This is a genomic window from Hyphomicrobium sp., from assembly GCF_051860585.1.
Classification (GTDB): Bacteria; Pseudomonadota; Alphaproteobacteria; order Rhizobiales; family Hyphomicrobiaceae; genus Hyphomicrobium_C.
On the sequence record NZ_JBHYDS010000007.1, the window covers coordinates 153,331 to 209,914 of the forward strand.

Sequence of the window (56,584 nt, forward strand, 5' to 3'; positions counted from 1 at the left end):
AACACCCCGGTGTAGCTCGCGCGATAGACGGGCGTTCCCACCACGAGAATATCGGCGCGTTCGACTTCGCGCATCATCCATTCGCCCTTCGTCGTGATTTCGTCACGCGAGAGGCCGCACATGAAGTCGATTGCAGACTCTGCGAGCGCCATGTTGTGCCGCTCGACCGGCAACACGCGGGCTATGGCATCGCCAACGGCGTTCACGAGCACGCCTGTGCGCGAAACTGCACCTGGGCTGCCATTAACGACCACCATCCTCAGCATAGACGTTCCCTCCGGGGGCATGTTCGCCGGTCTCGGCCGACGTTTTGTATCGATCGGTCCATCATGCGGCGAAATTGCACAGAGCGCAAGAGGCAAGACCCAATTTTGCAACGGAGATGTTCCGCGGAAGCGACGCTTCGTGGACGCACGTAAGCAATTTCCGGGTGTCGAATTGCAATGATACGGATGTTGGCGGCAAAAAAAATTGGCCCGGAGCCAAGCGGTCCGGGCCAATCGTTCGATTACAGGCTACGCGCGCAGATTTAGAAGTTGATGAAGCCGCCGAACACGATCGTCGACATGTCGCGTGTTTGAACGCCCGGCACATCGACTTCATGCTCGCGGTAGCGCAACCACACCGTCATGGCCGCCGCATCGATCTCCTGCGCGACACCGAAGCCCCAGAAGGTCGCCTCGGAGCCACTAACGACTCGCGCGACGTCGTCCGACGAATCGCCCGGGGTTCCACTGTCGTTGACGATAAACGCACTATCTTTCGCTTTGAGATACTCGCCGTAGGGGATGGTGGCGCCGATCGGGAGCGGCTTCAGGCGTATACCGCTCTTGATGTAGTAGGTATCTGACGCGGGGTTATTCTGCGGGTTCACGTTCTGGTCGATATGACCCCAGGCGCCGTGCGCGAACCAGCCTGACGGATTGTGCTGAAGATAGACGCTCGCCTGGGTGTATTCGAGATTTCCGCCCACCGGTGCGCCCTGGGCCTCGTCCGACGTCTCCGAATAGGTGGCGAGCGCCTTCACGGTCATGTCGCCAAACTTGGTATTGATGTAACGGAGCGCTACGGCCCAGTTGTCATCAGCACCCCACGACGCCGATGCCGAGAAGTTGGCGATGACGGGAGAATCGTAGCGGATCACGTTAAGCGGCACGCCGTTGCAATCGCCCGGACCGCCGCCATAGCCGCGGCAGGACGATGCGTTGCCCCAAATCAGCGAATCGCCGGGAGCGAAGTTTCCACGAACGTTGAAACCGAAAACGTCGTAGGCGACCCAATACGCCGCCTGCAGCGTGCCCGAACTGTCAAGGGCAACCACCGCGCTGTCATCCGCCGGCGAGTTCACCCCGACACTCACGCGGCCGTACGTCTCACTTTGAGCGAACCAATAGGAATAGAGCACCTGCAACGAATTCGGGCCGCCTCCAGAGAGGGCCGCGCCGCCCCTCGGGTTGCTGGCGTTGGTCGTGTAGACGTCGCTGGTGATGATCTCAACATGCAGGACGTAACCGACCGACACGTCCTTGGTGACCTGCGCTTGGCCCTTGAAATTGACGTTGCTTGCGAAGGCGGTTCCGAGACCTGTGACGTAGGTGTTGGATTCGACCCCGTCATCCCAGCTCACGACCTGCTCGGTCACCCAGCCCGAAATGACGAGCGAGACCTTGCGGTTGCCCTTGCTGGCGACCGAACTTTCCAACTCTGCGATCCGCTCTTCAAGGTCGGCACAGCAGGCGCCTCCCAGATCAGCCGCTGAGCCGGCGCTCGCGCCGAACGCCACCGATGCAGCAGCAAAAAGACCAATCAATCCGCATTTTTTTATGTGTGACATGCGTTCCCCTTCAAGCGAATCCTTCGGAGGTCAATATAGACCGGTCGGTCCACGAAAGCGACTTTTCGTGCTTTTGCTGAGGATTCCCGAGAGCGTGTGAAACACAAAAGGCACACTCGTATTCCGCGCTTGCCGGCTTCCTGCCCGTTCGCAACGTGCCAATTTTCTTTCGCGGGCCTGCGCCCATCCATCACGATTTCTAGAGAAAAACGCACATTATCGCTGCCCGCGCGCGACCTTCTTCGCCATTCGGGCTGCAGCAGGAAGCAAACGGAGTATTGACCTCATCGAGACGAATTCATCGTCAGTATCGCGAGTTTGACTTGCGCAGGCTGGATTTTTTGATTAGGTGGACCGGTCGGTACAAGTTGCTCGCCGGGGCGTCCCATCGGTGTCATTCGAAGGACCGACGGCGAGCAGACGTTACCGCCAGTTGTGTAAAGAGGAGTGCATCTTCTCAGGCATCATCCCGGCCACCGGCACACTCATTCGGCCAATTGCGCACGGCCGAGCGGACGGAGTGCTTCCGACGGCTGAAGCCACGCAAACAACCAAAAACACAGAGTGACCCTCCATGCGCGAGCGTGTGGACGGGCCAAGCTGAGAGAACAATGAAAAGCAATCGAGGAACGCTATGAAATCAAGGATCATTCTCAACGCATTCGACATGACCTGCGTCAGCCACCAGGCTGCCGGCACTTGGCGTCATCCGTCCAGCCAAGCCTGGAAATACAACGATATCGACTACTGGACCAACTTGGCGATGGAACTCGAGCGCGGGTGCTTCGACACGCTCTTCATTGCTGACGTCGTCGGCGTGTATGACGTTTATCGCCAGTCTGCCGAAATGGCCCTCAAGGACGCAGCACAGGTTCCGGTCAACGATCCTTTCGCTTCAATCTCCGCCATGGCCGCCGTCACCAAGCACGTAAGCTTCGGCGTCACCGCGGCCGTGACCTTCGAGCAGCCCTATCTTCTCGCTCGCCGTCTCTCGACGCTCGATCACCTGACCAAGGGCCGCGTCGCCTGGAACGTCGTGTCCTCTTACCTCAACAGCGCGTCCATCAACGTCGGCATGGACAAGCAGCTCGCCCACGATGAACGCTACGAGATGGCCGAAGAGTACATGGACGTCATGTACAAGCTCTGGGAAGGCTCGTGGGAAGACAGCGCCGTTCACCGCAACAAGCAGACCGGCGTGTTCACGGACGGAAGCAAGGTTCATCCGATCAAGCACGAAGGCAAATACTACAAGGTGCCGGGTTTCCATCTGTGTGAGCCGTCGCCGCAGCGTTCGCCTGTCATCTTCCAGGCCGGCGCATCCGGACGCGGCCGTGCGTTCGCTGCGAAGCACGCCGAGGGCATGTTCGTGCTCGCGACGACCGTCGAGCAAGCCAGGACCATGACAAAGGACATCCGCGATCTGGCTGAAAAGGCTGGCCGCTCACGCGATTCGATCAAGATCTTCATGCTGCTTACCGTCGTCACCGGCGATACCGATGAAGCCGCCCAGCGCAAATACGAAGAGTACCTGTCGTACGCCAGCCCCGAAGGCATGCTCGCCCTCTACGGCGGCTGGACGGGCATCGACTTCTCGCAGCTCGATCTCGATGAGCCGCTCAAGGCCGTCGAAAACGACAGCCTTCGCACCACGCTCGAGTCGCTCACCGGCGGTGGCGGCGACACGACTTGGACGGTTCGCGAGATCATCAAACAGCGCTGCATCGGCGGCCTCGGCCCCGTTCTGGTCGGCGGTCCGAAGAAAGTTGCAGATGAGCTCGAACGGTGGGTGGACGAAGGCGGCATCGACGGCTTCAATCTCGCCTACGCTGTAACACCGGCAACAACGACCGACTTCATCGATTTCGTTGTGCCGGAACTCCGTAGACGTGGCCGCGTTCAGACCGCCTACAAGCACGGCACGTTCCGCCAGAAGCTGATCGGTACGGCTGACGGCCGGGTCGAGAGCACGCATCCCGCCGCAAAATTCCGCGGCGCCTACGTGGGCAAGGAGAGCGTGGCCGACAAGACCATCGACACCGTTCACCACGAGACCAAGTAGTCGACGGTTTGCAGATCATGGAAGCAGCCAGGACCAACGATCCATCCGGTGTTGGCTGCTTCCGGCTTCTCCTCCCGACCTCCTCCTCCCGACGCTATGCAGCGACCCGAACTTGCATGGCGGACTGCGTGAACCCCGGCCAACCGTTTCTGGTTGGCCGGGGTTCAGGTTTTTTCGGCGGTGCGATGGATGGATTGCCGTAGGTCAGCCAGGCAACTTGGCCGCCAGCACATCCACTTGCTCGATATTGGGAGCGGCAGCCAGCAGGCCGACGTTCGCCATCAGCGCCGCCGCGATCTTGCCATTGAGGTGCGCGCTACGCCCTTCCTGGTTGTCAAACGCGTCGAAGATGCCGAACGTGCCATCCGCGAAGCGCAATGCGAACCACACTGGCGTTTCCTTCTCCTCAATGGCCAGCGTTAGCGCACCTTCGAGCAGGTCTTGAAGCTCCTGTTCCCGGCCGGCTTTAGGATGAAGACGAACATAGAGACCCAGCTTTGCCATTCGAAAAGTCCTCGTGTTTGTGAAACGACGAGCGAAACGTATCGAAGGAGCCACCAAATGCGATTGGGAAAGACGCCAATATTGATGCCGTTTCAGCCATGAGAATCTATTTGCTGGCACTCGACGGCGTCTTCGATACGGGCCTGGCCGCGCTCCAGGATACGTTTTCAATCGCCAACGATCTTCGTCACCCCTGCTCTATTACCGCCGCTGAGATCGCCGCCACGCGAGTGGGCGTCGGCGGGGCCGTCCATACCGCCGCGGGGCTCACCGTACCCACTGTCGCCGCCGATCTCTTGCCGGCTCCCGACGTGGTCGTCGTCCCGGCCATCGGCGTGAAAACTCCCGAAGCCTTGCGGCATGCCCTCAGCCACAGCGACATCCAGCGCGCCGCAACGCTTCTGCGCAAATGGCACGCCGAAGGAGCGACGGTTGCCGCGGCCTGCACCGGCACATTCATCCTCGCCGAGGCGGGGCTCCTCGCGGGCAAAGCCGCGACCACCAGTTGGTGGCTCGGAACCTATTTCAAGTCGCGCTACCCCGACGTGCATCTCGACGACAGCCAAATGATCGTCAATGCGGGTGGCGTCGTCACCGCCGGCGCAACGCTGGCGCACTTCGACCTCGCGCTATGGCTCATCCGGCGATCCAGCCCTGCCCTGTCGTCGCTCGCCGCCCGTTACCTCATCACGGATCCGAGATCGTCCCAGCCGGCCTATGCGGTCCCCGACCAGCTCAGACACGACGATGCCGTCGTCGAACGCTTCGAGCACTGGGCTCGGACGCATCTGGCCTCGGGCTTTTCCGTCAAATCCGCGGCCGACGCCATCGGGACAAGCACCAGAACCCTCGCCCGCAGGGTCAAGCAGACCGTCGGGAAATCTCCGATGGAGTTCGTTCAGGACCTTCGGATCGAACGGGCGGTCTATCTCATCGAAATGACGAATTTCGCCATCGCCGACATTGCCGAGCAGGTCGGCTACACGGACAGCGTGACGCTTCGACTGCTCATCCGGAAACGAACGGGACGGCGCGTGGGTGAAATTCGCCGGTCCGCATTTAACCCGGCGCCGGCGAGTGGTGCAGCTCAAGACGGGGCGCGGCCGTCGGCAACCTCACGAATTCAATGAGCCGGTGTCCACCAACGCTACGCGCACAATGATCTCATTCCAACGTCTGCCACGGGGTCAGCTCGGCATCGAGCGTATACTCGGTGCCGGCCAAGAAAAGTCTCCGCACTACACGGCGAGATAAAGCCCCGCGACAGCGATTGCGCCACCGGCCAGTCTCATCGCATCACGGTTCGACACCAGGCGGCTCAACGCCACCCCGACCCCAATGCCCGCGAGATGCAGCAGCGCGGTCGCGGCGAGGAAGCCCGCGGCATAGCTCGCGCCCGACGCATCGACTGGCATCTCTGCCCCGTGCGCAGCCCCGTGAAACACCGCGAAGAAGCCGGCGATGCCCATGGCGGCGATGACCGGCAATGGAAGCTGGAACGCGACCGCCACGCCGAGCGCGACGACCGACGCCGAAATGCCGAGTTCGACGAACGGCAGCGCGAAGCCCGCCATCGCCAGTCCTGCACCCGCAGCCATCATCGCCAGGAACGCCGCCGGAACCATCCAGAGGGCGCGTCCGCCGAGAAGGGCCGCAAGCAGTCCGACCGCAACCATGGCCAGCATGTGGTCGAGCCCGCCAATCGGGTGAAGGAACCCGTGCATGAGCCCTTCGACCTCGCCGTGCCCGACGTGGGCCGACGCCTGTCCCGACGTCAGGGCGATCAAAAACCCAGCGAGCGCTGGCTTAATCAAAGAACGATGGAGCATGGTGCGTCTCACTTCATGACCTTGTTGCGATGACCGAGATGTCCCTCGGCGACGAGCGTGCCGACCACGTCGAGCACGACGCGGCAGGCAAGCTGCGCCGTGTTGTCGTTGACGTCGTAGGGCGGAGAGACCTCGACGACCTCCATGCCGCACAGGCCTTCCTTGGCGATCGTATGGATCATCTCGAAAGCTTCCCGCGGGAGAAGACCGCCCGGCTCGGGCGAGCCGGTGCCCGGCGCAAAGCCGGGATCGATCGAGTCGATGTCGAACGACAGGTAGACGGCCTTGCAGCCTTCCCACGCCATCTCGAGCGCGACCTCGGCCGCCTTCTTCGGACCGAACGTCTGCACGTCGTGCATCGTCAGCACGCTCGTGCCGCGGCGCTTGGCGACCGCCGTACCCGGCCGGTTGCCATACCAGCCGCCAATGCCGATCTGCACCAGGTTCTTCGGATGGCAGTTCGGCAATCCCACGTCGTGCATGTGGCTGTGATCGCGGTGCGAGTGCGTGCCGCCCTCGTGCGTCGTCCAGAACCACGGCGTCGTGTGCATGCGCTCATCCATATCCTTCTCCTGGATATCGATGTGGCGATCGATGTGGATGATGCCGACATTGCCGTCGATGTGCGGAGCGATACCGCGCACGTTCGGGAAGCCGAGACTGTGGTCGCCGCCGCAGATGATCGGGAAGACGCCCGAGGTGTAGATGTGCGAGACGGCCTTCGTCACCTGGTCGAAGGTCTTCTCGATGTTGCCGGGAATGACGAAGATGTCGCCCGCATCGCACAGGTCGAGCTCCTCGTAGATGTCCACGCCGCCATCGAACCAATAGCCGTCGTAGAGCGCGGAGATGCGGCGCACCGCCTGCGGCCCGAAGCGCGTGCCCGGGCGATAGGTGGTCGCGGAATCGAACGGCGCGCCCACGAACGCGGCCTCGTACTTGCCGATATTGCGGATGTCCTCGCAGTACGGCGCCTTCATGAAGGTGTTGATGCCGGCGAACGCGGGCTGATGGCCGCGACTGAACAGCGAGATGTTGCGGTCGATCACGGACTCCGCCGCTTCGAGGCCGAACTCGAGACCTTGCCGCACCTCCTCATCCTGCTTGCGCTGCGAGATGCGCGAGAGATTCGCCATCGTTCGCGACCCGTGCGTGTCCTCACGCTTCACACCATGCGGCTGGTGCCTGTGGATGTGGCGGCCGTGATCGTGGCCGTGGTCGTCTGGCTTCTTTCCCATTCTCTGACTTTCCGATTTGCCGTTTCTACGCGCTGTGAGGCGTCGCGTTAGTCTCCGAGGCCGAGGCGTCCGATCCATTTGTTGGAGTTGTATTTCTCCGTGAACCCATCCGCATCGAGGCTTTTCAGGATCGAGGGATCCAGCCCCTCGCTGGCAGAGACCTTCTTTTGTGCGACCCCCGCTTCGGTGTAGACCGCGCTGAACATGTCCCACGTCGCCGGCCCATAACCCGCAACACAATCCGGTCCGCCGAACACCTCGCCCCATCCCTTGCCCTCAGGGGCCTTAGGCGCACCGTCCGGCAAACTTTCGCAGAGGGGTTTCCCGCCAACCCCGAATGCGCCGAGGTTCTGGCTGAGATTGAGCTGGATCGCGCCGTTCTGATTGAGCTTCACGTCCGAAACAGGCCAGCCGAGTCCCTTGGCGACGATCGCATTGCCTTCTTCCGGATTTTCCTTCCACCAGTTCACGGCCTCGAACCACCCGCGCAGCAGCTCCTTCGCCACAGCCGGCTTCTCCTTCAGCCATTTCTCATTGCAGCCGATGCCGTCCGAAATCAGCCCACGCTCCCATGTCCGGTCGGTCAGGCTCGTCTTGAGCACCTTGGCGCCAGCAAGCTTCTGAGACTGGGCGACGAACGGATCGTAGTTGACGTCGATGTCGAGCCCGCCGCTGGCGAAGGCGGCCGCACTCTCCTGGGGAAGCATGGAGACCTGGGTCGCGTCGGTGAAGCTCATTCCCTCACGGCGCAACGTCATCAGCATCCACATGTGATTGAGGAAGCCGTAATCGGCGCCGTACTTCTTGCCCTTGAAATCCTTCACCGAGTTGATGCCCTCGGTGACGACCATCTTGTCGAGGCCGTAGGACATGTTCGAGTACGCTACGACCTTGATGGGAAGGTCACCTGCGCGCGCGAGAACGAGCGTGTCGACGGTATTATTGATGCACTGGACCTGGCCACTCGCCAGCGCGGCATTCTTTTCGGAGAGCCCCTCGATGATCTTGATGTCGATATCGAGATCCTTATAGAGGCCCTTCTCCTTGGCGATGTACCAGGCGGCGTACGGCGAAAACGAGATGATTGCGACAGAGACCTTCTCGGCGGCCAGCGCGGCTGTCGATCCAGCTTGAACGGAGCACGTCAGAAGCAGCGCCATCAATATCTTGCGCATGATCGTTTTCTCCCCAAAGTCTTTTTCTAGATTTGATCCGTCCCGTCAGTCAGTCCGCTTGATCTCTTCGCGCATCATGGCGAAGAGCCTGCGCTCGAGTTCGCCGTACCCCGGCAATGCAATCAGGTCCTCCTTCTGCCGGTACCTCTTGCCCATCTTGAAATCGAGGGAGATGTCCGCTTTGACCTGGCCGGGCTGGCGCGTGAAGAAGATGATCCGGTCGGCGAGATAGATCGCCTCTTCGATGTCGTGCGTGATGGCGACGACCGTCTTCTGCTCGCGCTCGATCAGTTCGATCATGAGCTCCTGCATCTCCCAGCGGACCTGCGCGTCGAGGGCGCCGAACGGCTCGTCCATCAGGAGAATGTTCGGGTTCTGCGCCAGCGTTCTCGCAAGCGCCACACGCTGCTTCATGCCGCCCGACATGCTTTTCGGATACGCGTTGGCGAAGCGTTCGAGATGCACAAGCTTTAGGAATTCGTTCGCCCTGTCCTGCCGCTCCGCCTTGGGAACGCCGAGCACGCGCATGCCGTATTCGACGTTCTTCATGGCGCTGAGCCACGGGAACGACGTGTAGGCCTGGAATATCATACCGCGGTCCGGACCGGGGCCACGGACGGGCTTTCCAAAGACCTCAACGCTGCCGTTGGATGGATACTCCAGGCCGGCGATGATCCGCAGCATTGTCGTCTTGCCACAACCGGAAGGGCCGACGAACGCTGTGATCTCGTTGGCGTGGAGATCGAACGACACATTGTCCAAGGACTTGAACGTGCCCTTGAGGTAGGTCTTGCTCACGTTGGATATGCGGAGCGGTACAGCCGTGGCTTCGCTAACTGCACTGTTCACCGGGCGTGTTGCAGCGATTGTTTGCATGGGACTTATCTCCGCTCGATGCTCCAGGGGAACAGGAAGCGTTGGGCGCCCCTGAACAGAAGGTCCGTCACCACGCCTAGAATGCCGATCGTCAAAATCGCGGCCATGATCACGTCGACATTCAGGAACCTGCCCGCGCGCATCATCACGGCGCCGATGCCGTCCTGCGCGCCGACGATCTCTGCGATGACGAGATAGGTCCAACCCACAGCGATCATGTTGCGCATGGAGTCGAAGATCGCGGGCATGGCGGCGGGAACGACGACCTTGGTGACGACCTCCTGGCGGGATGCGCCCATCGTGAGGGACGCCTCGATGAATTCTTTCGGGACGGCCAGCGTGTTGTCGAGGACAAGCGTCAGGAGGAAGAACATGACGCCAATGAACAGCAGCGCGAGCTTCGCGGAATCGGTGGGACCGAACCACACGAGCAGCAGCGGAATGAAGGATGCTGCCGGTAGATAGCGCCATCCCGAAAGGATGGGGTTGAGCAGCGCTTTTAGATTCCCGAAGCATCCCATGACAATGCCGAGAGGCACCGCGACGAGGGACGCCATGGCGAAGCTCGCGAACACGCGATAGCAGCTGATCAATACGTCGTGGAGGAAGTTGCGTTCCGCAAACAGCGTGTAAAGCGCCGAGACGACTGCACTCACCGGGGGCATGAATTTGCGGGACGATTCCGGCGTGGCATAGTGGGCGATCTCCCACACACCGAGAAACAGGAGACAGCCGAGCACGCCGAGAATGACGGATTTGTAGGCTGGAGGCTGTGTCCGAAGTTCGAGGAAGCGCTCCTTGGGAATGACAAACGGAGCACCTTGGCTATCCGCCTGAATATCCGGACTGCGCGAGACCTTTGCGGCCTGGCGTTTTAGGGCATGCGGTTCAATGTTTCGCATCGTTGAGCACCCGTCCCATCATGCGTCACCATCCCTGTAGCGAAAGTTTTTTTATTGTCGCTATAGTGAGGATAGGGAAACGGGGGCATGCATCAACGCCCTAAATTCGAATTCAAAACATTGATGCCGTTAATGTGGATCATGCTGCGTGTGCGAGCACGCGCACGCCTGCACTGCGAGATTCGGAAGCGTTGGCATCGCGGTAACAGCTGTGCGCGCCTGCGAGAGATCACTCCGACCGATGTCGGTTGAGAGAGATCGGCACCGATCGCTTCAACAGCTCTTCGCGGAATTTGCTGCCAGCGAGACGTCGCGATGCGTTGGGGTTCTCAATAATGAAGACGTCCATGCGCGGCGCCCCGGCACTCGGAAGAAGCGGCCAAAGCCGGCCCGCGGCGACATCCGGCGCCGCGTAGCCCTCAGGCAGGAAACACAGCCCGACGCCCAGCATCGTCAGGCGCCGCGCCTCTTCAAGAAACTCCGTCATTCCAGCGACGTGCGTGCCGAGACCGTTCCGGACGCGGAAATCCGTCAGTTCATCGGGCTCGTCGGCGCCCGTGAGGATGAATGCCTCCGGCCGCAATCTTCGCGGGTCGTCCACCATCGTTCCGAACAGCGGATGACTGGGCCCGCAGTATGGGCGGTGAACCTCCGTAAATAACAGCTGGTAGTTCAATTCCGCACGCAAGGTTCGCGATGGCCCGACGCCGATGTCGATTTCGTCGCGAAGCAGGGCGTTGATGACCTGAGCCCAGGGCACGACTGTGACAAGAAGCTCGATCTTCGGAAACTTCTGATGGAATGCCGTGATGGCGTCGTCCAAGGCCGGGCATACGAGATTGCTGATCAGATGCATGCGCAGGCGCCCGCGGGTCTGACCGGACGCTTCGGCCACGAGATTGGGTAGCTCGCGGACGACTTCCATCACGTGGTTGCAGGCGTCCGCGACGGCCGCTCCCTCGCTTGTCAGATCGAACCCGCCCGCGCCACGCTTGCAGAGCAGCGTGCCGATGTGCACTTCGAGCCGGCGAAGGGCGAGACTGAGTGCCGGCTGCTTGCGCGAAACAACGTCGGCGGCGCGGGTAATGCCCTTCGCCTGGACGATTTCATGGAAGACCTTGAGAAGATTCCAATCCAGTTTTCGGCTGAATTGATCTTGATCCTTCGCCACTCGTTCGTCCCCGCGCGGCACGCGACGGCCCGAGGCGAGAGCTCATCCGCCGAAGCAGCGCCGATCCATGGCCTATCCGTCCGACAAGATGATACGCGCGGCCGGCCCGGACGATAGCCCCCGTGGATTCATGAGGATCATAGATGCAAGCAATGGTTGCGCATCCGCGCGTGATCGTCTGCCATCATGTTGCGATCGCAATACTGCGGCGCATGATCGATCGTGCGCTCAAGAGAAGAGTCAGCCGGTGCCACGGGGACGCGTCGCAGCACGATGTCCGTCCCGTTCCTCAATGCATTAAATAGTTCAGCGGGACGTGTATCCCCGAGTCCATCGTGATCTCCTTCTCTCATCGGAGTACGCGCTCTCGAGAGCCCGCTCCATGAGCAGGTGAACGAGGCCGGCACGATGTTCCCCCACAGGAAATGTGCACTGTGGATCTCACTGAGCGCCATGGCCTTGCGGCCAGGCGTTCTTTTTTTGCCTGATAGGGTCACTGTGAGCGCAATTGAGTTTGCCTCGGGCGGTCCGGCGCGGCGGGAGTTGGCAAATGAAACCTGTTCGAGAGATGGCGCTAGGCATTCTCCACATCGTAGCCAAGGCCGTCGTGGTCCGCGCATTTGCGGTCGGTCCGGTCTCCCGCAGGCAAGAAGCCGAACTCCGGGCATTCCTGGCCTCCGCCCCCGCAATCTGGGGCAGCCGAAGCCGCGCGAAGGACTAGTCGGGTCGGTCGCGCTTTGCGGTTCGCTGCATGCCCCGCTCGGTGGACGCGACCTCGCGTCGGCTGTTGAGGATGTCCATCGAGGACACACATCCGATAAGCAGCCCTTCGCCGGATTCCCCGGATGAACGCAGCCTTATGGGGACTACTCAGTTCCGCCTCGTTGGGAGCGGCGGACTTCATGGGCCGCTTCAGCGGACGCGCGATTGGCGCCACGTTGACCTATGGCGCGGTCCTGCTCGTCGGAGCGGTCGTTTCGACCGCGTGCGTCGTCATCAGCGGAATCGAGATCGTTGCATCGCCGTATGGATGGGCGATGGCGACCTTGCAGGGCGTCAGCGTCTCGATCATGTGCATCCTTCTTTACGCGGGTTTGGCCCGAGGACCAGTTGCCATCGTCGCGCCAATCGTGGCCGCGCATCCGGTCTTTGTGCTGGCGGTCAACGTTGCCTTCGGTCTCCGCCCCGGTGCCATGGAGTGGACGGCGATGGCCGCCATCCTGTTCGGCGGTCTTATGATCGCGCGCAGCGCTGGCACGCATCCTCAATTCGCCGGCGAGACCGGTGCCGCTGAAATGCGCACGACAATCCTCATCGCTCTCGGAGCTTGCGTGGCCTATGTGGCGGTCGTGCTGACCAGTCAGGCCGCCGCTCCGGTGTTGGGAGAGCTGCAAACGGTATGGATCAGCCGGTGCACGGGATTGATTTTCGTAGCGTTGATCCTCGTCGCACAGCGCACGTCATTGACCATCCCGCGCCCATGGCTTCCGTTCGTTGGTGTGCAAGGGCTTCTCGACGCCCTTGGCTATCTGACATTTCTTGCCGGCGCCACGTCTGCGAGCCCGCATGTCGCCATGGTTGTCGCCTCGACATTCAGCGTGTTCACCGTGTTCCTGGCCAGGATCGTGCTGAACGAGCCAATCAGCGCCCAACAATGGATCGCCATTGCATCCATTTCAGCCGGCACAACTGCTCTCGCAGGTCACCACTAGATATCGTCTCGTTTGCGACCCAGGCACGCGACGGCGGCGGACGCGTTCGCTACCATTCCTTCGTCAGTGACAGCCGGAATGACCGTGGCTCCAGCGGATGGAAATGGATGTCCTCGACGCCGCCGGCCTCACCCGGAAGGCGTGACTCGTAGAAATAGTCGATCTGGCTCGTCGTCTCGTCGAGCAAATTGTAGCCGTCGAGCCGGACGATCAAGCCGTCATCGAACCTGTAGCCAATGCGCGCCGAGACGGGCGTGCTCGATTTCGAGCGAACACTGTTGTCCTCGATGAGCGGGCGCGCGCCGAAGTAGCGTACGTTCACGTGGCCGAACCACCCGTCGAGATTGTCAAACGAAAGTCCCGCCGCCACGACACCCTCGACGGCGCCCGGAATATGACGTCCCGGCGCGCCGGGATCGTCCTCCCGGAAGCGGGCATGAGTATACGCGACATCGAAATCCAGCGTCAGCCACGGGGTCAGCTTGGCATCCAGCGTGTACTCGGCGCCGATGCGGCGGCTCGGCCGGCTGGCCTCAGTCGTTCCCGCGTCGCCGACAAAAACGATCTCCGAGTCGAAGTCGAGAACGAACACGGCGAACGTGCTGGTGAGACCGGAGTTGGGCTGCGTGCGCAGGCCGATTTCGGCCCCTTCCGAGCGCACGAGAAACGGCGAGGGATCGACCGCCGCGAGGCTGACCGGATCGATGGTCGTCACCGTGCCGCGCGCGTCGTTGCTGTGAAAGCCGGTGCCGGCATTGAGGTAGAGCTCGGTGTCGGCCCAGGGACCGAGCACGATGCCGAACTTGGGACTGAGGAGGGCGTCAGATTCGCTGCCGGAGTTCTCGGCCCTGTCGCCGGATACGTCGGTTGCGAAGAGGTCGGCGCGCAAGCCGGCCGTCGTGCGCAGCCAGTCCGTCCACCGCAGGGTGTTCTCCGCAAAGACGCCGACGCTTCCCTCCTGCACGCTGTCCTCGCGCACGGTCGAGAGCTGAACACGCTCGCGGGTGTTGAACAGCCCGACATCGATGTCGTCGTACCGGCTCTGGAAGCCGACCGTCGTTTCGCTGCGAATGCCGGGCGCAAGCATGCCGAAGTATGTGCGACTGGCGTTCAAGCCGGCCATCAGGCGGTCATCGGACTGGCGGAACTGGTCACCGTTGACCGGATCGTTGAGGAAGTAGGTAAAGTTGTTGAACAGGGACAGATCGCTTTTGACAACGTACGCGTTGACCCGCGTGGCGGAGGTCGCGTCCGTTTCATGCCAGCGCCCGGAGAGGCTATAGCGATGTGAAATGCCGCCATCGGTCGGATCGAGCGTGCCGAAGCGGTCGAGGGTCCCGTTCTCGACGGCGCGCTGCGGGATCTGGTCGGTCGCATACCAATGGCCCGAGTAGGCCATGGCCGTGACGGCAAAACCATTGGCGGCGCTGCCGTTCGAATAGCGCATGACGCCGTTGAACTTGCGCAGGTCATCCGGCCTCTCCCACGGCCCGTCGAAGGCTAAGGTTTCCATGGCCACGAGCACCGTGCCATCGAGCCCGGCTGGAGCCGACATACCTGCGACCGCGCGGCGATGGCCGAAGCTGCCGACCTCGATCTGGCCGAAGTTCTTATCGAGCTTATCCGCGACGTCGAGGTGGATCGCACCTGCGGAGGAGAAGTCGCCCTCGGACGCAAAGTATGGCCCTTTCCGGTACGACAGGCCGCGCATGATCTCGGGGATCATGAAATTGGTATCGGCATAGCCCTGGCCGTGACCGTGCGTGCGCATATTGACGGGCATGCCATCGATGCTGATCGCGAGGTCGGTGCCGTGATCGATATTGAACCCGCGAACGAAGTACTGGTTGGCTTTGCCCTCGCCGCTGTGCTGCGTGACGACGAGCCCCGGCACGGCCTCCAGCATTTCCCCCGTGCGATAAACCGGCGTGCTCGACAGCTCCTCGGCGCTGACGAACCCCTGGCTCGCCGACTGGGCGATCCCCACGTCACCGGCGCGGGGATCGAGCGATTCAATCGCGGCGAAGTCCGACGCGCGTTCCGGCGCGGGCGGGTTCCCGGACGGAGCTTTTTGCTGCTGCGTGGCGGCAGCCGGCGCTTTCTTCGCTTTCGGTGCCGTCGTCGTGACGATGACGGCGGGAAGTTCCGCCGCCTCCTGAGCGAACGCAATGCTCGTCCAAGGCATGCAAGACAGAGCGGGGAGGAACGACAACGCGGGAACGATGGCGGGGATACGCATGAAAATGCATCCTCATGGGGCAGTCCGCGCGCTGTCACGGACTGCCCGAAAAGACATATTTTCCGAAAGAACGTCAGCCAGCCTGACGTTCCGGGCTTAGACGAAGTAGAACGAAAACGCGCGACTACACGGCGAGATAAAGCCCCGCGACAGAGATTGCGCCACCGGCCAGTCTCATCGCATCGCGGTTCGACGCCAGGCGGCTCAACGCCATCCCGATCCCGATGCCCGCGAGATGCAGCAGCGCAGTCGCGGCGAGGAAGCCCGCGGCATAGCTCGCGCCCGACGCATCGACCGGCATCTCCGCGCCGTGCGCGGCTCCGTGAAACACCGCGAAGAAGCCGGCGATACCCATGGCGGCGATGACCGGCAATGGAAGCTGGAACGCGACCGCCACGCCGAGCGCGACGACCGACGCCGAGATGCCGAGCTCGACGAACGGCAGCTCGAAGCCTGCCATCGCCAGACCCGCACCGGCAGCCATCATCGCCAGGAATGTCACTGGCACCATCCAGAGGGCGCGGCCGCCGAGAAGAGCCGCCAGCAGTCCGACCGCAACCATGGCCAGCAGGTGATCGAGCCCGCCGATCGGGTGAAGGAACCCGTGCATGAGACCTTCAACGTCGCCGTGCCCAACGTGGGCCGAGGCCTGTCCAGACGTGAGGGCGATCAAAAGCCCAGCGAGCGCTGGTTTAATCAAAGAACGATGGAGCATGGTGCGTCTCACTTCATGACCTTGTTGCGATGACCGAGATGTCCCTCGGCGACGAGCGTGCCGACCACATCGAGCACGACGCGACAGGCGAGCTGCGCCGTGTTGTCGTTGACGTCGTAGGGCGGAGAGACCTCGACGACCTCCATGCCGCACAGGCCTTCCTTGGCGATCGTATGGATCATCTCGAAAGCTTCCCGCGGGAGAAGACCGCCCGGCTCGGGCGAGCCGGTGCCCGGCGCAAAGCCGGGATCGATCGAGTCGATGTCGAACGACAGGTAGACGGCCTTGCAGCCTTCCCACGCCATCTCGAGCGCGACCTCGGCCGCCTTCTTCGGACCGAACGTCTGCACGTCGTGCATCGTCAGCACGCTCGTGCCGCGGCGCTTGGCGACCGCCGTACCCGGCCGGTTGCCATACCAGCCGCCAATGCCGATCTGCACCAGGTTCTTCGGATGGCAGTTCGGCAATCCCACGTCGTGCATGTGGCTGTGATCGCGGTGCGAGTGCGTGCCGCCCTCGTGCGTCGTCCAGAACCACGGCGTCGTGTGCATGCGCTCATCCATATCCTTCTCCTGGATATCGATGTGGCGATCGATGTGGATGATGCCGACATTGCCGTCGATGTGCGGAGCGATACCGCGCACGTTCGGGAAGCCGAGACTGTGGTCGCCGCCGCAGATGATCGGGAAGACGCCCGAGGTGTAGATGTGCGAGACCGCCTTCGTCACCTGGTCGAAGGTCTTCTCGATGTTGCCGGGAATGACGAAGATGTCGCCCGCATCGCACAGGTCGAGCTCCTCGTAGATGTCCACGCCGCCATCGAACCAATAGCCGTCGTAGAGCGCGGAGATGCGGCGGACCGCCTGCGGTCCGAAACGCGTGCCCGGGCGATAGGTGGTCGCGGAGTCGAACGGCGCGCCCACGAACGCCGCCTCGTACTTGCCGATGTTGCGAATGTCCTCGCAGTACGGCGCCTTCATGAAGGTGTTGATGCCGGCGAACGCGGGCTGATGGCCGCGACTGAACAGCGAGATGTTGCGATCGACCACCGACTCCGCCGCTTCGAGACCAAACTCGAGACCCTGCCGCACCTCCTCGTCCTGCTTGCGCTGCGAGATGCGTGAGAGATTCTCCATCGTCCGCGACCCGTGCGTGTCCTCACGCTTCACACCGTGCGGCTTGTGCCTGTGGACATGCCCAGAGCCATGCTTGTGGTCATGATCATCCTTGTTGTTTGCCATCCAACGTCCACCCTGTTCCCTGCTGAAAACGTTGTGGAGATGATACCGACCGCACCCCGTCGAAAAAGTCCCGAACGGCTTATGTGAAACATTGGCCACATTGATGATGCGCTTCGGGATCGGAATTCGCGTCGCGCGAAAGCAATACATCCAAGCCCGCTATTGCGCGTTTTTGCGAGCGTGTGGAGTTGCGGTGAGCGCGCGCGATCGGATGATCGAAGCCCCCCGCGTACATGGAAGCAACCGGCCGAAATCTCAGGCCGCAGACCGATACGGCGCAGAGTGCAAACGTCTCCTTCCTCGCGACGAACGCCCCATCATGCGAGGCTCCACCGTGGGCGTGCGATCCTCACGCATTACATGGATGCACGGGAGAAAACGTGCGGGCAACCGAATGGCAACAGCCAAGCATCAAGATTTTCAATGAAATTAATTTTCCTGGAGGTAGTTTTCCAGGCGAGCCCTTGCGTCTCTCCTACAGGCTGGGTGGGCGGATCGAGTTTGAAACGCCGAGCCCAATAAAAATTAAAAATCACGAGGGAGTAAGGGATGACCGAGGCCGTGATCTATCCCGCGGAGGGAAGATCGTCCGACACATCGCACGAGATGCGTCGGACGTTAAATTGGACACATGCGTTCTGGTTCGCGTCGGGCACGCCAGTGCTCGTGCTGTTTTCGATCGGCGCCGTCGCATCGGCGGCCGGCAACATATCGGCCGGAGTGTGGATCATTTCCATGCTCATCGGCTTCGTTCAGTGTTTTACCTACGCTGAGATCTCCGGGCTTTTCCCAAAGAAGTCCGGCGGTGCGTCTGTCTACGGTGCCGTCGCATGGGTGCCCTACGGCAAGATGCTCGGCCCAATCTCCGTGTGGGCCAATTGGTTCTCTTGGTCTCCGGTGCTTGCAATCGGATCGGGATTGGCCGCGGGATACGTTCTCAACTTACTCTTCCCCGCCGACTCTCTCATTCGAACATGGCAAGTGACCTTGTTCGACCTGAGCTTCATCAAGGAAGGCGTCGTCGTCAGGCTGAATTCGACCTTCTTCCTCGGTCTAGCGCTGATGCTCGCTGTCTTCGCTATTCAGCACCGGGGCATCTTGAAGGCTGCCCGCGTGCAGATGATCGTTGCGATTGCAGTGTTGCTTCCCCTTTTGTTGGTCGGCATCGTGCCGCTGCTCACGGGCGATGTTCAGTCGGAAAACTTCACTCCGTTCGTGCCACTCGTTATCGACGCCGCGGGCAAACCCGTTGACGGCGCGTGGGACATGGTTGGCATGACCACGCTCATGGCCTGTCTCCTTCTTGCCGCTTGGTCCACGTACCCCTTCGAAACCGCAGTTTGCTACGTGAGCGAGTTCAAGAACCCTGGCTACGACACGGTTCGCGCGCTGGTATCCTCGGGGCTGCTGTGCATTGCGTTCTACACGCTCGTGCCCATTGCCTTCCAAGGCTACCTGGGGCTCGATGGTCTGCTGGAACCGGGCATTTACGATGGGACTGGAGTAGGCCAGGTCATGACCCAGATGGTGGGCGCCGGACCTATTCTCGGCAACCTCATCATCGCGACGCTCACGCTGTCGATTTGCCTGGTTGTCATGACAGCGATGGCCGGCTCTTCGCGCACGCTGTACCAGGGCTCGTACGACGGCTGGCTCCCGAAGTATCTGTCACGCCTCAACAGTCACGGCGCACCTGTTGCCGCGATGTGGACCGACCTCGCAGTCAACGCCGTGCTGCTCTCCATTTCGGACTACGTGTTCCTGATCGTCCTCGCCAATGCCACCTACATGATCTTCGTGTTCCTCAACCTGCAGGCAGGTTGGTTGCACAGGATCGATCGGCCAAACGCCAATCGGCCTTACCGGGCTCCGACCTGGCTGCTCGCCGTTGGCGCAGTTTGCGGGTTCCTGAACCTACTGATTATGGGGTGGGGCGCGGACTTCTGGGGGCAGCGCGTGTTGCTCACGAGCCTGGTAATCGTTGCCGGCATCATCCCGATCTTTGCGTATCGCCACTACGTGACGGATGGCGGACAGTTTCCGCCATGGATGCAGGCTGACTTGGTAGAGAATGGCCGGCCGCTTCGTCGCCGCGCTGGATTGCTACCCTACGTGACGTTGATCGCCGGCGGATTGACCATCTATGCGGGTCATCTCTTGGCGACCTATCACGTCCCATAAAGCACGAGAGCTCGGGGGCGGCGTCCGCGCCGCCCCCGCAGCAGTTTCATCGCGGCGTGACGCACGGCCCTCGCCGGCCATCGCACCGTCGATGCGCCTTGACCCCAAACGCGTTCGGCCTGATGCGTCCCATTCCGAACGTCAGCGCCCCAGCTGTTCGCTTGAAGAATTTCAGGGCTCTCCGCGCGCCCGTCTCTGACAATCCCCGCCGGTCGATAAAATCATAGATGCAAACTATGATCGGACGACCATGCTACTGTCTGGTGCGATGCCGCAAATGCGCTACCGCAGCGCATGATTGCCGCAGGGCTCAGTAAGAGTAAGATGCTCGTGTTGCTGGCCAATTGAACAAAAGCGCTGCTACACGCTCAGCGCGGGGAACGCGATGAAATCGGGTCAGAAGTTTTGCCTCGACTTGGATTGGAACCTTCTCAAGATCTTCCATAGCATTGTCGAAGCCAATGGCGTGTCGTCTGCCGCGAATGCCCTTTGGCGCAAGCAATCGACGATCAGCCTCGCTCTACAGCGGCTCGAAAAGAATGTTGGCAAGAAGCTTTGCCGGCGCGGGCCCGCAGGCTTCGCGCTCACCGAAGAGGGCCGCATCCTCTACGAATGCGTGAGTGAGGTCTACGCCAAGGTCAATAGAATCCCCGATAGCCTGGACAACGCTTCGCAAGAGCTGCGAGGGCGGCTTCATCTCCGCACCATCAGCAATTTCGTCAGCACCAAGTTCGATAAACTGCTGATGTCCTACACGACCCGATGCCCGTTGGTTGAGCTGCATATCGAGGTCGCGCCCTGGGAAGCAATCTCGTTGGCCGTGCTGCGCAGCGAGGTCGATGTCGGCATCGCGCCCGTCCACGTCCAGTATCCCGAGCTGAGCTATGAGCTTCTCACGCGCGAAATGCATTTGGTGTACTGCGGCAAGCGCCATCATCTGTTCGGCGCGACCGTCAAAGACGTTGCCGAACTCGCCCAGGAACCGCTCATCCTCACCGGCGCCGACGAACCGGACAGCCTGACGTACTACCGCATCCAACATGGGTTGGGAAAACGCGTCGCGGCGACGACGCCTAACCTCGAAGAGGCCAAGCGTCTCGCGATCCTCGGACTTGGCATCTGCCTCCTACCGGACCGGATGGCCGCAGCCGACGTCAAAAAGGGACTTCTGTGGCCATTGACGTCGAAAGCCGTCGGCTCCGGATGCGATGTCTATGCGATCACGAACAGACACGCGCCGAGACGGCTCGTCGTCGACATCTTCCTGGAAGAACTAGCCGGCAAGCGGATCGAAGCACCGGCGCGAGCGTCCGCCAGAGCGTGAAGTCTCGCAAATGAAGGCAATTGTCGGCGACAACGGGGCCGACGGTCGGCTCCGGCGTCGGCGCATTTGATCACGGCTTGATAAGCCACGAGCGCCCACGTTGCTTTTCAATTGAATGGTTGCACGCAATCGGAGAGCTATCGACCTGCTGCATCCATGCCGATTAGCCAGCGGTTCATCATGACAAACTCGTTGGCCTGAGGGAATGGTTCATAGGCTTGATCTGGTTGCGTGATAACACGCCTGAGGTCGCTGGAAGCCATGCCATACGCCTCTCGAAACGCGCGACCGAACACGGTGTCGTTGCGAAAGCCGCACTGCGCGGCAATGCTGCCTATGCGCATGTGGGCCAGCGCGGGATCGACAATCATCTGATAGGCACGTGTGAGCCGGCGCATCTGAATGTACTCGCGCACGCCGCCGATCGGTTCGAAAAGGCGATAGAGCGATGCGCGAGACATCGCGAACTTGCGAGTGAGGAAATCCGGTCCCAGATCCGGGTTGCGGAGATTTTCCTCTATCGCTTGGCGCAGAAGCTGAAGAGTGATGGTAAACGATGTGCGCACATCCGCATCTCGTCCATTGGCCATGGCTCCGGCGAACGTGGCAATCAGAGCTGCGGTGCCTCCGGCGGCAGCGCGGGCTTCCGCTACGCCGAACGCGGGGGCTTCGGCAAAGAGCAGCTGTAAATGACCGAACAGCATTTTCGCGAGCGGGGTCCCGCTTCTCAAAATCAATCCGTGCAAGCTGTCGACATTCGGGATGAATTGCTGGACCAGGCTTCGCGGAAGGATAACCGAGAGGCTGCTGTAGTCCGGCATCAATACTTTGCTACGACGCGTCAAATCTAGAAGGTACACATCGCCGGGCATCACCTCGACCGGCCTGCCTTCAATATCCAGCTCGCATCCTCCGGCCAGGTAGACATTCAGGCAGATGTTGTCGAGCCCGCTGCGCGCGATGATCCCAGCAGAACGCTCGAACTTGGCCGCTGAGCTTGAGCCACGACAGATGGCGATGTCCGCAAACTGATAGCTCGTTGCGTCGACCCTGAACGAGGAGCGATCGCGGGGCTCGTGCGCGTCGACCGCGAACATCGGCGATAGGCCGAACCGCCAAAGGTCGAATTCGCGTTGGTTACCGGGAGCGACGGCGAGAGCCAAGCGGAATTGCGAGGACACGGAGCCATGCCGCTTCGCCGAAGCCGAACCCATGCCGTTCCCCCTTCAATGATCCGACGACAGCGTGCCTTGACCTTCTTGAGTTTGCAAGGCGTCTCAATCTATCGACGCTCCGTCTCACTTCCTTAGCAAAACGTATCCGGGCGTCTCGAATTCGATAAGTTCGCTCGGAATTGGCTCCGGCCCGGCGCGTTTACCAACCGCGAGCGGAGCGGCGACCACCTACCTAGTTAGGACGTTGGCTGACGAAAATGGCGCCGGTTCAACAGTCGGCGCTCGGGACGGTGCTCACGTTCAAACCGGTTGTGAGGGACGTGGCCGGGGATTCTTTTCGCATAAGCAGAAATGCAAGGCGTCGAAAAAGGTGTGAGACATGAGTTTCATCGGAAAGACGATCCAGTTCGAGTGGTTCAACAATGGCGTGCTCAAGAGCACGCAATCCGCAACTGTCGGGGCCGGCGCCGAGTTCACTATCACCCCGGGCATATTCTATAAGGAATTCGATCTCGGCGGTGACGAGATCACGCAGAGTTTCGAAGCCGGCGGCGGCTACTTGAGCACCGTAGGTGGAGACGAATACGTATTCACCGACATCAACAACACCCTTCCGCAGATCGTAAATGCAGCCATTACAATCGGTGGAAATGCCACCCCGCCCACAGTCACGTTCACGTCAGATGTTATCAAGCTGACATTTGCCGGCCGCAACTCAGGGAGTAGCGGCCTGAACTACGTGGTCGATGTGGACTTCGCGGGCGCCACGGTGACGGCCGGAGACGATGTCATCGACGCATTCGAGGACGTCACGTTCAGTGGCAACGTTCTCGGCAACGATACGCATTCGGAAGCCGACACTCTTATCGTCTCCTCAGTTTCGGGTGGCACGGTCGGCGCGGCTTCGACTGGCACAAATGGTGGCACGTTCGTCATAAATGCTGACGGCTCGTTCACCTTCGACGCCGGAGCGAGTTTTGACTATTTGCGGGCGGGAGAGACCGCGACGACCAGCATCACGTACACAGCGCGCGACAGCAATTTTGCAGGCGGACCGTCGGACGCGGCAACTATCACGGTGACGATCAACGGGGAGAGCTACGCCCCGTCCGGCACCGACAACACCGTAACTATTCTTGAAGGTAGGGAGTACGTCTTCACTCTGGCGGACTTCGGTTTTTCGGATCTCGACGGAGACGACTTTTTCGGCATCGTGATCTCAAACATGACCGACGCTCGCTTTGGATCTTCAGACTTTATTCGAGTCAACGGCGCCTTTATTTCTGATGGCACCTTCATTAGCGCAGCTAATATTGCGGCCGGTCTCGTCAAGACGACCAGTGCTGGAAATGACAACGGACCCGCCCATTATACTTTCGACTTCCAAGTGGTCGACGATGGGGGGACCCTGAACGGCGGCGTCAACATCGATGCGACGCCGAACCGATTTACGGTCGACATCACGCCAGTCAACAACTCGCCCAACGGCGCAGACAAAACGTTGACGACGAGCGAAGACACGCCCGTTACATTGAGCGTTGCCGACTTTGGATTCCGGGATGTAACTGATGGCGACGGTTTCTCGGCCGTCAAGATTACGACGCTGCCGACGGCAGGCACTCTCACCAACAATGGCGTAGCACTTTCGACAGGCGATTTTGTGAGCGTGGCCGCCATCACCGCTGGGCTGCTCAAGTTTGTGCCCGCGTTGAATGCCAATGGCGCGGGATATGCGAGCTTCACCTTCCAGGTCCAGGACGACGGCGGAACCTTGAACGGCGGCCGCGATACCGACTTGACGCCGAACACGATCACCATCGACGTAAATGCGGTCAACGATGCGCCGGCGCTGGTGGCGAGCAACCTGAAGACATCGATTGCGGAGAACACTTCGACGGCCGCACGCATCAAGATCGCGGACCTTGCCATCACCGACGTGGATGGGGGCCCGAATGCGCTCAGCATTTCCGGCGCGGACGCGGCGCGGTTCGAGATCGTCGGCAACGCGCTCTACCTCAAAGCCGGCACGGCGCTCGATTTCGAGACGAAGAATACCTACGCCGTGACCGTCAACGTCGACGATCCGACCATCAACGGCAACGCGATCGAGTTCTCGCGCAACTTCACCCTCGGCGTCACCGACGTGAACGAGGCGCCAACGGCGATCGCGTTCACCAACGCTACGACCACGCTCGCCGAGAACGTATCGACAGCGGCGGCGCGGACTGTCGCGACGATCGTCATCACTGATGACGCGCTCGGCACCGAAACGCTCACGCTGACCGGCGCCGACGCGGGACTGTTCCAGGTCGTCGGCAACGCGCTTCAGATCAAGGCCGGCGCGGCGCTCGACTTCGAGACCAACCCCGTTCTCGATGTCGTCGTGAATGTCAACGATCCGACCATCAACGGCAATGCGATCGAGTTGTCCCGCGCCTTCCAACTCAAGCTGACAGACGCCCTGGAGGTCATCAACGGCACCAGTGGGCCGAACACCTTGAACGGCACCAACACGGGCGAAATCATAAACGGGCTCGCGGGCAACGACATCATCAACGGCAACGGCGGCAACGACCGCATCATCGGAGGAGCGGGCATCGACATTCTGACCGGCGGCGCGGGCAGCGACACCTTCATCTTTGCGACGCTCACGGATTCAGGCGCGGGCTATTCGGGCTACGTGAACAACGGTGGCTTCAGCCCGCTCAGCGGCAACGGCCAGCGCGACATCATTACCGACTTCACGCCCGGGACTGACAAGATCGATGTTTCCGCAATCGACGCCAACACCAAGCTTGGTGGCGACCAGGCGTTTTCGTTCCTGGGGGCGGCAGCCTTCACCGGGGTCGCGGGACAACTTGTCTATGCGCGGTTCGATCTGGCAGGAACTGCCAACGACAGAACAATTGTCTACGCCGACGTCAACGGCGACAGGCTCGCAGATATGCAGATCGACCTTGCCGGTCTCAAGTTCCTAACGTCGGGTGATTTCATCCTTTAGCCCGCTTCAAGCCCTCGGGGTTCCGTCCGGCTGCAAGGTCGCGCCGGTAGCGCGCAAGCTCCGCGTCCAGGCGGGCGACCTCCTTTTGCGCCGTCACGGCACGGGGGTTGTCGCAAATGCGGATGCTGGTGCTGACGCGCACGATGACGCGCCGGTCGAGCGCTACACAAAGGCGGTGCGTCAAAGGCTGATGGCAGGCACCGCGATGAGCCTGCTCACACGAACGGAACAGGGGTAAATGACTCCCACTTTTTCCGTCGAGGTTTTCCGGTGAGGAGTTTTGCTAGGTTTTCGACAATGATTTCAATTGCCTATTTAGGCAATGGCGCCCCGTAGGGGACTCGAACCCCTGTTACCAACGTGAGAGGCTGGTGTCCTAGGCCACTAGACGAACGGGGCTCTCATTGGAGCGGCCACCTATAGGAGAGGCCGCGCGCACGATCAAGCGCGAACTTGCGCTTGCACGGCCAAAGCTAGGGTGACGGCGCGCCCGGAACCACGTCGTATCGCCGCAGCACCGCCCCCGAGGCGACGTCGAGGATGGCGATGGCGTCTTTGCCGCCCGTCTCGTAGTGGACGGCGAGCCGGTCACCGCTTAACGAGAGCGACTTGACCACGGCGCCCTGGGGCAGGGAAAGCTGCGCGGCGTCCGTGGACCCCAACTGCACCCGCGACCCGATTTCAACCGAACTCTGTTGTGGTTGGGGGTTGGCGGAGAGATAGATGATCCTGAGCACCACCGTGGCGATACCGCCCACGATGAGCAGCCCGAGAAAGGCAACAATGAACACCAGCACGCGCTCTTTGCGATTGCGCGCGGCCGCTTCGGCGCGATCCCCGTCATGCAGGGCGGGCGAGGGTTCGCTCGGCGAGGTTTCGCTCATTGTGACGTCTCTCGAAAACGGACCTGATCCTCTCCGTGCTCTACCAGCATCCGAACGCCCAAGGCGACAGAAATTCTTTCGTGAAGGTCGCAACGCATGATCGAGGAAGACGACGCCGACATTATCGAAGCGGAATTCGAAGCGCCAGTGTCCCTCACCGGGACCGTAGAGCTGACCGTTGAGGAAACCGAAACCGCCCAGCGGCTGGATCGCGTCCTCGCCGCGCGTTTCACACCCAGCCTGAGCCGCGCTCGTCTCCAAGCGCTCATCCGCCAAGGCCACGTGATGTGCGACGGCACGCCCGTGCTCGATCCCGGCGCCAAGGCGAGAACCGGCCAGCACATCGTCGTCACCATCCCGGAACCGGTGGCAGCCGAACCGGCCGGCGAATCGCTCCCGCTCGAAATCATCTACGAAGATCCGCACCTGCTCGTGCTCGACAAGCCCGCCGGCCTCGTCGTCCACCCCGCCGCCGGCCACGCCGGCGGTACGCTCGTAAATGCGCTGATCGCCCACTGCGGCGACGAGCTCTCCGGCATCGGCGGAGTGAGGCGGCCGGGCATCGTCCATCGCCTCGACAAGGATACGTCTGGTCTGCTCGTGGTCGCCAAAACCGACGTCGCCCATCGCGGTCTCGCTGAACAGTTCGCCGCGCACGGCACAGACGGCCGCCTCGTACGCGCCTACGAGGCGTTCGTCTGGGGCGTACCGCTGCGAAAGAACGGAGCCATCGACGCGAACCTGGCGCGCAGCACATCCAACCGCACGCGCATGGCCGTGGTGCGCAATACGATTGGACGGCACGCCATTACGCACTACGAGGTCATCGAGTCCTTCAACGGAATTAATGCTAATCCCGTCGCGACGCGTGTGAGGCTCGCTTTGGAAACAGGGCGTACGCACCAGATCCGCGTCCATCTCGCGCATTTGGGCCATCCGGTGATGGGAGATCCCGCCTACGGCACGGGCTTCAAAGCCAGCATCCGGACGTTGCTGCCGGAGGCTGTCGACGCCTTGAATGCCGTCGGCCGGCAAGCTCTGCACGCTGTAGAACTGGGCTTTGAGCACCCGGTCACGGGCCGCCCGCTCCACTTCACAAGTTCGCGACCGGCCGACATCGAACGCCTCTACCAGGCCCTAAAAGGCCCGGAATTGCTGGCGTCCCAAGCAGGTCGCGGCAAAGCGAAGCGCAAAATTTCCAAACCGTAATTATCCCGACCGACGGATTCAGCCGTAAGATTGCGTTAAGAAATGGAAACTCCAATGCAATCGACACGTTGCACTTTGACGTGTTGGAACTTGGAAAGACGTGTTGGAAAATAGCCTGCGACGCAGGCGCGTGCGGGATGATCTCGTGGTCGAGACAGTCTCTGCAACGTTGACATGGGGAGCGTACGCTGACGGGGCAACCCGGCAGAGCGTGAGAAAGACATGGCGACAAAATCACTTCCGACCATTGCCGGCGGCTCAAACGGGCTGTCGCGCTATCTTGAAGAAATCCGCCGCTTTCCGATGCTGGAACCCGGCCAGGAATACATGCTGGCAAAACGCTGGCGCGAAGACGGCGACACCGACGCGGCGCAGGAACTGATCACCTCGCATCTTCGTCTCGTCGCTCGCATTGCCATGGGCTATCGCGGCTACGGCCTGCCGATCGGCGAAGTCATCTCCGAAGGCAACGTCGGTCTCATGCAGGCGGTCAAGCGCTTCGAGCCGGAACGTGGTTTCCGCCTGGCGACGTACGCCATGTGGTGGATCCGCGCCTCGATCCAGGAATACATCCTGCGCTCGTGGAGCCTCGTGAAGATGGGCACCACCGCGGCTCAGAAGAAGCTGTTCTTCAACCTGCGGCGCGCGAAGAGCCAGCTGCAGGCGCTGGAGGAAGGCGACCTCAAGCCGGAACACGTCAAGACGATCGCCACCAAGTTCGGCGTGTCGGAAGCGGATGTCGTGTCGATGAACCGCCGCCTCGGCGGCGACGCGTCTCTCAACGCGCCCGTGCGGGCCGACTCCGAATCCGGCGAGTGGCAGGATTGGCTCGTCGACGATGCGCCTGACCAGGAAGAGACGCTGGTCCAGGAAGACGAGATGGGCCGCCGCAAATCCTATCTGAGCGACGCGCTGGCGACGCTCAACGATCGCGAGCGGCGAATTTTCGAGGCGCGTAGGCTAGCCGAGGATCCCATCACGCTCGAAGAGCTCTCGACGGAATTCGGCGTCTCGCGCGAGCGCATTCGCCAGATCGAGGTGCGTGCCTTCGAGAAGGTGCAGAAGGCTGTGCAGGGCGCCGCCCGGATTGAAACCGGCGACGCCGCCTAAACGGCTTTCCGCAGGAGCGGAACGGCTCTAGTGATAACGCAACCATTCGCGGGCGCTCTTCTGGGCGGCCGCGATTTCTTTTTTGGTCATCTCGCGGGAGATTTCGAGCCGGCAGGCCTTGGCATCGTCATTGCCGCGCATGGCCGCCAGATTGAACCATTTATGAGCCTCGATGAGGTTCACCTCGACATCCCGGCCGACGCAGTACATCAGCCCAAGCTGGTAGAGCGCGTCCGTACCGCCGCCCTGCGCCGAAACGTCAACGACGTCTTCGGAAGAAAATTCAAAACGTGCCATCCCTGTTTACCTCTGAGCGCTTTCGCTACTGATCCGAGGCAGCTCGCACGGGCCTGAAAAGCCAGGTGTGCCGCCGCCTCTGGAAGCAAACGATAGGGGGCGGGCTCATGATAAGCAGTAAACGAGGGAACAGGCGTTTCGCCAAGGAACGGTTGCCGCGCGACTCGTTTCGAGGCGTTCGGGGCACTTCCGGCCAGCGAGAAATCCAAGCTTAAGTATTTTGGAAACCTTGCGGTAACCATGCCGGACGTTTTCCCGGCCGCGCTCTATTTGAGCTTGTCGGAGAGCCCCCGCTGCACGCCTTCCCGGGCCGACAGGCGCTCGATCCAGCCCTTGACGCGCGGGAAGGCCTCGATGTCCTGCCCCTGCTTCTGCCAGCTCAGCGCCCAGGGCAGGCTGGCCATGTCGGCGATGGAGTAGGCGTCGGCAATGAACTCACGCCCCTTGAGCTGCTTTTCGAGCACCCCGTAGAGGCGCGTGACCTCGGTCGTATAGCGCTCGATGCCGTACGCGACCTTCTTAGGCGCATAGTGGCGGAAGTGGTGCGCCTGCCCGGCCATGGGACCGAACCCGCCGACTTGCCAAAAAAGCCACTGATCCACGAGCACGCGAGCCCGCTCGTCCTTCGGATAGAACTGTCCCGTCTTGCGGCCGAGATATTGGAGAATGGCTCCGCTTTCGAAGATCGAGATCGGACTTCCCCCCGGCCCGTCGGCATCGACGATGGCGGGCATCTTATTGTTCGGCGAAATGGCGAGGTACTTCGGTTTGAACTGATCGCCCTGCTGAAGGTCGACCGGCCTGACGCGATAAGCAAGCCCGCACTCCTCGAGCATGATGCGGATCTTGAACCCGTTGGGGGTCGGCCAGAAATAGAAGTCGATCGGAGCCTTAGCCATGCAGTCCTCCCAGGGCCGTCATTGGATCGGTCGCCATCAGATCGTCAGCACCGTCGAGCCGGTCGTGCGGCGGGACTCCAGCGCCCGATGGGCCTCCGCCGCGTCTCGCAACGCATACGTTTGATTGACGGGGATCGTAATGCGTCCCGTCGCCACCATGTCGAACAACTCCGCGGCGTTCGCAGCCAGTTCCGCATGCGTCGCCGTGTAGGCCATGAGCGAGGGACGGGCGGCGAACAGCGACCCTTTGAGCAGCGTGAGATCGAACGGCGGCACCGGACCGGATGCGTTGCCAAAGCTCACCCACATGCCACGAGGTCGCAAGCAATCGAGCGAGCCTTGATACGTGTCCTTGCCGACGCCGTCATACACGACATCGCACAAGCGCCCATTCGTGATCTCACGCACGCGCGCCACGTAGTCCTCGCGCGACGTGACGATCACGTGCGACGCGCCCGCCTGCCGTGCGAGTTCGGCTTTCTTGTCGGTGCTGACAGTCCCGATCAGCGTCGCACCCAGAGCACGCGCCCACTGGCACGCGATCGACCCAACCCCACCCGCGGCCGCATGGAACAGGATCACGCTCTCGGCGGTGACTGGAAACGTCTCGCGCAGCAGATAACGGACCGTCATGCCTTGCAGCATCATGGCGGCGGCGGTCTCGTAGGAAATGCCGTTGGGGATTTTCACAAGCCGGTCCGCGGCGATCAGGCGTTCCTCGGCATAGCCGCCGAGAACGCCCGCGTACGCGACCTTGTCCCCCACCGCGAGTGACGTCACGCCTTCGCCGACCGCGACCACGTCGCCCGCGCCTTCCATGCCGATGATCGCCGGCAGGCTCGGGAGACGATAAAGCCCCGTGCGGTGATAGACGTCGATATAGTTGAGCCCAACGGCCCGTTGTTTGATTCGAACTTCGCCGGAACTGGGCGCGCCAACTGAAACGTCTTCCCAAGTCAGGCGATCCGGGCCGCCGGTCTCGTGCAAGCGGACAGCGTGGACCATCTGGGAACTCCATGAAATGGAACAGGATTCAGTGCTGCAGTGCGAAGGCCCGCCCCGCGATCACCTTAGCCGGGCGAACCGCCTTGACCATGCCACGGCTGCCTTCTATTGGCTCGACGAAGTATGAACAAGGGGCCGAAGATGACCATCTGCTACGCCGCGTTGCGACTGGCGGCGAACTTTGGCCTCATTGCCGGCCTGCTCGCTCTTGCGGCCTGCGCCATCGGTTCGAGCCCTGAAATCGAATCCAGAGCCGGCCTCGGGTGCGTGGATGACTCCCCCGAATGCATCAGCCGCCGCCAGGCGACGCTGCGCCATATGGTCGAGGACAAGTCCCGCAGTTGGGTGCACGAGGCGCCGACCCCGGAGGCCTACGCCTCGGGCGTGCGATTGTTCGCCTACAAATCAAAGAAGAAGGAACTGACGTGCGACGAGCTGAAACGCGGCAAGCTCGAAGCCGATACGGCCAGAACGAGCCTCGCGAGCGTGGGCGCGCGGCTCACCCCGGCCCAGGTCTCGCGCAGCGCGATGCTTGCCGGCGAAGTCGGCCGCGAACTGCAACGCGAATTCGATCGCCGTTGCAAGAAGGCATGACCCCCGTCAAACTGACGGAGCCTCCATCACCGGGGCCCACTCTTTCCATCCGCTGGGCGTTGCGCTGAAAGCCGCATCCCTCCGCGAGGCAGGACCTCCCATGAAGAAAGACGAGTTCGATGGCACTTGAGGCAACGGTCGAAGCGGTAGTGGCCTTCGTTCGCGAGCACGAGCACTGGGCGGCACCCGTTGCGTTCGTGGTCGCATTCGGGGAGAGCTTCTGCTTCCTCTCGCTCTTGGTCCCCGGTACGGCGATCCTTGTCGGCATCGCCGCGCTGCTCGCCGCCAGCGGCATCGAGATGCACGTGCTATGGCCCGCCATTCTCGCGGCCGGCTTCGGCGGCACGCTCGGCTATGCCGTGTCGTTCTGGATCGGGCGCTACTTCCAGGACAGCGTCCACAAGATCTGGCCCTTCACGACACGCCCGCACCTGATCAGCCAAGCCGAAGAGTTTTTTGACACGTACGGCGCGTTCGGCGTTTTCCTCGGCCACTTCTTCGGCCCCGTGCGGGCCGTCATCCCCGTCGTCGCAGGCATGTTCCGCATGCGCGAGATCCCGTTTCAGATCGCCAACATCCTGAGCGCCTTCATCTGGGCCGGCGGCGTCATCGCGCCCGCGTTCTTCCTCGTCACCTTCAAGGACGAGGTGATCGCGTTCCTCGCCGCGCATCAATATGCCGTCGCCGCCGCGCTGTTCGTGCTTGCGCTCGCCAACTCCATCCCGCGGCCCATCCTCTTCGTGCCGACGCTGCTCCTCGCCTTCGGCCTCGCCACGCTGATGGTGCTCGGCAAGGTCGACATTCCGCTGATCTGGCTGGCGGCCGCCGCGGGCGCATTCGCCGGCGATGTCTACGCCTACGTGAAGGGCCGCAGCGGCAGGCGCGATCGCATCGACATGTGGCCGTTCAGCGCCACGCCGAAGCAACATGCGGACGCAACCGCATTGGTGGAAAGCCGCGGGCTCGTGAGCCTACTGCTCAGCAAGTTTCAGGGGTTCAATCGCGGATTGGTGCCGTTGGAAATGGGCGTCCTGAGACGCCCCGCCGCGCCGTTCCTTGTCGTCAGCGCCATCGCCGCGCTGGTCTGGTCGGCCGCTCTGATCCTGCCGGCCGTCCTGATCGCAAAGCTTATTGCATAAAAGCTGGCTGCATAACCGAGGCCGGCTTCCGGATCACGGCGCTGCAGGCGTAATCGCGGAACGGACGCGCGAATGTCGCGCGCGCGCCGTGGGCATCGGCAAGCTTGAGTACTTCCGCTTCGAGTTCCGCGCGCGGCTCGACTGAGAAGCGCTTGAGCCAAGCCCGCAGGCCCGCCCGGAACACACCCGGCAGGCGTCTCTGCTCGCCGAAATCGACGATGTGCAGCGATCCGCCCGGCTTGACCGCGCCATACGCCTGCTCCAGCGCTTCGCGCCAGGGCGGGATCATCGAAAGCGCGTAGGAAACGAACACGCGATCGAATTCAGCAATGCCGAACGCGGCCTCCGTGTCGAGCTTCCGGGCATCAGCCTGGGCAAAACGAATACAGTGCGTGAGGCCCGCCTTCTCGACGGACGCGCTCGCCGTCTCCAGCATGACCGCCGACACGTCGATCCCGTAAAACAGCGCCGCCGGATACCGGTCCGATGCCAGGATGAGATTGCGCCCGGTTCCACACCCGATCTCAAGAACGGTGCCGCCAGGCGGCGGATCGAGGGAATCGAGCAGTCCGTCGCGCCCGAGCAGATAGAATTTCCGCGAGGCGTCGTAGATGTGCCGCTGGACACGGTAGATGGAGTCCATTTCCGCAGCAGCATCCGTCATCGTGCTAGCCCTCGAACGTATAGAGATGGAAGCCGCCGTAGATCGATGAACGATCCTTGTCGACCATGCCGCGCCCATAGTCGGCGTCATAATGGAAGCGTCCAAGAATGGCGTCCGGCACCCGCCCCGGCAGGATCGTATCCTCGCCGGCCGTCCGGAAGATCACGCGCGCGCCGGGCATTGCCGTGCGAACGATCTCGGTCCAGAGCGCGGTAAGCTGTGCGTCGGTCATCCAGTCTTGCGCATCCAGAAGCACGTATGCGTCGTAAGCGGGCCCCTGGAAATGCGACAAATGCTCGTCGAACGACGCATGCACAACGGTGACCCGGTCTGCCCGTTCCTTGAGCGTCGCCCAATTCTCGCGTGCCAGGTACGGCGGCACAGGTCCGGCCCCACCGGCCGCATACCCGCGACCGAAGGCCTGCCACGCGAAATAGTTGTCGGAGAGATCGAATCCGTGCGCCAGCCGGCCGAGCCGCGCCTTGAGGACGTCGGCCATATGCCGCTCCCGTCCCTTCAGGGCATCGAACTGCGACGGCGGGATGCCGAGCCCGAACAGCGAGGCCGGCTTGTCCATCAGCCAGCGCATGTGGCGCATCTCGAACAGCGGCGCGAGTTCTTCCTCAAAAATGCGCTTCTGGTCGGCGCGGGTCTTTGCTTCGAGCATCCGCGCCGGATTGCGTCCGTGCAGGCGCGAAATGCCGTGGCCCATCGTGATGAACCAGCCGAGCAGGCCCTGCCGGTAGAAGTGACGTCCGAAGTAGCCGATCCTCCGGCGGCCGAGCATGTCGCGGCCTTCCCAATAGGCCCGCGTCGCGCCATCGAGATGCGGCGCCAGCAGGCGGTCGTAGAGGTCGGCGGTTTCGCGGTCGTTGGCGGACGCGAAGAAGCGGGCGAACGTCTCGTAGTCGGGGCAGTGCCGGACCGCGGCGACCTTGAGGTTATTCAACGCGACGTGCGCAGGATTGAGATCGAGCGCCGTGACGCGCACGTCGGCGGCCGTGACATAGGAGAGCACGTTGCATCCGCCGGACGCGATCGCAGCCACCCGCTGGCCGGGCTTGAGCGCCATCGCCTCGAGGTCGACGACCGGATCTTCCCAGATCTGAGGGTAGACGAGACCCGAGAACGCAAGCGTGAAGAAGCGCTCCTCGAGGCCTTTGCGGCTCACCGCGCCGTAGCGGTGCACCGCCTCGGCAAGCCGGCGATTGCGCCGCCCGCCATCTACAGTGCCTTCAGCTTGTGCCTGCGCCTCGGCCAGTCCGCCCATTGCAGTCCCCGCGATAAGCTTAGTCATGCGGCTGGACTAGAACCGTCATGTTTCATCCCTGTGACAGGCGCGAGTTGGCACTGGAAAACACAGGGGGCGGCCGAAAATCGCCAGTTGGCCGCAGCCCCCGACCCCTGTTCGGCTTGCCTCCCGCGACAAGATCGCTTAGACGAGGCGTCTGAGATCGAGCTACGGGCGAAGCGCCCGGCTTTTAAAGGGATTTTCGCTATGACCGCCCGCCATCACCGCAAGGTTGAGACCCAGAAGAAGAAGGCCCGCCGCGCCATTCCGCGCCCCAAGGCCACCCGCATTCAGGGCAACACGGCCGGCGCCCGCACGCGCCTGAAGAAGCTGGCCGGCAAGGCCCGCACCGCCAAGGCCAAGGCTTCGGCCTAACTTTTTCCGCCGATTCGACCCGGAATTCGGACCCCGATTTCGGACAGTCCGGACCCCGACTTCGGACCGAGTGCGTTAACGCCGGAAGACGGCGAACGCCTCGACGTGCGCGGAATAGAGGAATTGGTCGATCGGCGTGACCGGTCCCATCCGGTAGCCGCCGTCGATCAACATGCGGGCATCCCGCGCGAGTGTCGCGGGATTGCACGACACGGCCATCACCACCGGCACCTTGGACTTCGCCAGCCGCTCCGCCTGCTCGGCCGCGCCCGCGCGCGGCGGATCGAACACCACCGCGTCGAACGCGCTGAGTTCCCGCACCGAAAGCGGATCGCGATAAAGATCGCGCACGATTGCCGTCACCGGCTTCAAGCCCTGCGCATGACGAACCGCGTCGGCGAGCGCGGCGATCGCCCGCTTGTCGCTGTCGTAGGCCGTCACGGCCACACGGCGCGCGAACGGAAGCGACAGCGTCCCAACCCCTGAGAAAAGATCCGCAGCAGCCTTCAACCGCTTTGGCAACGCCGCGAGACAAAGCTCCGCGAGCAACGCCTCCGCCTCCGGAACGGCTTGCAGGAACAGCCCGGGCTCGACCGTCACGGCCACGCCGGTGATCGTCACGACCGGCGGCCCGCGCGCGACGATGACGTCACCCCCGACCGAGAGCCTCAGCAGCCGCATGGTCTCGGCGAGCCCGCCGATTGTCGAGCGCTCGTGCGCCGAAAGATCCTTCCGCCCGTTGTCGAACGACACATCGAGACCGTGATCGAGCCGCGTCACCACGAGACGCCCGCCGGCCCGGTCCACCATCACGCGCTTGGCGATCTCGCGCAGCCCCGGCACGGCCGCCACGATGACGGGATCGAGCACCGGGCACTCGGCGAGATCGACGAGCGTATGCTGCCCCTCCTCGCGGAATCCGATGATGACGTCGCGTCCCCGTCGCTCGACGCCGAGAAACGCGCGCCGCCGCGACGCCGCACCGACGACGACCGCAGGCGCGACCTCCGCCTCGAGGCCACGGTGGCGGAACGCATCGATGACGAGGCTCCGCTTCCAGTCGCGATTGGCCGCGGGCGACATATGCTGTGTGAGGCAGCCGCCGCATTGCATGAAATGGCGGCAGATCGGCGCCACGCGCTCGGGGCTCCCGCCTGAGACGAGATGCGGGCCGTCTCCGCCACGCTCCCACTCCTCACCGGGCAGCGCGAACGGCACGTAAACGGGCTCGCCGTCGCGCACGGCTATGCCATGCCCCTTTGCGCCGATCCGCTCGATCTTCAGCTTCACGGCGTCAGCCATCGAAAACGGCTCCAAGTAGAAACTCCTGGTTGCCCGACCCACCTTCGATGGGAGACGGGATCACACCGACCGCGCGCCATCCCGGCTGCGCGGCGACCCAATCGGAAATCTTGACGGCCTGCGCGTCGCGCACCGCCGCGTCGCGCACGATGCCGCCTTTGCCGATGGCCTCGCGGCCCGCCTCGAACTGCGGCTTGACGAGCGCCGCCAGCCACGTCCCCGCTTCCGCAAAGGGCAACACGCTTGGCAGCACCTTTTCGAGCGAAATGAAACTCACGTCGGCAACGATCGCAGACACGGAACGAGGAATTTCCCGCTCCGTGAGCGCTCGCGCATCCTGTCCTTCGAGCGAGGTCACGCGCGGGTCGGCGGCAAGGCGCGGATGCAGCTGGCCCCGCCCCACATCGACGGCATACACGTGTGCGGCCCCGCGCTCCAGCAGCACTTCGCTAAACCCACCCGTGGACGCGCCGCAATCGAGCGCAACCCGCCCGTCGGCGGAAAACCCGAACGCATCGAGCGCCGCGAGCAGCTTGAGCGCGCCACGCGAAACGTAGTCGAACGTCTCCGTCAGCGCGATCTCGGCCCGGTCCCCAACCAGCGTTCCCGCCTTGGTGGAAACCGCCCCGTCCACGCGCACGGCGCCGCGCAGGATAAGATCCCGCGCCCGCGAGCGGGTCGGCGCCAATCCTCGTTCAACCAGTGTTTTGTCGAGCCGGAGCCCCATAGAAAGTCGTCCGTGTCCGCCCTGAACCAGTCCTGAACCCAGGCTTGAACCAAGGCTTGAACCAAGGCTTTGAACAATGTCGCCGCGATTGGCGTTGCAATGACGGATGGCTATATACCGCCTCATGTCTCGTTGAGATACTGACGACTGTCGAGCAAGCCTACTACGGAGACCGCAGATGTTGATCCATGATCGCCGAGGATTCCTTCGCACCGCAGGCGCCGTCGCCCTGATGACCGCCGTCTCAGCCCGCGGACTAGGCGCGGCCTTCGCCGAGACGGCCCCCGATGGGCCCTTCACGCTCCCGGCCCTGCCTTACGACCCGGCCGCCCTCGAACCCCACATCGACACCGCGACGATGGGCTTGCATCACGACAAGCATCATCAGACCTACATCACCAATCTCAACAAGGCTCTCAAGGACCACGCCGAACTGGCAAAGCTCCCGCTTGAGGACCTGCTGGCCAAAATCGCCGAAACACCCGATACCGTCCGCGCAGCCCTGCGCAACAACGGCGGCGGCCACGCCAATCACTCGATGTTCTGGCAGATCATGGGCCCTCCGGGCGGCCCAGCGCCCGACGGCGACCTGAAGGCGGCCATCGACCGCGACCTCGGTGGCCTCGAAAAGCTGCAGGGCGATTTCAACACGGCCGGCACGAAGGTGTTCGGCTCCGGCTGGGTGTTCGTCACCGTCGACAAGTCCGGCAAGCTCGCTCTCGTCTCGAAGCCCAATCAGGACACGCCCCTCATGGACGGCGGCAGGGTCTTGTTCGGCAACGACGTCTGGGAGCACGCCTATTATCTGAAGTACCAGAACAAGCGCGCCGACTACCTCAAGGCGTGGTGGAACGTCGTCAATTGGAAGGCCGTCGGTGAGCGCTATGCCGCCGCCCAGGCCGGTACGCTCAAGATTTGATTGCCGCGCCCTCTCCCCGGTCGGCCGGGGAGAGGGCGACCGGCTATTAAGGTGAGCCCGTCAACTCACGAACCACGGCTTCGCTGAGGACACCCGAGACGAGCCACCCTTGAAGATACTGCGCCACGCGCAGCGGCGCCGTATCCGGATCGTCGAACACCGCCGCCAGTTCCGCGAGCCCGCCGAAGGTTGCGCCCCGCGCGGCCTCGATCCAGAGCATCCGTTCTTCCGCGCCGAGCAAGCGGGCCGTCGCTACCCCGTCGCGCCGCCAGACCAGCAGCGACAGAGGCTCCGCGAGCGTCACCACCGGCGGCACATCGGCATCGTTCTTGATCGCCGCCCAGAGATCGAACGCGTTGGTGAAAAGCGCCAGCAGCGCCGCCGAAGGATGCGGACGAAACACGAGCCCGCCCCACGTTTCCGGCGGATGCCGTCCCAGCGCCGCGAGATCCAGCACCGGGCCATCGGCAGCATCGAACGCGAGATCGAGCTGGCGTTCGATCAGCGCGATCTCGCGCAGGTGAAGCGCATCGGAATACTCCGGCCGTTCGAGCAGGTCCGGGAGATCCGACGCAAACCAGCGCGCGTTGGCGTGGCGCGAGGGGTAGAGCGCCACATACGACCGCGCCATGTCCTTGAAAGGCGCGTCACCCATGTAGGCGGCCAGGATCGGGTAAGCGTTGTGCACCACCTCCACCAGCCGCGCGACATACGCATGCCGGTAGACGCCGAACAGAACGTCCGTGCTCGTGCGCGAGTTGGGGGGGATGAGGCCAAGCACGTCGTCCTTGCCGTCGATCACCGCCGCCTGAAACAGGGCCTGCACCTCGGCGAGAGTGGGAACGCGCGTGACCATGCGTAAGCCCGTTACGTCGCGGCGTTCTGCAGCGTCTCGGCCGCCACGCGACGGGCGACATCGAGCTCGGCCACCAGCTCAGCCAGCGGCGGAATATGATCGTCGCGCTCGATGATCGCCGAGACGGCGCCGAAGTGGCGCAGCGCCGAGCGGTAGAGATCCCACACCTCGTCGCAGACCAGCGCGTCATGCGTATCCACGATGTGGCTCATGTTGTGCTCATGGCCGGCCAGATGGAACTGCACGATGCGCTCTTTCGGAACGCCCGCAATGAATTCGTGTGCGTCAAACTCATGATTGAATGCCGAGACGAAGACGTTGTTGACGTCGAACACCAGCCAGCAGCCGGTCCGCTTGGTCAGCTCGGCGATGAACTCCCACTCGCTCATTTCCGAATGCGAGAACTGCACGTAGCTCGACACGTTTTCGAGCGCGATGGCTTGGCCGAGAAACTCCTGCACATGATGCACGCGCGCGGCCACGTGATCGAGCGCCTCGCGCGTGTACGGCACCGGCAGCAGGTCGTGCAGGTTGACGCCATGCACGCCCGTCCAGCACAGGTGATCGGAGATGAACACCGGGTCGCTGCGCTTGGCGAGCGCCTTGAGATCGCGCAGATAGCCCATATTGACCGGCGCCGTGGAGGCGATCGACAGCGACACGCCGTGCATCACGATCGGATAATCGGCCCGGATGCGGTCGAGCATCTGAAGCGGCTTGCCACCCGGCACCATGTAGTTTTCCGAGACGACTTCGAACCAGTCGACATTCGGCGCAGTGTCGAAGATGTCCTGATAATGCTGCGGCCGAAGCCCGAGTCCGAAGCCGAGGTACGGCGGCTTTGCGCCAAGCTCGGCGGCCCGTTGCTCGATGCCCAGCGCCGCTGCATGGCCCTGAGTATCCGCATGGCCCTGTCTCTCTGCATGCATCGCGGTTGCATCCTCGAACAGGCTAAAACAAAAAGTCCGGCGGCAGCGCGCCGCCGGACGCCGTGCCTTGATGAATCTTACTTCGCCGGCTCGAACTTTGCGCCTTCAGTCTTCGCGCAATCGGCCTTGGTGGATTCCGTGAAGCCCTGGCCCTTGCAGGCGTTCTGGCCCTTGCAAGCGTTCGTCGCGGTCTTGCAGGCGCTGGTGCCCTTGCAGGCGTTGGCGCCCATGCAGTGACCCTTGGCGTCTTCAGCGGCGAAGCTGGGCGTAGCGACGGCCCCAGCCAGAAGGAGCGTAGCGGCTGCAGCGGCCAGTGCGGAACCCGACGAGATTGAGATTTTCATAGGCGTTTCCTTTCATGAAACCACCCGGACTTTTGACGTCGAAGCGCTTCCTGTCCCCGGGGGCAGCGGACAGCAGAAGCATGTCCGTTATTACGCGCGTCGATAGCGGCGGTTTCAAATCGGCGCGATTTAAAATCGGTATTTTGGAAAAGCCGTTTTGAATCAAGCAGCCCCGATCGGAGCCGCCAAATTTAAGGCGTCGCTTTGACAAGCTTTCCTGAAAACACGACCGGCCCTGTCGGCGCACCGGTGGGCGAGCCGCCCTTGGGCTCGACGCTCACTGCATAAGTGGCGTCCATGTACATGTCGTGATCTTTGCCGCCGGGCATCGGCCGCACGTCCATCTCGCTGTCATCGAACACGCCGAGCGACTTCGGATGCGGCATGTCGTTGTGGACGAGCCAGAGCTGATAGGATTTTTCGCTCTCGGCAGGCTTCTGCATGGCCGAGATGACGAACATGTTGGTCTTGGTATCGACCGTCAGCAGAAAGCCCGGCAGCGTCTCGCCGGCCTGGAGCACCGCCACATACTGCGTTGGCATCTGGCGCTGCTCGTGATCCTGCCACGCGACGACCCCGGCGAGCGATGCGGCCAGCGCCGTCATGCCGGCCGTTGCCGCACGCCACCGGCTGGCCCGGCGCGTGATCGCCTGCTCGCGCGCCTTGAGCGACACCACGTGCGAGGCGAGTCCGATCTGAGCGCGAATTTTGTTGTAGAGCCCAGCGGGCGGCGTCACGGGCGCCACCATGTCGGCCAGCGGCGCGAGCCGCCGCTCCCACGCCAGAATGGCCTTGTCGAGCGCCGCATCCTGCGCACGGCGTTCCTCGGCCTCCGCACGCTCCGCACGCGTCAGCGATCCGAGAACATACTCGCCAGCCAGGCCATCGATGTCGTCGGGCTCCGTCATTGCTCGAGGCACCCCTTCAACATCGCGAGGCTGCGATGCAGCCACGTCTTGATCGTACCTTCCGGCCGGTCGAACCGCTTGGCCAGCGCCTCCCGGCTGAGGCCGTCCAGGTAGGCGAGCCGCACCATCTGCCGCTTGTCGGGTTCCAAACCTTCCAGGCACTTGAGCAGCCGGCCGAAATCCTCGCGCCGTCCGATCGCCTCGATCGGATGCTCGTCGTCGCCGGGGAGATCGTCAAGCTCGGCCGCGTCCGAGGTCGGCCGCGCCGCGCGCCGCCGAAGCTCGTCCAGCGCCCGGTTGCGGACGATGGCGACCATCCAGGTCACGGGCCCGGCCAGCTTGGGATCGAAATCCCGTGCCCGCTCCCAGACCTTGAAAAAGCTGTCCTGTACCACGTCCTCCGCGGCCTCCTTGCTGCGAAGAATACGCAGCGCGACACCGTAGAGTTTCGAGGAGGTTGCCTGATACAGCTCGGCGAAGGCCGCCTCGTCGCCACGGGCGACGCCGGCCATCAGTGCATCGAGCTGGTGACGCGACATGTTCATTCGCCTCAATCGGTCCGCCGAAGCGCCCCCGCTGGTAAACGGCAGGCCGGGCCGCGCACAGTAATATCTGATTGCCATGGACTGTCGAGACAGGAACCACGGCTTGCCTTAATGAGGAACGCGAAGCCCGGTCCAGGGCTGCAAATTCTCAAACCCTGTCAAGGGAGGCACGGGTGCCGATGCCAGGACTGCCGAATGCGCTCACGCCGGTGCTGCTGTTGCTCGCCTCGAACGTCTTCATGACGTTCGCCTGGTACGGGCATCTGAAATATAAAACGACCGCGCTGTGGATCGTCGTGCTCGTGAGCTGGGGCATCGCCTTCTTCGAGTATTGCCTCGCCGTGCCGGCCAACCGGCTCGGCCATGGCGTTTACACCACTGCCGAGCTCAAGACGATCCAGGAGGTTATCACTCTCGTCGTTTTCGCCGGTTTCTCGATCTTCTTTCTCAAGGAGCCGCTGACCATCAATCACCTCGTGGGCTTCGGCTTGATCGTCGGCGGCGCCTACTTCATTTTCCATGGGCCTCTGTAGTTGAGCGAACCGGAGCCGCGCGTGACCGACCTCGAAGCCGCCTATGCCTTGATCGACGATGCAAACGCCCGCGATCCGAACCTGATTTCGGCGGATGGCGCGAGCGTGCCTGCCGAATTGATCTACGGACGGCGCATGACCGCGATGCTCGCCCGCGTTTATCCGAACGCCTCGGACGACGTACGCCTGGCCGTGCGCGCCCAGCACATCCGGCGTTGGGAAGTGCCGCGCGCAAGCTATCCAATGGACCGCCCCGGATATCTTCGCTGGCGCAAGGACCTCGGCCGCAAGCATGCCGAGTGGGCCGGCGAGATCCTGCACGGTCTTGGCATCGGCGCCGATCAGGTGGCCCGCGTCGGCGCACTCATCCGCAAGGAAAATTTCCGCCGGGATGCCGAGGCGCAGGCGGTGGAGGACACCGCAGCCCTCGTGTTCCTCGCCCATTACGCCGAGGACTTCGCCGCCAAGCATCCGGCCGATAAGGTCGTCTCCATCCTCGTCAAGACGCTCGCCAAGATGTCGGACGAAGGCAAAGCCGCCGCTCTCTCGCTCGACCTCTCCGCTCCCGTTCGCGGCGCGCTCGAAGCAGCCCGCGCCGCTGGCTCAGGGCCATGACGTCTGAACCGAAAGCGATGGCAGTCGTGCTTGCGAGCCATGGCGACCGGGGCGGGCCGCATCCGAACGCCGCGCTGCGCAGCCAAGCCGAAGCGGTGAGCGCGCTCACGGGCCTTCGCGTCTGGACCGGCGTCTTGAAAGGAGAGCCCACGCTCGAAAGCGCGCTCGCGGAAGCCGCAGCGTCCGGCGCACCGGGGATCGCCGTCTATCCTCTCTTCATGGCCGACGGATACTTCGTCCAGAAGGTGCGCGACCGGATCGCCGCCGCGGGCTTCGAAAACACGGCGCACCTGTTGACGCCGCTCGGCCTCGACCCCGCCTTGCCCGGCCTGATCGTCGAGAGTGCTGTCGAGACCGCGCAGCGCGGCGGTTTCGAGGCGGCCTCGTCGCGCCTTCTGATCGTCGGGCACGGCTCGAAGCTCGGCCCGGCATCCGCCAGCGCCACCCGCAAGGTCGCGGCCCGCGCTGCCCTCGCCCGCCGCTTCGCCAGCGTCGCAACGGCCTTTCTCGAGGAGGAGCCATTCGTCGACGATGCCCTGCGCGCGAGCGAAGCGCCAACAGTCGTGGCGGGCTTCTTCTTCGGCGACGGCATGCACGGCGGTGACGACGTGCCGGAAGCGATTGCCGAGACCGCCGCGCGCGCGATCTACACCGGCGCGATCGGCAATTCCCCCGCCGTCGCGCCCCTCATTGCGGCAGCGCTGATCGGCACAAAATGAGGCACTTCCTCTGCTCTAGCCCCCGCATGCTATGGTTCTGCATTTGAGTAAGGCGGAGCACCACTTGGACATCATTTTGGCGACGCACTGCGAGATCCCGGCTCTGGCCTTCCGCGACTGGCGCAAATTCGGCGATGCATCCGGTTATGTCGCAAGCCTCGACGTGCGGACGGACTGGATCGCCGCTGAGCGGGACTTCTATTTCGAAGTTGAGCCTCTGCAGAAGTTCATCGACGCGCTCGAGGCGATCGACCGCACGCTCGTCGGCACAGCCCGTCTAAAACCCCTCTGGGAGGAGCCGTTCGTTGAAATATCGGGCAACGGACGCGGCGAGATTCTGGTGTCAGGGCTCATGATCGAAAACGGTCATCGCACGCAGCAGGTAAGGTTCGCGTTTGAAACCGATCAAACCTGCCTCGCGCCTCTCATCGCCAGTCTAAAGGCCGCCGCCTAGCCCTGCAGTCGAACCCGAATGAAAAGGCCGCGGAGCTGATGCCCGCGGCCTTCTTCATTTCAACTAATCCAACCGAAGCGTTCTACTCCCGGCGGCGACGCTGGCCACCGCCACCGCCTTCACGCTCGCGGCGCGGCGGACGCTCGGCGGAGAACACTTCCTCCGGCTCGCCTTCGGCGCGCGGGATCTCCTGGCCGGTTTCCTGATCGATGATCTTCATCGACAGGCGAACCTTACCGCGGTCGTCGAAGCCGAGCAGCTTCACGTAGACTTCCTGGCCTTCCTTCACGACTTCGCCGACCGTCTGCGGACGGCCCTGCGTGAGCTGCGAGATGTGCACCAGGCCGTCCTTCGCGCCGAAGAAGTTCACGAACGCGCCGAACTCCATGATCTTGACGACCTTGCCCTTGTAGATCGTGCCGACCTCGGGCTCCTGCGTGATGCCCTTGATGCGCGCGAGCGCCTTCTCGATGCTATCGCGATTGGCCGACGCGATCTTCACGGTGCCGTCGTCGCTGATGTCGATCTTGGCGCCCGATTCCGCGACGATCTCGCGGATCACCGAACCGCCCGAGCCGATGACTTCACGGATCTTGTCGGTCGGAATCTTGATCGTCTCGATGCGCGGCGCATGCTCGCCGAGTTCTTCGCGAGCGCCCGTCAGAGCCTTCGCCATCTCGCCGAGGATATGCAGACGGCCCTTGTGCGCCTGCTCCACAGCGACCTTCATGATCTCCTCGGTGATGCCGGTGATCTTGATGTCCATCTGCAGCGCGGTAACGCCGTTGGCGGTGCCGGCCACCTTGAAGTCCATGTCGCCGAGGTGATCCTCGTCGCCGAGAATGTCGGACAGCACGGCGAAGTCGCTGCCTTCCTTGATGAGGCCCATGGCGATGCCGGCCACCGGCGACTTCAGCGGAACGCCGGCATCCATCAGTGCCAGCGACGTGCCGCACACGGTTGCCATCGACGACGATCCGTTGCTCTCGGTGATCTCCGAGACGACGCGCAGCGTGTACGGGAACTCGTCAGACTTCGGCAGCAGCGGACGCACGGCGCGCCAAGCCAGCTTGCCGTGGCCGATTTCGCGGCGGCCCGGCGAGCCCATGCGGCCGGTTTCGCCGACCGAGTAGGGAGGGAAGTTGTAATGCAGCAGGAAGCGCTCTTTCTTCGTGCCTTCCAGGCTGTCGATGTACTGCTCGTCCTCGCCGGTGCCGAGCGTGGCCACCACGAGCGCCTGCGTCTCGCCGCGCGTGAACAGCGCCGAGCCGTGCGTGCGCGGCAGAACATGAACTTCCGACACGATCGGACGAACGGTTTCGAGATCGCGGCCGTCGATGCGGCGCTTGGTCTTCAGCACGTCGCCGCGCATGATGTCCATTTCCAGCGCCTTGAACGCGTCGACCAGCAGCACCTTCTCGCTCGGATCTTCAGAAGCGAGCTCGACACCCGACAGGACGGCCTTCTTGGCTTCCGAGACGAGGGTCTGGCGCTTGCCCTTCTCCTTCGTGGAGAAGGCGGTCTTGAGCAGGTCGCCGGCGATCGCGGTGACCTTGTCCTTGTACTTGCCCTTGTCGGGGATCTGGATGTCCCACGGCTCCTTGGCGGCCTTCTCGGCGAGCTTGATGATCGCCTGGATCACGGGCTGCATGTGCTTGTGGCCGAACATGACGGCGTCGAGCATCACCTGCTCGGAGAGTTCCTTGGCTTCGCTCTCGACCATCATCACGGCGTCGTGCGTGCCGGCGACGACGAGATCGAGGGTGCTCTCGGCCATTTCGTCGACCATCGGGTTCAGCACGTATTCGCCGCCGATGATGCCGACGCGCGCGCCGCCGATCGGACCGAGGAAGGGCAGGCCGGAGAGCGTCAGTGCGGCCGATGCGGCCACCAAGCCGACGATGTCGGGATCGTTCTCGAGGTCATGGCTGAGCACCGTGACGACGACCTGGACTTCGTTCTTGAAGCCTTCGACGAAAAGCGGGCGGATCGGGCGGTCGATGAGACGCGAGGTCAGCGTCTCCTTTTCGGTGGGGCGCCCTTCGCGCTTGAAATAGCCGCCCGGGATCTTGCCCGCGGCGTAGGTGCGTTCCTGGTAGTTCACGGTCAGCGGGAAGAAGTCGATGCCCGGTTTCGGGCTCTTGGCGCCAACCACGGTCGCGAGAACACTGGTCTCGCCGTACTGAGCGTAGACGGCCGCGTCGGCCTGGCGGGCCATATGCCCGGTTTCAAGCTTGAGCGTGCGTCCGCCCCATTCAATTTCCACGCGGTGGATGTCGAACATGTCCGTTCTTTCGTTATGTCTGTTTTCTGTATCTATGATGCGCGGTCTCCTTAGCACGAATGCAAGAGGCGCCGCGAACCCAAAAGGTCGGCGGCGCCACCAGTGCTACGGAGAGCTTTGTCCCTGCAAAAGCAGAGGAAACCGAGTGTCCGCCCACTGCCAACCCCGGCTGGGATTGTGGCAGACTAGCGGCGGATACCGAGCTTCTCGATGATCTTCTGATAGCGCGGTTCGTCCTTGCGCTTCACGTAGTCCAGAAGCTGGCGGCGCTGGCTCACCATCTTGAGAAGACCGCGGCGCGAGTGGTTGTCTTTCTTGTGCGTTTTGAAGTGGTCGGTCAGGGTGTTGATGCGCTCCGTGAGGATCGCGACCTGCACCTCGGGCGAACCCGTATCGTTCGCCTTGGTGGCGTTGTCCTTGATGACACGGGTCTTGTGTTCGAGCGATAGCGACATCGGGGCTCCTTTCAGATTGGAGGACCGGGGCCCAAAGGCACCGGTCGGAAAACGGCCATGGCCGGGATGTCGTCCAGCCAGGTCGCAAACGAAAACGCCGCTCACACCAGCAGGCGCGAACGGATTGGCGCTTTATACGGGATGTTGCGATATCCGCAACATCTCGTTGCGATTTCCGCAACCTCTCATTGCGATTTCAGCAACCTCTCGATGCGATTTCAGCAACAGCTCGTTGGGAGAAATAAGAATTAGCGGCAACACAAATTCACCCTCGCCCAAAAATTAACATTAAGCATCTGATAAAACGACACAAATCGAGGGAGCATAGTTGCTAGGTGCCATCCGGGCTTTGCCGGGGATCCAGCCTCCGCTTGTAACGATCGTCGCACGTGCTCGGCCGCCCGCCCGCCCAGTTGGAGCGAAGCGCGCGCCTTCGGAAGATTAGCCCCGCGTCCCCTCGCTCAGCACCTCGACCGCCTTGTCGAGTTGCGGATCCTTTCCGCCCGCGTAGGGGATGTCGAACGGGACCTCGATCGTGGGCGTCACGCCCCTGGCCTCGAGCCGCTCGCCGTCCACGGCGACATCGTTCACCGCCACCATCAGAAAACTGCCGTCGGACAGTAAGTACCCGCGCCCGGCGAGCAATGCGCCGGCTGTGCGCGTACCGATGACCTCGCCGTAGCCGTACTTCTTAAAGCCATAGGTGAGGACTTCCTTGCCGCTGCGCGTGCCGCCGTTGATGAGCAACGCCACCGGCTTGCGCCATTTGAAACTCGCGAAATCGCTTTCACCCGAGCGCTCGGTGAAGGTCATGTCCGGCGCGCGGGCATTGAACAGGTCGAGATAGCGCGGATGCGCCCCGCCCCATCCGTCACGCAAATCCCAGATCAGCGCATCCGCCTCCTTGAGCTTTCCCGTGCTCAGCTCTTCGGTCAGGATGTCCTGATAGTCCTGACCGGCATAAGACCATACGTGGACGTAGCCGATGCGCTTGCCGTTAGCCTCGATGATCCGCGCGCTGTCGCGCATCGCCGCGCGGAACGCCTTCCCGGGCTCGATGCGCTCCGGCCGCACCTCGATTACGGAATCCGGCCCATCTTTCTCGCGCCGGATCGCGACCTTGACGGCAGAGCCAGTCTTGTCGCGGAACGACGCCACGGGTTGAAACGGCGCGCCGTCGGCGGAGAGGATTTCGTCACCGGTCTTGAGGCCTGCCTTATCCGCCGCGAGGCCGGCAAGAACGCCCGTAACGAACGTCTTGCCGTCGATCTCCCGCGTGAAGATCCCGATGCCGGGATAGGCAATGCCATAGGGAAAATGCTTCGCCATGTCATCGCGGATGGCGAACCGGAAAATGTCCGCGAGTTGGTAGTACGCGGGATCTTCGGGCGTCGCGTGGATCATGTGCGACGCGTCGAGTTCGGCAAGCATGGCGTTGATGGCAGCCGATTTCTGCTTCGCGCTATCGGCCGCGAGATAGCTCGGCCGGTGCCGCGCGATCACTGCGTCCCAGTCCTTCCCTCGCAGCTTGGGGTCGTAGAAGTTATCGCGCACGAGCCTTGCAGCTTCGTCGAACACGTCGGCGCTCGCCTCGCTGCGCGCCAACACGGGCGAGCTGGCGATGGCAAAAACGAGAAGCGCCGCGACGGCTGCGGCGTAGATCGGAGCAAAAACGGACCGTTCCCGGGCGATAGCGTGCATCAAACCTCCCTCGCGCACGGCCCCGGCGAAGAACCGCGCAGCGTTGAGAGCAATATAGGTGCGGGCCGGCTCAGAAACAGATCCGGTCAATCCCCGATCCTGCGAGAGAACGCAGCCTCAGGCGCGCGCGCCGTGCACCATCTCGTCATGCGCCGGAAGCGGTTTGATCAAGGGATCGAGCAAGCGGCGGGACTGCTCCATGGTCAGCACGTCGGCCGGATCCAGCTTGGTGATCTCGGCTTTATCCGGATCGGGTTCCCAGACGTCCTCTCCAAGCAATCGACCCTGGGGATCATAGGGCCAGAACATCTGATAGGTGCACTTGTAGAGGTACATTGAATTGTCGTCCGCCTCGAACTTGCCGCGCGCCAACACACGCTTGACGAGGCCTTCGGCGAGAAATCGAGGCACGTACGACAGGACCTTGTTGATGCGAAGGGAGCGGGCGGACACCTGCTGATAGCCGACGCCCACACACGCCACGAAATTGTCCGCCACCGCGATCTCCTCGTTCTCCACGTAGAAGACCGATTGGTTGGTCGCCGCCCACATCCTGTAGAGACTTCTGACGGCATCCGCGCCTTGGAGCTTGAGGTTCGCCCGGTTGGCGCGGATATGGTAGACGGGCTCGCCCACCATCATGTCAGGCGCGAAGAGTTCTTCGTAACGTCCGGCCATTTCCAGGTTGCGATGGCGATCGAACGCCATGAGCAAAAAGCGATGCCGCGGATTGTCCGTGGCATTGATGAGCCGACGCACGGCCACGTTCGTTTGCGTGATGTCGTGTGGAAGCATGACCGGCCCTCCTCGGGTGCGCTGAACGCGACGACCCAAGATTGTAATCTGAGCACGACGCGCGGCCAAGATCAGACGTCGAATTAATTGGCCAGTCGATCACAAGCTGAAAGTGGAGATCACGCGCAAAAAGCGGGTCACGATCCGAAGTTGAACACCCGCGTCGGGTGCAGCGCGCCGCGCTCGATCTCGCCGAGCGCCACGATCTGGCCTTTCGACATGGCGTAGGCCGTCCCGCCCAGGATGGGGGCGTCACGGCCGCGGATCAGCACGCTGCGGCCCTGCGCGAGATCGGCCGCGTCCGCTGCGCTGACGTTCACCTCCAGAATCTCGCCCAGCGCCACCTCGACCGGCTGAAGGAACGTCGTCAGGTCCTCGCCGGCTTCGGCCGCGTCCTCGATCTCCGCAAGGTCGACGGCGGCATCCTCCGAGAACGGGCCGACGCGTGTCCGCCGGAGCCCGATCACATGGCCGCGGCAGCCCAGCGCCCGCCCCATGTCACGCGCGATGGCCCGCACGTAGGTGCCCTTGCCGCAGCGCGCCTCGAACACGGCCGTATCGCCGTCAGGCACGTCGATGAGGCGCAACTCGTCGATCACCACCGGCCGCGCTTCGAGTTCGAAATCCTCCCCGTCGCGCGCAAGCGCATAAGCCCGCTCGCCATCCACCTTGATGGCGGAGAACTGCGGCGGCACCTGCATGATCTCGCCGATGAACTGCGGCAGCAGCGCTTCGATGTCCTGCACCGTGGGGCGCGCATCCGACGTGTCGGTCACGTCGCCTTCGGCGTCATCGGTCTTCGTCTCGGCGCCCCAGCGCACGGTGAAGCGGTAGACCTTTTCCCCGTCCACCGCGAACGGCACCGTCTTGGTCGCCTCTCCGAACGCAATCGGCAGAATGCCGGTCGCCAACGGATCGAGCGTGCCCGCATGCCCAACCTTCTGCGCAAACATCAGCCGCTTCAGAATGCCGACGGCGCGCGTCGACGTCATCTCGAGCGGCTTGTCGAGCACGAGCCAGCCGTGAACCGGATTGCCTTTTTTGCGTCGTGCCAAACTCAAACCCCTTCTGCGGCGGAGACCAGCAGTGGCCTCACGTGCGCAATGCTGCGATCTTTTGCTTCTGGACCGAGGTTCGCGAATATCTCGCGCACCAGTTCGTCGCGTTCCTGCCGCGAGGCGAATGCGCTGTCCGGCACCAGAAAAAACAGGTTTCCGTGCGAGACCACGAGCCCGTCAGGCTCGATCAGGATCTGCGCGATACCCGGCCACTTGAGATAGTACTCGATGTCGTTCGTTGCGATGCGCAGCCCACCGGCGTCCTGGCGAAACCTGGCCTCGGCATCGTAGTCGGCGCGCGCCTGCGACTGTTTCCGACCCCACATCCGGATGCCGACGAGACCTGCGAGAAATATCCCGGCCAAGACGAAAAAGCCTGCCCCGCTCGGCCACCCCGTGCCTTCGAGTTCCCCCTCGACATACGGCGCGAAGAGACAAGCTGCGATGAACGCTGCGACCCAGAGCAGCATCGCAAGCTGTACGCGCCCAAACGCCTTGCGGCTCATGGATCGGCTCAGCTTCGTCAACCGTTTGAAAGGGAGATGATATGTGAGTTCGCGGTCCAGCACGCTCACTCTTTCTCCACGTCCCGCTTCTCCACGTCGCGCCGGACCTTGTCGCTGTGCAGCAGCCGGTCGATGCGCGTCACCTCGTCGAAGGTTTCATCCTCGCGGAAGCGCACTTCGGGCGCGACGCGAAGATCGACGTGCTGCGCAATCTCGCCCCGGATGTACTTGCTGTTGCGCGTCAATGCCGCGAGCACGATGTCCGTGTCCTTGCCGCCGAGCGGCATGACGTAGGCGGTCGCAAGCCGGAGATCCGGCGCCATCCGCACTTCGGTGATCGTCACGACATGCGAGGTGAGCACGTCGTCATAGATCTCGCCGCGCGCGAGCATCTCTGCCAACTTGTGACGAACGAGTTCGCCCACCCGCAACTGACGCTGCGTCGGGCCCCTGGCTGAATGTGATTTTCTTCTGGACATGTCTTCTCATTCCACCGGGATCGGACCGGCACGAGGCCAAAGCCTCATCTGGCAAAAAACGTCGGCCCCAATGGGGCCGGGGAGCGTCTTGGCGAAGCCAAGCTCCGCTTGGGCGCGACCCGGCGCTGGTGCGCCGCCCCCGCGGAGGGAGCCGGATCGCCAAAGGCGATCCGAATAGCTCCCGTGAGCGCTCAGAGACTTCTTTTGATCGTCTCGACCTGGAAGCACTCGATTTCGTCACCCTCGCGGATGTCCTGGTAGTTGGCGAACGCCATGCCGCATTCCTGGCCGGCGGGCACCTCGCGGACATCGTCCTTGAAGCGCTTGAGGATCGACAGCGTGCCTTCGTGGATGACGACCTTATCGCGCAACAGACGCACCTTCGCGCCGCGCTCGACCTTGCCTTCCGTGACCACGCAACCCGCGACCTTGCCGACCTTCGAGACGTTGAACACCTGCTTGATCGTCGCGTAGCCGAGGAAGTTCTCGCGCACCGTCGGCGCAAGCAGTCCCGACATGGCGGCTTTCACGTCGTCCACGAGATCGTAGATGATGCTGTAATAGCGGATCTCGATGCCCTGTGCGTCGGCGGCCTGCTTGGCCTGCGTATTGGCGCGGACGTTGAAGCCCACCACGACGGCCTTCGATGCACCGGCGAGCGCGATGTCGGATTCGGTGATGCCACCGACGCCCGAATGCACGACGCGCGCTTCGACTTCATCCGTGCCGAGCTTCTTCAAGGAGCCCTGAATAGCTTCCAGAGAGCCCTGCACGTCGCCCTTGATGAGCAGCGTGAAGTCCTTCTTGCCGGCAGCATCCTTGAGCGTCTGCATCATCTGCTCGAGCGTGCGCGGCGTACCGGCCGAGCCGAGCGTCTCGCGGCGCTTGCGGATACGGTAATCGGTGATCTCGCGGGCGCGGCTTTCGCTCTCGACGACGGCGATCTGATCGCCCGCCTCCGGAGCGGAGCTGAAGCCCAGCACTTCGACCGGAACCGAAGGACCGGCCGTGTCGACATTCTTGCCCTGGTCGTCGATGAGGGCGCGCACGCGCCCCCAAGCCATGCCGGCCACGACGATGTCGCCAACGTGCAGCGTGCCGCGCTGAACGAGCACGGTGCCCACGGGGCCACGGCCGCGTTCGAGCTTGGCCTCGATCACAACGCCTTCGGCGGACCGCTCCGGGTTCGCCTTGAGGTCGAGCACTTCGGCCTGCAGGTGGATCGTCTCGAGCAGCTTGTCGAGGTTGGTGCGCTTGAGCGCCGAGACCGGCACTTCGAGCGTGTCGCCGCCCATGCTTTCGACGACGATCTCGTGCGAGAGCAGATCGGTCTGCACGCGCTTCGGATCGGCCGACGGCTTATCGATCTTGTTGATGGCGACGATGATCGGCACGTTCGCGGCCTTGGCGTGATTGATGGCCTCGACCGTTTGCGGCATGACGCCGTCATCGGCAGCCACGACCAGCACGACGATATCCGTCACCTTGGCGCCGCGGGCGCGCATGGCGGTGAACGCGGCGTGACCGGGCGTATCGATGAACGTGACCTTGTCGCCGGCAGGCGTCGTAACCTGGTAGGCGCCGATGTGCTGCGTAATGCCGCCCGCTTCGCCCGAAACGACGTTCGTCTGGCGGATGGCGTCGAGTAGCGAGGTCTTGCCGTGGTCGACATGGCCCATGATGGTCACGACGGGTGCACGCGGCTGCTGCTGCTCTCCGTCGTCCACGTCGCGGAAGAATCCACTTTCGACGTCGGCTTCCGACACGCGCTTCGCCGTGTGCCCGAACTCGGTCACGATCAGCTCGGCCGTATCGGCATCGATCACGTCGGTGATCTTGTGCATCGCGCCTTGCTTCATCAACAACTTGATGAGGTCGACGGCGCGTTCCGTCATGCGGTTCGAAAGCTCTTGAATCGTGATCGCTTCCGGAATGATGACTTCACGCACGATCTTATCCCGGGGTTGCTGAATGCCCATGGCCTTCAGCTTCTCGCGCTCGCGCTTGCGCTTGAGCGAAGCCAGCGACCGTTCGCGCTGCTGCTCATCGAGTGCGTTATTGATGGTGAGTTTACCGCGCTCGCGCTTCTCGTCGACGACCGGAGCCTTGACGGGAACGCGTACGAGCTTGCCGCCGCGCTTGATGGCGCGGCTCTCGTCGTCGTCCGCCGTCGTGACCGGTACCGGGCGAGCACGAACTTCCCGCACGAGCTTGGTCGGCTCAGTGCCCGAATTGTCACGACCGCCTGGCGACGGCGGCGACGCCGGACGCGGCAGATCGATCTGCATCGGCCGGCCGCCTACGCGGGGCGCAAAACGCGTATCGTTGCTTGCAGGACGCGGGCGCTGTGGAGGACGTGCCGAAACACCCTCGGGCGCGGGCCGCGCGGGAGCGGGAGGACGCGTTGCGGCGGCCGGCGCCGCGAGCGGCGCGCGCGGGGCCGACGGAGCAGGAGCGCTCGGCCGTTCGGCGCGGACCGGCTCAGGCGCCTGCGGAGGAGCAGCCGAAGCGGGCGCAGCCGTCTCAGGCGCGGCATCCGAAGCAGGGGCAGCCACCGGAGGCGCCTCAGCTGCTTGCTTAGCTTCCAAAGCACGCTGTTCTTCGGCGAGCTGCGCGTCGACGACAGCCTGCTTACGGGCCTCGGCAAGGGCGCGCGCACGGGCGTCGCGCTCTTCGGGCCGCAGGAGATCGTTTTTGGCGCCATCCCCGCGCGCCGGCTGCCGGGGAGGCGCCTTGGCCTCGACCCGTGGAGCGGCGGGAGCAGCGGGCGCAGTCGGCTGGGCGGTCTCGGGAGCGCCACCGGGCGCCGCGAGCTTGCGCGTCTTGCGTTTTTCGACAACCACCGACTTCGAGCGTCCATGGCTGAAGCTCTGCCGGACGTGGCCCGATTCAACGGTGCGCTGAAGCGACAGCGGCTTTCGTCCGCCCGCGAGCGTCTTGTCGGCAGTGTCCTTGGTTTCGCTCATTCGATATCCGTTTAATCCTCTAAATCTTTTGCATTTTCCGTGACTTCGGATGCGCCGAAGCCGGACCGGTAGCGGTGGAGCCGCTCGGCCTCATCACGGAAACGATTGGCGGCACCGCCATGTATGACGGCAGCATGTACCACATTTGACCGGCCCATGGCCAAGCTCAATTGTTCGCCCGAAAGACTGGTTACCACAGCCTCATGACGGCCTTTTGCGCGCTGAACTGCGGTAAACTTCCGGGAGAGCTTCTCACGTCCGCCAACGGCGGCGTCACCGGCCTGGATGAGAAGGATGGCCCCCCCGCTCCCGACCAGTTCGTCGACCTGCTGGAAGCCAGTCGTCACCAGCCCCGCCTTGTTGGCGATGGCCAGCGCTTCCAGAACGCGCTTTTCGATGAGGTGTTCGACACGATCCGGCAGCGCCGGATCGGCCACGACAGCGCGTTTCAGGCTGCGCGCGAAGGCATTGCCCTTCACGGCAGCCGCGACCGCTGTCTTTTCCGCCTTGATCCACACGCCCCGCCCAGGCAGGCGGCGGGCGAGATCCGGCACGATGTTGCCCGCCGGGTCGGCGGCGAACCGGATCAGATCGTCGACGTCGCAGGGCTCACGCGTCGCCGCGCACAGCCGAAGGCGCGAGCTGCCGTCGGAACTGACGGCAGGCTCCGCATCGTCGTGCTTATGGCGGCGATCAGCCAAAGCCCTTGATCCTCCAAACCTATGGCGCGCGTTGCCACGGCCTCAAGCTTCCGGCGCGGATTCGGACGGTTCCGAATCCTCGTCGGCAGCGGTTTCAGTCTCTTCGTCTTCGGCGGGTGCGACTTCGTCGGCCGTGATCCAGCCGGCGAGTACGCGTGCTCCGAGGATAAGCGCCTCGGCGTCCTTGCGGTCCACCTCGAAGCCGTCCAGCACACCCTTGTGGCGAACGGGCTCCACGTCCTTGTCCTTCGAGCGCTCAGTCCAGCCGATAAGATCGTCCGTCGCGCAATCCGCGAGGTCCTCGAGCGTCTTGACGCCATTCTCGCCGAACGCGACCAGCATGGCCGTCGTGACACCCTCGACGCGGCCGAGATCGTCCGACACGCCAAGCTCGCGGCGGCGCGCATCGCGATCCGCTTCCTGTTTCTCGAGATATTCCCGGGCGCGCGTCTGGATTTCGCTCGCCGTGTTCTCGTCGAAGCCTTCGATGTGCGCGATTTCGGAGAGCTCGACGTAAGCTACTTCCTCGACCGACGCGAAGCCTTCCGTCACCAGCAGCTGCGCGATGACCTCGTCGACGTCGAGCGCATCCATGAACGCCTGCGAGCGCTCAGCGAATTCCTTCTGGCGACGCTCGCTTTCCTCCTGCTCGGTCAGGATGTCGATATCCCAGCCCGTCAGCTGCGAAGCGAGCCGCACATTCTGGCCGCGACGTCCGATGGCGAGCGAGAGCTGGCTCTCCGGCACCACGACTTCGATGCGATTGCTGTCTTCGTCGAGAACGACCTTGGAAACTTCGGCAGGTGCCAGTGCATTGACAATGAAGCTCGCCGCATCCGGGTTCCACTGGATGATGTCGACCTTTTCGCCCTGCAGCTCGTTGACGACCGCCTGCACGCGTGCGCCTCTCATGCCGACGCACGCGCCGACCGGATCAATCGAGCTGTCCCGGCTGATGACGGCGATCTTCGCGCGTGAGCCTGGATCGCGTGCAACCGACTTGATTTCGACGGTACCGTCGTAGATTTCCGGCACTTCCTGCGCGAACAGCTTGGACATGAATTCCGGCCGTGCGCGCGACAGGAAGATCTGCGGGCCACGCTGCTCGCGGCGCACGTCGTAGATGTAGGCGCGAATGCGGTCGCCGTAGCGCACGTTCTCGCGCGGGATCATTTCGTCGCGGCGGATGATGCCCTCGGCGCGGCCGAGGTCGATGATGACGTTGCCGTACTCGGCCCGCTTGACGGTGCCGTTGACGATCTCGCCGATGCGGTCCTTGTACTCGCCGAACTGACGGTCGCGCTCAGCCTCGCGCACCTTCTGGACGATGACCTGCTTGGCGTTCTGGGCGGCGACGCGGCCGAAATCCAGCGGCGGCAGGCCTTCGGCGATGAGGTCGCCGACTTTCGCTTCCGGGTTGCGGCGCTTGGCGTCGGCGAGCGTGATCTGCGTTGCCTCGTTTTCGACGTCGTCGACCACCGCCAGCACGCGCGAAAGCCGCGTCTCGCCCGTCTTCGGGTCGATCTCGCAGCGAATATCGTTCTCGGCGCCGTAGCGCGATTTTGCAGCCTTCTGGATCGCGTCTTCCATGGCCTGGATCACGATCTTGCGGTCGATCGTCTTTTCGCGAGCGACAGCGTCCGCAATCTGCAGAAGCTCGAGCCTGTTGGCGCTAATACCAGCCACGCCTGCCATCGTCAGAGATCCTCCAAATCGTCGGTCTTCAGTTCATCCGGATCGGCTTCGACGCCGTCTCCGAGCTGTTCCTTGCCTTTGGCCTTCGCCCGTCTCAGCGCTTCCCGAATGAGTTCGTCGGTCAGCACCAGCCGGGCCGTTGCGATGAGCCCGATTGCGAGCCCGATCGTCTTGGTACCCTCTTCGCCCAGATCGGCTTCGATCAGGACTTCGCCGTCTTCGAAACCCTCAAGAATGCCCCGGAAGCGCTTGCGCCCTTCGATCGGCGCCTTGAGCTCGATCTTCGCTTCCGACCCGGCCCAATCCACGAAATCGGACGGCCGCACCAGGGGACGATCGATACCGGGCGACGAGACTTCGAGCCGATAGGCTTCGCTGACGATATCCTGCACGTCCAGGATGGGCGACACGGCTCTTGAAACCGCCTCGCAGTCGTCGATCGTCATC

General features: G+C 62.9%; 54 protein-coding genes and 1 tRNA gene (2 of these 55 running past the window's edge). 17 read left to right on the plus strand and 38 right to left on the minus strand.

What is annotated here, in order from left to right:
• Positions 1-266: the start of an NAD(P)H-dependent oxidoreductase gene (locus ACTIFK_RS12905; protein ID WP_439543480.1), read on the minus strand. The gene continues 283 nt to the left of window position 1, outside the view; 266 of the gene's 549 nt are visible here — the first part of the coding sequence; the start codon lies at positions 264-266; its stop codon lies beyond the left edge, outside the window.
• A gap of 263 nt (positions 267-529) precedes the next feature.
• Positions 530-1,834, minus strand: coding sequence for a porin (locus tag ACTIFK_RS12910; RefSeq protein ID WP_439543481.1), 1,305 nt, complete (start codon positions 1,832-1,834; stop codon positions 530-532).
• A 634-nt stretch (positions 1,835-2,468) separates the two neighbouring features.
• Here ACTIFK_RS12910 and ACTIFK_RS12915 point away from each other — a divergent pair.
• Complete coding sequence (locus ACTIFK_RS12915; protein ID WP_439543482.1) at positions 2,469-3,896, plus strand: LLM class flavin-dependent oxidoreductase; 1,428 nt, start codon at positions 2,469-2,471, stop codon at positions 3,894-3,896.
• Between the two features lie 204 nt (positions 3,897-4,100).
• On the opposite strand, the gene ACTIFK_RS12920 is transcribed toward ACTIFK_RS12915, so the two are convergent.
• A complete protein-coding gene (locus ACTIFK_RS12920; protein ID WP_439543483.1) occupies positions 4,101-4,400 on the minus strand; it encodes a putative quinol monooxygenase in 300 nt (99 codons plus the stop codon).
• A 98-nt stretch (positions 4,401-4,498) separates the two neighbouring features.
• On the opposite strand from ACTIFK_RS12920, the gene ACTIFK_RS12925 reads away from it, so the two are divergent.
• Positions 4,499-5,530, plus strand: coding sequence for a GlxA family transcriptional regulator (locus ACTIFK_RS12925; protein ID WP_439543484.1), 1,032 nt, complete (start codon positions 4,499-4,501; stop codon positions 5,528-5,530).
• A 108-nt stretch (positions 5,531-5,638) separates the two neighbouring features.
• Here ACTIFK_RS12925 and ACTIFK_RS12930 read toward each other — a convergent pair whose 3' ends face one another.
• From ACTIFK_RS12930 to ACTIFK_RS12955, 6 genes are all read right to left on the minus strand, one after another.
• Positions 5,639-6,229, minus strand: a complete 591-nt coding sequence (locus tag ACTIFK_RS12930; protein ID WP_439543485.1) for a HupE/UreJ family protein — start codon at positions 6,227-6,229, stop codon at positions 5,639-5,641.
• Positions 6,230-6,237: 8 nt separating this feature from the next.
• The gene (locus tag ACTIFK_RS12935; protein WP_439543486.1) at positions 6,238-7,467 is read right to left on the minus strand and encodes an arginase family protein; all 1,230 of its coding nucleotides are present in this window, start codon (positions 7,465-7,467) and stop codon (positions 6,238-6,240) included.
• 47 nt (positions 7,468-7,514) lie between these two features.
• Complete coding sequence (locus ACTIFK_RS12940; protein WP_439543487.1) at positions 7,515-8,642, minus strand: ABC transporter substrate-binding protein; 1,128 nt, start codon at positions 8,640-8,642, stop codon at positions 7,515-7,517.
• Between the two features lie 45 nt (positions 8,643-8,687).
• The gene (locus ACTIFK_RS12945; RefSeq protein ID WP_439543488.1) at positions 8,688-9,518 is read right to left on the minus strand and encodes an ABC transporter ATP-binding protein; all 831 of its coding nucleotides are present in this window, start codon (positions 9,516-9,518) and stop codon (positions 8,688-8,690) included.
• A gap of 5 nt (positions 9,519-9,523) precedes the next feature.
• On the minus strand, positions 9,524-10,420 hold the full coding sequence (locus ACTIFK_RS12950; protein ID WP_439543489.1) for an ABC transporter permease: 897 nt from the start codon (positions 10,418-10,420) through the stop codon (positions 9,524-9,526).
• Between the two features lie 229 nt (positions 10,421-10,649).
• Entirely contained in the window at positions 10,650-11,591 is a 942-nt protein-coding gene (locus ACTIFK_RS12955; RefSeq protein ID WP_439543490.1) for a LysR family transcriptional regulator, read from the minus strand.
• A gap of 550 nt (positions 11,592-12,141) precedes the next feature.
• Here ACTIFK_RS12955 and ACTIFK_RS12960 point away from each other — a divergent pair.
• Positions 12,142-12,312, plus strand: a complete 171-nt coding sequence (locus tag ACTIFK_RS12960) for a hypothetical protein (RefSeq protein WP_439543491.1) — start codon at positions 12,142-12,144, stop codon at positions 12,310-12,312.
• 124 nt (positions 12,313-12,436) lie between these two features.
• Positions 12,437-13,303 (plus strand): EamA family transporter, encoded by an 867-nt coding sequence (locus tag ACTIFK_RS12965; protein WP_439543492.1) that lies wholly within the window; start codon positions 12,437-12,439, stop codon positions 13,301-13,303.
• 49 nt (positions 13,304-13,352) lie between these two features.
• Here the strand turns inward: ACTIFK_RS12965 and ACTIFK_RS12970 are convergent, their stop codons facing one another.
• The 3 genes from ACTIFK_RS12970 to ACTIFK_RS12980 form a co-directional block, all read right to left on the minus strand.
• Positions 13,353-15,542, minus strand: a complete 2,190-nt coding sequence (locus ACTIFK_RS12970; protein ID WP_439543493.1) for a TonB-dependent receptor — start codon at positions 15,540-15,542, stop codon at positions 13,353-13,355.
• A gap of 124 nt (positions 15,543-15,666) precedes the next feature.
• The gene (locus ACTIFK_RS12975; protein ID WP_439543494.1) at positions 15,667-16,257 is read right to left on the minus strand and encodes a HupE/UreJ family protein; all 591 of its coding nucleotides are present in this window, start codon (positions 16,255-16,257) and stop codon (positions 15,667-15,669) included.
• 8 nt (positions 16,258-16,265) lie between these two features.
• Positions 16,266-17,393, minus strand: coding sequence for an agmatinase family protein (locus tag ACTIFK_RS12980; protein ID WP_439543495.1), 1,128 nt, complete (start codon positions 17,391-17,393; stop codon positions 16,266-16,268).
• A 654-nt stretch (positions 17,394-18,047) separates the two neighbouring features.
• Here ACTIFK_RS12980 and ACTIFK_RS12985 point away from each other — a divergent pair.
• Both ACTIFK_RS12985 and ACTIFK_RS12990 read left to right on the plus strand, forming a co-directional pair.
• Positions 18,048-19,679 carry an APC family permease gene (locus ACTIFK_RS12985; protein ID WP_439543496.1) on the plus strand — a complete coding sequence of 544 codons (1,632 nt, stop codon included), beginning with the start codon at positions 18,048-18,050 and terminating at the stop codon, positions 19,677-19,679.
• Positions 19,680-20,064: 385 nt separating this feature from the next.
• Positions 20,065-21,003 (plus strand): LysR family transcriptional regulator, encoded by a 939-nt coding sequence (locus ACTIFK_RS12990; protein WP_439543497.1) that lies wholly within the window; start codon positions 20,065-20,067, stop codon positions 21,001-21,003.
• Positions 21,004-21,140: 137 nt separating this feature from the next.
• Here the strand turns inward: ACTIFK_RS12990 and ACTIFK_RS12995 are convergent, their stop codons facing one another.
• The gene (locus tag ACTIFK_RS12995) at positions 21,141-22,217 is read right to left on the minus strand and encodes a helix-turn-helix domain-containing protein (RefSeq protein WP_439543498.1); all 1,077 of its coding nucleotides are present in this window, start codon (positions 22,215-22,217) and stop codon (positions 21,141-21,143) included.
• A 340-nt stretch (positions 22,218-22,557) separates the two neighbouring features.
• On the opposite strand from ACTIFK_RS12995, the gene ACTIFK_RS13000 reads away from it, so the two are divergent.
• A complete protein-coding gene (locus tag ACTIFK_RS13000; protein WP_439543499.1) occupies positions 22,558-25,179 on the plus strand; it encodes a beta strand repeat-containing protein in 2,622 nt (873 codons plus the stop codon).
• A gap of 323 nt (positions 25,180-25,502) precedes the next feature.
• Here the strand turns inward: ACTIFK_RS13000 and ACTIFK_RS13005 are convergent.
• Positions 25,503-25,578 (minus strand) — tRNA-Glu (locus tag ACTIFK_RS13005).
• A 74-nt stretch (positions 25,579-25,652) separates the two neighbouring features.
• The gene (locus ACTIFK_RS13010) at positions 25,653-26,063 is read right to left on the minus strand and encodes a hypothetical protein (RefSeq protein ID WP_439543500.1); all 411 of its coding nucleotides are present in this window, start codon (positions 26,061-26,063) and stop codon (positions 25,653-25,655) included.
• Positions 26,064-26,159: 96 nt separating this feature from the next.
• Between ACTIFK_RS13010 and ACTIFK_RS13015 the strand changes: the two genes are divergently transcribed.
• Together ACTIFK_RS13015 and rpoH are read left to right on the plus strand one after the other, a co-directional pair.
• A complete protein-coding gene (locus ACTIFK_RS13015) occupies positions 26,160-27,272 on the plus strand; it encodes an RluA family pseudouridine synthase (RefSeq protein ID WP_439543501.1) in 1,113 nt (370 codons plus the stop codon).
• 222 nt (positions 27,273-27,494) lie between these two features.
• Positions 27,495-28,382 (plus strand): RNA polymerase sigma factor RpoH, encoded by an 888-nt coding sequence (gene rpoH / locus ACTIFK_RS13020; protein WP_439543502.1) that lies wholly within the window; start codon positions 27,495-27,497, stop codon positions 28,380-28,382.
• Between the two features lie 27 nt (positions 28,383-28,409).
• Here the strand turns inward: rpoH and ACTIFK_RS13025 are convergent, their stop codons facing one another.
• From ACTIFK_RS13025 to ACTIFK_RS13035, 3 genes are all read right to left on the minus strand, one after another.
• On the minus strand, positions 28,410-28,679 hold the full coding sequence (locus tag ACTIFK_RS13025; RefSeq protein ID WP_439543503.1) for a hypothetical protein: 270 nt from the start codon (positions 28,677-28,679) through the stop codon (positions 28,410-28,412).
• Positions 28,680-28,945: 266 nt separating this feature from the next.
• Complete coding sequence (locus ACTIFK_RS13030) at positions 28,946-29,578, minus strand: glutathione S-transferase N-terminal domain-containing protein (RefSeq protein WP_439543504.1); 633 nt, start codon at positions 29,576-29,578, stop codon at positions 28,946-28,948.
• 36 nt (positions 29,579-29,614) lie between these two features.
• Positions 29,615-30,583 (minus strand): quinone oxidoreductase family protein, encoded by a 969-nt coding sequence (locus tag ACTIFK_RS13035; RefSeq protein ID WP_439543505.1) that lies wholly within the window; start codon positions 30,581-30,583, stop codon positions 29,615-29,617.
• A gap of 141 nt (positions 30,584-30,724) precedes the next feature.
• Here ACTIFK_RS13035 and ACTIFK_RS13040 point away from each other — a divergent pair, with 141 nt between their 5' ends.
• Positions 30,725-31,177, plus strand: coding sequence for a hypothetical protein (locus ACTIFK_RS13040; protein ID WP_439543506.1), 453 nt, complete (start codon positions 30,725-30,727; stop codon positions 31,175-31,177).
• A 119-nt stretch (positions 31,178-31,296) separates the two neighbouring features.
• Positions 31,297-32,316: a DedA family protein gene (locus ACTIFK_RS13045; protein WP_439543507.1), complete on the plus strand. Its 1,020-nt coding sequence runs from the start codon at positions 31,297-31,299 to the stop codon at positions 32,314-32,316.
• On the opposite strand, the gene ACTIFK_RS13050 is transcribed toward ACTIFK_RS13045, so the two are convergent.
• Both ACTIFK_RS13050 and ACTIFK_RS13055 read right to left on the minus strand, forming a co-directional pair.
• Positions 32,306-32,980, minus strand: a complete 675-nt coding sequence (locus ACTIFK_RS13050; protein ID WP_439543508.1) for a class I SAM-dependent methyltransferase — start codon at positions 32,978-32,980, stop codon at positions 32,306-32,308. The genes ACTIFK_RS13045 and ACTIFK_RS13050 overlap by 11 nt on opposite strands.
• A gap of 4 nt (positions 32,981-32,984) precedes the next feature.
• Positions 32,985-34,241, minus strand: a complete 1,257-nt coding sequence (locus ACTIFK_RS13055) for a DUF3419 family protein (RefSeq protein WP_439543569.1) — start codon at positions 34,239-34,241, stop codon at positions 32,985-32,987.
• A gap of 237 nt (positions 34,242-34,478) precedes the next feature.
• Here ACTIFK_RS13055 and ACTIFK_RS13060 point away from each other — a divergent pair, with 237 nt between their 5' ends.
• Positions 34,479-34,646 (plus strand): hypothetical protein, encoded by a 168-nt coding sequence (locus tag ACTIFK_RS13060; protein ID WP_439543509.1) that lies wholly within the window; start codon positions 34,479-34,481, stop codon positions 34,644-34,646.
• 75 nt (positions 34,647-34,721) lie between these two features.
• On the opposite strand, the gene ACTIFK_RS13065 is transcribed toward ACTIFK_RS13060, so the two are convergent.
• Together ACTIFK_RS13065 and ACTIFK_RS13070 are read right to left on the minus strand one after the other, a co-directional pair.
• Entirely contained in the window at positions 34,722-35,948 is a 1,227-nt protein-coding gene (locus tag ACTIFK_RS13065; RefSeq protein ID WP_439543510.1) for a class I SAM-dependent RNA methyltransferase, read from the minus strand.
• Entirely contained in the window at positions 35,941-36,675 is a 735-nt protein-coding gene (locus tag ACTIFK_RS13070; RefSeq protein WP_439543511.1) for a TlyA family RNA methyltransferase, read from the minus strand. Before ACTIFK_RS13070 ends, ACTIFK_RS13065 begins: the two co-directional genes overlap by 8 nt.
• 178 nt (positions 36,676-36,853) lie before the next feature.
• Here ACTIFK_RS13070 and ACTIFK_RS13075 point away from each other — a divergent pair, with 178 nt between their 5' ends.
• On the plus strand, positions 36,854-37,594 hold the full coding sequence (locus ACTIFK_RS13075) for a superoxide dismutase (protein WP_439543512.1): 741 nt from the start codon (positions 36,854-36,856) through the stop codon (positions 37,592-37,594).
• Between the two features lie 46 nt (positions 37,595-37,640).
• On the opposite strand, the gene ACTIFK_RS13080 is transcribed toward ACTIFK_RS13075, so the two are convergent.
• The 5 genes from ACTIFK_RS13080 to ACTIFK_RS13100 form a co-directional block, all read right to left on the minus strand.
• The gene (locus tag ACTIFK_RS13080) at positions 37,641-38,450 is read right to left on the minus strand and encodes an HvfC/BufC family peptide modification chaperone (protein ID WP_439543513.1); all 810 of its coding nucleotides are present in this window, start codon (positions 38,448-38,450) and stop codon (positions 37,641-37,643) included.
• Positions 38,451-38,461: 11 nt separating this feature from the next.
• The gene (bufB, locus tag ACTIFK_RS13085) at positions 38,462-39,379 is read right to left on the minus strand and encodes an MNIO family bufferin maturase (protein ID WP_439543514.1); all 918 of its coding nucleotides are present in this window, start codon (positions 39,377-39,379) and stop codon (positions 38,462-38,464) included.
• Between the two features lie 77 nt (positions 39,380-39,456).
• Positions 39,457-39,723, minus strand: a complete 267-nt coding sequence (gene bufA2, locus ACTIFK_RS13090; RefSeq protein ID WP_439543515.1) for a BufA2 family periplasmic bufferin-type metallophore — start codon at positions 39,721-39,723, stop codon at positions 39,457-39,459.
• Positions 39,724-39,914: 191 nt separating this feature from the next.
• Positions 39,915-40,631, minus strand: a complete 717-nt coding sequence (locus ACTIFK_RS13095) for an anti-sigma factor (RefSeq protein WP_439543516.1) — start codon at positions 40,629-40,631, stop codon at positions 39,915-39,917.
• Positions 40,628-41,170 (minus strand): sigma-70 family RNA polymerase sigma factor, encoded by a 543-nt coding sequence (locus ACTIFK_RS13100; protein ID WP_439543517.1) that lies wholly within the window; start codon positions 41,168-41,170, stop codon positions 40,628-40,630. Before ACTIFK_RS13100 ends, ACTIFK_RS13095 begins: the two co-directional genes overlap by 4 nt.
• A gap of 185 nt (positions 41,171-41,355) precedes the next feature.
• Here ACTIFK_RS13100 and ACTIFK_RS13105 point away from each other — a divergent pair, with 185 nt between their 5' ends.
• The 4 genes from ACTIFK_RS13105 to ACTIFK_RS13120 all read left to right on the plus strand — a co-directional run bounded on the left by ACTIFK_RS13105 (position 41,356) and on the right by ACTIFK_RS13120 (position 43,497).
• Complete coding sequence (locus ACTIFK_RS13105) at positions 41,356-41,709, plus strand: DMT family protein (protein WP_439543518.1); 354 nt, start codon at positions 41,356-41,358, stop codon at positions 41,707-41,709.
• A gap of 21 nt (positions 41,710-41,730) precedes the next feature.
• A complete protein-coding gene (locus ACTIFK_RS13110; RefSeq protein WP_439543519.1) occupies positions 41,731-42,324 on the plus strand; it encodes a DUF4202 domain-containing protein in 594 nt (197 codons plus the stop codon).
• Entirely contained in the window at positions 42,321-43,043 is a 723-nt protein-coding gene (locus ACTIFK_RS13115; RefSeq protein WP_439543520.1) for a CbiX/SirB N-terminal domain-containing protein, read from the plus strand. The genes ACTIFK_RS13110 and ACTIFK_RS13115 overlap by 4 nt, the downstream gene beginning before the upstream one ends.
• Positions 43,044-43,107: 64 nt before the next feature.
• The gene (locus ACTIFK_RS13120; RefSeq protein WP_439543521.1) at positions 43,108-43,497 is read left to right on the plus strand and encodes a WapI family immunity protein; all 390 of its coding nucleotides are present in this window, start codon (positions 43,108-43,110) and stop codon (positions 43,495-43,497) included.
• 82 nt (positions 43,498-43,579) lie between these two features.
• On the opposite strand, the gene pnp is transcribed toward ACTIFK_RS13120, so the two are convergent.
• The 11 genes from pnp to rimP form a co-directional block, all read right to left on the minus strand.
• Positions 43,580-45,781, minus strand: a complete 2,202-nt coding sequence (gene pnp / locus ACTIFK_RS13125; RefSeq protein WP_439543522.1) for a polyribonucleotide nucleotidyltransferase — start codon at positions 45,779-45,781, stop codon at positions 43,580-43,582.
• Positions 45,782-45,966: 185 nt separating this feature from the next.
• The gene (gene rpsO, locus ACTIFK_RS13130; protein ID WP_439543523.1) at positions 45,967-46,236 is read right to left on the minus strand and encodes a 30S ribosomal protein S15; all 270 of its coding nucleotides are present in this window, start codon (positions 46,234-46,236) and stop codon (positions 45,967-45,969) included.
• Positions 46,237-46,677: 441 nt separating this feature from the next.
• Entirely contained in the window at positions 46,678-47,937 is a 1,260-nt protein-coding gene (locus ACTIFK_RS13135; RefSeq protein ID WP_439543524.1) for a S41 family peptidase, read from the minus strand.
• A gap of 117 nt (positions 47,938-48,054) precedes the next feature.
• The gene (locus ACTIFK_RS13140; protein ID WP_439543525.1) at positions 48,055-48,732 is read right to left on the minus strand and encodes a hypothetical protein; all 678 of its coding nucleotides are present in this window, start codon (positions 48,730-48,732) and stop codon (positions 48,055-48,057) included.
• Between the two features lie 137 nt (positions 48,733-48,869).
• Positions 48,870-49,787, minus strand: coding sequence for a tRNA pseudouridine(55) synthase TruB (truB, locus tag ACTIFK_RS13145; protein WP_439543526.1), 918 nt, complete (start codon positions 49,785-49,787; stop codon positions 48,870-48,872).
• 2 nt (positions 49,788-49,789) lie between these two features.
• Positions 49,790-50,365 carry a hypothetical protein gene (locus tag ACTIFK_RS13150; protein ID WP_439543527.1) on the minus strand — a complete coding sequence of 192 codons (576 nt, stop codon included), beginning with the start codon at positions 50,363-50,365 and terminating at the stop codon, positions 49,790-49,792.
• Positions 50,362-50,775, minus strand: a complete 414-nt coding sequence (gene rbfA / locus ACTIFK_RS13155; protein ID WP_439543528.1) for a 30S ribosome-binding factor RbfA — start codon at positions 50,773-50,775, stop codon at positions 50,362-50,364. Before rbfA ends, ACTIFK_RS13150 begins: the two co-directional genes overlap by 4 nt.
• Before the next feature lie 191 nt (positions 50,776-50,966).
• Positions 50,967-53,741 (minus strand): translation initiation factor IF-2, encoded by a 2,775-nt coding sequence (gene infB, locus ACTIFK_RS13160; protein ID WP_439543529.1) that lies wholly within the window; start codon positions 53,739-53,741, stop codon positions 50,967-50,969.
• 11 nt (positions 53,742-53,752) lie between these two features.
• On the minus strand, positions 53,753-54,442 hold the full coding sequence (locus tag ACTIFK_RS13165; RefSeq protein WP_439543530.1) for an RNA-binding protein: 690 nt from the start codon (positions 54,440-54,442) through the stop codon (positions 53,753-53,755).
• 42 nt (positions 54,443-54,484) lie between these two features.
• On the minus strand, positions 54,485-56,137 hold the full coding sequence (gene nusA / locus ACTIFK_RS13170) for a transcription termination factor NusA (RefSeq protein WP_439543531.1): 1,653 nt from the start codon (positions 56,135-56,137) through the stop codon (positions 54,485-54,487).
• 2 nt (positions 56,138-56,139) lie between these two features.
• Positions 56,140-56,584, minus strand: partial view of a ribosome maturation factor RimP gene (rimP, locus tag ACTIFK_RS13175; RefSeq protein ID WP_439543532.1) — the 3' portion only. Its footprint extends 182 nt past the window's final position; the window shows 445 of its 627 coding nt (coding positions 183-627); its start codon lies off the right edge, out of view; its stop codon occupies positions 56,140-56,142.

Bases quoted from the DNA above. Each gene is read 5' to 3' on its own strand.
- ACTIFK_RS12910 (WP_439543481.1), bottom strand. From the start codon at position 1,834: ATGTCACACATAAAAAAATGCGGATTGATTGGTCTTTTTGCTGCTGCA.
- ACTIFK_RS12915 (WP_439543482.1), top strand. From the start codon at position 2,469: ATGAAATCAAGGATCATTCTCAACGCATTCGACATGACCTGCGTCAGC.
- ACTIFK_RS12920 (WP_439543483.1), bottom strand. From the start codon at position 4,400: ATGGCAAAGCTGGGTCTCTATGTTCGTCTTCATCCTAAAGCCGGCCGG.
- ACTIFK_RS12925 (WP_439543484.1), top strand. From the start codon at position 4,499: ATGAGAATCTATTTGCTGGCACTCGACGGCGTCTTCGATACGGGCCTG.
- ACTIFK_RS12930 (WP_439543485.1), bottom strand. From the start codon at position 6,229: ATGCTCCATCGTTCTTTGATTAAGCCAGCGCTCGCTGGGTTTTTGATC.
- ACTIFK_RS12935 (WP_439543486.1), bottom strand. From the start codon at position 7,467: ATGGGAAAGAAGCCAGACGACCACGGCCACGATCACGGCCGCCACATC.
- ACTIFK_RS12940 (WP_439543487.1), bottom strand. From the start codon at position 8,642: ATGCGCAAGATATTGATGGCGCTGCTTCTGACGTGCTCCGTTCAAGCT.
- ACTIFK_RS12945 (WP_439543488.1), bottom strand. From the start codon at position 9,518: ATGCAAACAATCGCTGCAACACGCCCGGTGAACAGTGCAGTTAGCGAA.
- ACTIFK_RS12950 (WP_439543489.1), bottom strand. From the start codon at position 10,420: ATGCGAAACATTGAACCGCATGCCCTAAAACGCCAGGCCGCAAAGGTC.
- ACTIFK_RS12960 (WP_439543491.1), top strand. From the start codon at position 12,142: ATGAAACCTGTTCGAGAGATGGCGCTAGGCATTCTCCACATCGTAGCC.
- ACTIFK_RS12965 (WP_439543492.1), top strand. From the start codon at position 12,437: ATGAACGCAGCCTTATGGGGACTACTCAGTTCCGCCTCGTTGGGAGCG.
- ACTIFK_RS12970 (WP_439543493.1), bottom strand. From the start codon at position 15,542: ATGCGTATCCCCGCCATCGTTCCCGCGTTGTCGTTCCTCCCCGCTCTG.
- ACTIFK_RS12975 (WP_439543494.1), bottom strand. From the start codon at position 16,257: ATGCTCCATCGTTCTTTGATTAAACCAGCGCTCGCTGGGCTTTTGATC.
- ACTIFK_RS12980 (WP_439543495.1), bottom strand. From the start codon at position 17,393: ATGGAGAATCTCTCACGCATCTCGCAGCGCAAGCAGGACGAGGAGGTG.
- ACTIFK_RS12985 (WP_439543496.1), top strand. From the start codon at position 18,048: ATGACCGAGGCCGTGATCTATCCCGCGGAGGGAAGATCGTCCGACACA.
- ACTIFK_RS12990 (WP_439543497.1), top strand. From the start codon at position 20,065: ATGAAATCGGGTCAGAAGTTTTGCCTCGACTTGGATTGGAACCTTCTC.
- ACTIFK_RS12995 (WP_439543498.1), bottom strand. From the start codon at position 22,217: ATGGGTTCGGCTTCGGCGAAGCGGCATGGCTCCGTGTCCTCGCAATTC.
- ACTIFK_RS13000 (WP_439543499.1), top strand. From the start codon at position 22,558: ATGAGTTTCATCGGAAAGACGATCCAGTTCGAGTGGTTCAACAATGGC.
- ACTIFK_RS13010 (WP_439543500.1), bottom strand. From the start codon at position 26,063: ATGAGCGAAACCTCGCCGAGCGAACCCTCGCCCGCCCTGCATGACGGG.
- ACTIFK_RS13015 (WP_439543501.1), top strand. From the start codon at position 26,160: ATGATCGAGGAAGACGACGCCGACATTATCGAAGCGGAATTCGAAGCG.
- rpoH (WP_439543502.1), top strand. From the start codon at position 27,495: ATGGCGACAAAATCACTTCCGACCATTGCCGGCGGCTCAAACGGGCTG.
- ACTIFK_RS13025 (WP_439543503.1), bottom strand. From the start codon at position 28,679: ATGGCACGTTTTGAATTTTCTTCCGAAGACGTCGTTGACGTTTCGGCG.
- ACTIFK_RS13030 (WP_439543504.1), bottom strand. From the start codon at position 29,578: ATGGCTAAGGCTCCGATCGACTTCTATTTCTGGCCGACCCCCAACGGG.
- ACTIFK_RS13035 (WP_439543505.1), bottom strand. From the start codon at position 30,583: ATGGTCCACGCTGTCCGCTTGCACGAGACCGGCGGCCCGGATCGCCTG.
- ACTIFK_RS13040 (WP_439543506.1), top strand. From the start codon at position 30,725: ATGACCATCTGCTACGCCGCGTTGCGACTGGCGGCGAACTTTGGCCTC.
- ACTIFK_RS13045 (WP_439543507.1), top strand. From the start codon at position 31,297: ATGGCACTTGAGGCAACGGTCGAAGCGGTAGTGGCCTTCGTTCGCGAG.
- ACTIFK_RS13050 (WP_439543508.1), bottom strand. From the start codon at position 32,980: ATGACGGATGCTGCTGCGGAAATGGACTCCATCTACCGTGTCCAGCGG.
- ACTIFK_RS13060 (WP_439543509.1), top strand. From the start codon at position 34,479: ATGACCGCCCGCCATCACCGCAAGGTTGAGACCCAGAAGAAGAAGGCC.
- ACTIFK_RS13065 (WP_439543510.1), bottom strand. From the start codon at position 35,948: ATGGCTGACGCCGTGAAGCTGAAGATCGAGCGGATCGGCGCAAAGGGG.
- ACTIFK_RS13070 (WP_439543511.1), bottom strand. From the start codon at position 36,675: ATGGGGCTCCGGCTCGACAAAACACTGGTTGAACGAGGATTGGCGCCG.
- ACTIFK_RS13075 (WP_439543512.1), top strand. From the start codon at position 36,854: ATGTTGATCCATGATCGCCGAGGATTCCTTCGCACCGCAGGCGCCGTC.
- ACTIFK_RS13080 (WP_439543513.1), bottom strand. From the start codon at position 38,450: ATGGTCACGCGCGTTCCCACTCTCGCCGAGGTGCAGGCCCTGTTTCAG.
- bufB (WP_439543514.1), bottom strand. From the start codon at position 39,379: ATGCATGCAGAGAGACAGGGCCATGCGGATACTCAGGGCCATGCAGCG.
- bufA2 (WP_439543515.1), bottom strand. From the start codon at position 39,723: ATGAAAATCTCAATCTCGTCGGGTTCCGCACTGGCCGCTGCAGCCGCT.
- ACTIFK_RS13095 (WP_439543516.1), bottom strand. From the start codon at position 40,631: ATGACGGAGCCCGACGACATCGATGGCCTGGCTGGCGAGTATGTTCTC.
- ACTIFK_RS13100 (WP_439543517.1), bottom strand. From the start codon at position 41,170: ATGTCGCGTCACCAGCTCGATGCACTGATGGCCGGCGTCGCCCGTGGC.
- ACTIFK_RS13105 (WP_439543518.1), top strand. From the start codon at position 41,356: ATGCCAGGACTGCCGAATGCGCTCACGCCGGTGCTGCTGTTGCTCGCC.
- ACTIFK_RS13115 (WP_439543520.1), top strand. From the start codon at position 42,321: ATGACGTCTGAACCGAAAGCGATGGCAGTCGTGCTTGCGAGCCATGGC.
- pnp (WP_439543522.1), bottom strand. From the start codon at position 45,781: ATGTTCGACATCCACCGCGTGGAAATTGAATGGGGCGGACGCACGCTC.
- rpsO (WP_439543523.1), bottom strand. From the start codon at position 46,236: ATGTCGCTATCGCTCGAACACAAGACCCGTGTCATCAAGGACAACGCC.
- ACTIFK_RS13135 (WP_439543524.1), bottom strand. From the start codon at position 47,937: ATGCACGCTATCGCCCGGGAACGGTCCGTTTTTGCTCCGATCTACGCC.
- ACTIFK_RS13140 (WP_439543525.1), bottom strand. From the start codon at position 48,732: ATGCTTCCACACGACATCACGCAAACGAACGTGGCCGTGCGTCGGCTC.
- rbfA (WP_439543528.1), bottom strand. From the start codon at position 50,775: ATGTCCAGAAGAAAATCACATTCAGCCAGGGGCCCGACGCAGCGTCAG.
- infB (WP_439543529.1), bottom strand. From the start codon at position 53,741: ATGAGCGAAACCAAGGACACTGCCGACAAGACGCTCGCGGGCGGACGA.
- nusA (WP_439543531.1), bottom strand. From the start codon at position 56,137: ATGGCAGGCGTGGCTGGTATTAGCGCCAACAGGCTCGAGCTTCTGCAG.